Annotated in this window: 45 protein-coding genes and 1 pseudogene; 30 read left to right on the top strand and 16 right to left on the bottom strand. The window is 45.6% G+C overall.

Annotated features, from left to right (window positions below; genetic code table 11):
* Positions 1–86 precede the first annotated feature (86 nt).
* On the bottom strand, positions 87–341 hold the full coding sequence (locus QT992_RS19260; protein WP_333146016.1) for a DUF6761 family protein: 255 nt from the start codon (positions 339–341) through the stop codon (positions 87–89).
* Positions 342–936: 595 nt separating this feature from the next.
* On the opposite strand from QT992_RS19260, the gene QT992_RS19255 reads away from it, so the two are divergent.
* A complete protein-coding gene (locus tag QT992_RS19255) occupies positions 937–1,668 on the top strand; it encodes a response regulator transcription factor (RefSeq protein WP_333315635.1) in 732 nt (243 codons plus the stop codon).
* Between the two features lie 26 nt (positions 1,669–1,694).
* Here QT992_RS19255 and QT992_RS19250 read toward each other — a convergent pair whose 3' ends face one another.
* Both QT992_RS19250 and QT992_RS19245 read right to left on the bottom strand, forming a co-directional pair.
* Positions 1,695–2,045, bottom strand: a complete 351-nt coding sequence (locus QT992_RS19250) for a 4a-hydroxytetrahydrobiopterin dehydratase (protein ID WP_333339923.1) — start codon at positions 2,043–2,045, stop codon at positions 1,695–1,697.
* 384 nt (positions 2,046–2,429) lie between these two features.
* On the bottom strand, positions 2,430–3,797 hold the full coding sequence (locus QT992_RS19245; RefSeq protein WP_333315639.1) for an aldehyde dehydrogenase: 1,368 nt from the start codon (positions 3,795–3,797) through the stop codon (positions 2,430–2,432).
* A gap of 163 nt (positions 3,798–3,960) precedes the next feature.
* On the opposite strand from QT992_RS19245, the gene QT992_RS19240 reads away from it, so the two are divergent.
* A complete protein-coding gene (locus QT992_RS19240) occupies positions 3,961–4,881 on the top strand; it encodes a glycine betaine ABC transporter substrate-binding protein (RefSeq protein WP_333315640.1) in 921 nt (306 codons plus the stop codon).
* A 164-nt stretch (positions 4,882–5,045) separates the two neighbouring features.
* Positions 5,046–5,228, top strand: coding sequence for a hypothetical protein (locus QT992_RS19235; RefSeq protein WP_333315641.1), 183 nt, complete (start codon positions 5,046–5,048; stop codon positions 5,226–5,228).
* Here QT992_RS19235 and QT992_RS19230 read toward each other — a convergent pair whose 3' ends face one another.
* From QT992_RS19230 to QT992_RS19215, 4 genes are all read right to left on the bottom strand, one after another.
* Positions 5,229–5,453, bottom strand: a complete 225-nt coding sequence (locus tag QT992_RS19230) for a DUF4926 domain-containing protein (RefSeq protein WP_333315643.1) — start codon at positions 5,451–5,453, stop codon at positions 5,229–5,231.
* A gap of 16 nt (positions 5,454–5,469) precedes the next feature.
* Positions 5,470–5,787 carry a DUF6883 domain-containing protein gene (locus QT992_RS19225; RefSeq protein ID WP_333101993.1) on the bottom strand — a complete coding sequence of 106 codons (318 nt, stop codon included), beginning with the start codon at positions 5,785–5,787 and terminating at the stop codon, positions 5,470–5,472.
* 15 nt (positions 5,788–5,802) lie between these two features.
* The gene (locus QT992_RS19220) at positions 5,803–8,076 is read right to left on the bottom strand and encodes a bifunctional (p)ppGpp synthetase/guanosine-3',5'-bis(diphosphate) 3'-pyrophosphohydrolase (protein ID WP_333339928.1); all 2,274 of its coding nucleotides are present in this window, start codon (positions 8,074–8,076) and stop codon (positions 5,803–5,805) included.
* An 88-nt stretch (positions 8,077–8,164) separates the two neighbouring features.
* Complete coding sequence (locus tag QT992_RS19215; RefSeq protein WP_333377544.1) at positions 8,165–8,365, bottom strand: hypothetical protein; 201 nt, start codon at positions 8,363–8,365, stop codon at positions 8,165–8,167.
* Between the two features lie 174 nt (positions 8,366–8,539).
* On the opposite strand from QT992_RS19215, the gene patD reads away from it, so the two are divergent.
* From patD to QT992_RS19165, 10 genes and pseudogenes are all read left to right on the top strand, one after another.
* Positions 8,540–8,938 (top strand): heterocyst frequency control protein PatD, encoded by a 399-nt coding sequence (gene patD, locus QT992_RS19210; RefSeq protein WP_333315647.1) that lies wholly within the window; start codon positions 8,540–8,542, stop codon positions 8,936–8,938.
* Positions 8,939–8,983: 45 nt separating this feature from the next.
* Complete coding sequence (locus tag QT992_RS19205) at positions 8,984–9,568, top strand: zf-TFIIB domain-containing protein (protein WP_190657725.1); 585 nt, start codon at positions 8,984–8,986, stop codon at positions 9,566–9,568.
* A 363-nt stretch (positions 9,569–9,931) separates the two neighbouring features.
* Positions 9,932–11,605 (top strand): ABC transporter ATP-binding protein, encoded by a 1,674-nt coding sequence (locus QT992_RS19200; RefSeq protein ID WP_333315649.1) that lies wholly within the window; start codon positions 9,932–9,934, stop codon positions 11,603–11,605.
* 117 nt (positions 11,606–11,722) lie between these two features.
* Entirely contained in the window at positions 11,723–12,796 is a 1,074-nt protein-coding gene (locus QT992_RS19195; protein WP_333315651.1) for an RNA polymerase sigma factor, RpoD/SigA family, read from the top strand.
* Positions 12,797–12,971: 175 nt separating this feature from the next.
* Positions 12,972–13,457 carry a GNAT family N-acetyltransferase gene (locus tag QT992_RS19190; RefSeq protein WP_333339933.1) on the top strand — a complete coding sequence of 162 codons (486 nt, stop codon included), beginning with the start codon at positions 12,972–12,974 and terminating at the stop codon, positions 13,455–13,457.
* 9 nt (positions 13,458–13,466) lie between these two features.
* Positions 13,467–13,760 carry a hypothetical protein gene (locus QT992_RS19185; RefSeq protein ID WP_333339936.1) on the top strand — a complete coding sequence of 98 codons (294 nt, stop codon included), beginning with the start codon at positions 13,467–13,469 and terminating at the stop codon, positions 13,758–13,760.
* 94 nt (positions 13,761–13,854) lie between these two features.
* Positions 13,855–14,061 carry a glycogen debranching protein gene (locus QT992_RS19180; RefSeq protein ID WP_333038077.1) on the top strand — a complete coding sequence of 69 codons (207 nt, stop codon included), beginning with the start codon at positions 13,855–13,857 and terminating at the stop codon, positions 14,059–14,061.
* Between the two features lie 374 nt (positions 14,062–14,435).
* A complete protein-coding gene (locus QT992_RS19175) occupies positions 14,436–15,431 on the top strand; it encodes an AEC family transporter (RefSeq protein WP_333339939.1) in 996 nt (331 codons plus the stop codon).
* A 74-nt stretch (positions 15,432–15,505) separates the two neighbouring features.
* Positions 15,506–15,838, top strand: a pseudogene (locus QT992_RS19170) (Uma2 family endonuclease); the annotation flags it as partial.
* Positions 15,839–15,910: 72 nt separating this feature from the next.
* Positions 15,911–16,324 carry a nuclear transport factor 2 family protein gene (locus tag QT992_RS19165; protein WP_190657739.1) on the top strand — a complete coding sequence of 138 codons (414 nt, stop codon included), beginning with the start codon at positions 15,911–15,913 and terminating at the stop codon, positions 16,322–16,324.
* 362 nt (positions 16,325–16,686) lie between these two features.
* On the opposite strand, the gene QT992_RS19160 is transcribed toward QT992_RS19165, so the two are convergent.
* The 3 genes from QT992_RS19160 to QT992_RS19150 form a co-directional block, all read right to left on the bottom strand.
* The gene (locus QT992_RS19160) at positions 16,687–17,355 is read right to left on the bottom strand and encodes a 2OG-Fe dioxygenase family protein (protein WP_333377541.1); all 669 of its coding nucleotides are present in this window, start codon (positions 17,353–17,355) and stop codon (positions 16,687–16,689) included.
* Between the two features lie 188 nt (positions 17,356–17,543).
* Positions 17,544–18,308: an aldolase/citrate lyase family protein gene (locus QT992_RS19155; protein WP_333377537.1), complete on the bottom strand. Its 765-nt coding sequence runs from the start codon at positions 18,306–18,308 to the stop codon at positions 17,544–17,546.
* 91 nt (positions 18,309–18,399) lie between these two features.
* The gene (locus tag QT992_RS19150) at positions 18,400–18,912 is read right to left on the bottom strand and encodes a hypothetical protein (protein WP_333377534.1); all 513 of its coding nucleotides are present in this window, start codon (positions 18,910–18,912) and stop codon (positions 18,400–18,402) included.
* A 160-nt stretch (positions 18,913–19,072) separates the two neighbouring features.
* On the opposite strand from QT992_RS19150, the gene QT992_RS19145 reads away from it, so the two are divergent.
* The 8 genes from QT992_RS19145 (at position 19,073) to QT992_RS19110 (ending at position 34,444) form a co-directional block, all read left to right on the top strand.
* Positions 19,073–21,187: an FAD-dependent oxidoreductase gene (locus tag QT992_RS19145; protein WP_333377531.1), complete on the top strand. Its 2,115-nt coding sequence runs from the start codon at positions 19,073–19,075 to the stop codon at positions 21,185–21,187.
* Between the two features lie 292 nt (positions 21,188–21,479).
* Positions 21,480–27,296, top strand: coding sequence for a HAMP domain-containing protein (locus QT992_RS19140; protein WP_333377528.1), 5,817 nt, complete (start codon positions 21,480–21,482; stop codon positions 27,294–27,296).
* A gap of 109 nt (positions 27,297–27,405) precedes the next feature.
* Positions 27,406–28,233 carry a protein-glutamate O-methyltransferase CheR gene (locus tag QT992_RS19135; protein WP_333316786.1) on the top strand — a complete coding sequence of 276 codons (828 nt, stop codon included), beginning with the start codon at positions 27,406–27,408 and terminating at the stop codon, positions 28,231–28,233.
* Entirely contained in the window at positions 28,187–28,912 is a 726-nt protein-coding gene (locus QT992_RS19130) for a chemotaxis protein CheB (protein WP_333341524.1), read from the top strand. Before QT992_RS19135 ends, QT992_RS19130 begins: the two co-directional genes overlap by 47 nt.
* A 7-nt stretch (positions 28,913–28,919) precedes the next feature.
* Positions 28,920–30,989 carry a response regulator gene (locus tag QT992_RS19125; RefSeq protein WP_333316782.1) on the top strand — a complete coding sequence of 690 codons (2,070 nt, stop codon included), beginning with the start codon at positions 28,920–28,922 and terminating at the stop codon, positions 30,987–30,989.
* A gap of 277 nt (positions 30,990–31,266) precedes the next feature.
* The gene (gene map / locus QT992_RS19120) at positions 31,267–32,094 is read left to right on the top strand and encodes a type I methionyl aminopeptidase (protein ID WP_333341526.1); all 828 of its coding nucleotides are present in this window, start codon (positions 31,267–31,269) and stop codon (positions 32,092–32,094) included.
* Positions 32,095–32,281: 187 nt separating this feature from the next.
* Positions 32,282–32,974 carry a response regulator transcription factor gene (locus tag QT992_RS19115; protein ID WP_333316778.1) on the top strand — a complete coding sequence of 231 codons (693 nt, stop codon included), beginning with the start codon at positions 32,282–32,284 and terminating at the stop codon, positions 32,972–32,974.
* Positions 32,975–34,084: 1,110 nt separating this feature from the next.
* Complete coding sequence (locus tag QT992_RS19110) at positions 34,085–34,444, top strand: hypothetical protein (protein ID WP_333316776.1); 360 nt, start codon at positions 34,085–34,087, stop codon at positions 34,442–34,444.
* A 264-nt stretch (positions 34,445–34,708) separates the two neighbouring features.
* Here the strand turns inward: QT992_RS19110 and QT992_RS19105 are convergent, their stop codons facing one another.
* Positions 34,709–34,939, bottom strand: a complete 231-nt coding sequence (locus QT992_RS19105; protein ID WP_333377525.1) for a hypothetical protein — start codon at positions 34,937–34,939, stop codon at positions 34,709–34,711.
* Positions 34,940–34,980: 41 nt separating this feature from the next.
* Between QT992_RS19105 and QT992_RS19100 the strand changes: the two genes are divergently transcribed.
* Entirely contained in the window at positions 34,981–40,212 is a 5,232-nt protein-coding gene (locus QT992_RS19100; RefSeq protein WP_333316773.1) for an nSTAND1 domain-containing NTPase, read from the top strand.
* Between the two features lie 456 nt (positions 40,213–40,668).
* Here the strand turns inward: QT992_RS19100 and QT992_RS19095 are convergent, their stop codons facing one another.
* Positions 40,669–40,881, bottom strand: a complete 213-nt coding sequence (locus QT992_RS19095) for a hypothetical protein (protein WP_333377522.1) — start codon at positions 40,879–40,881, stop codon at positions 40,669–40,671.
* Between the two features lie 227 nt (positions 40,882–41,108).
* On the opposite strand from QT992_RS19095, the gene QT992_RS19090 reads away from it, so the two are divergent.
* Positions 41,109–43,382 carry an FdhF/YdeP family oxidoreductase gene (locus tag QT992_RS19090; RefSeq protein WP_333316771.1) on the top strand — a complete coding sequence of 758 codons (2,274 nt, stop codon included), beginning with the start codon at positions 41,109–41,111 and terminating at the stop codon, positions 43,380–43,382.
* Positions 43,383–43,425: 43 nt separating this feature from the next.
* On the opposite strand, the gene QT992_RS19085 is transcribed toward QT992_RS19090, so the two are convergent.
* Both QT992_RS19085 and QT992_RS19080 read right to left on the bottom strand, forming a co-directional pair.
* Positions 43,426–45,000 (bottom strand): M10 family metallopeptidase, encoded by a 1,575-nt coding sequence (locus tag QT992_RS19085; protein ID WP_333316770.1) that lies wholly within the window; start codon positions 44,998–45,000, stop codon positions 43,426–43,428.
* Between the two features lie 168 nt (positions 45,001–45,168).
* Entirely contained in the window at positions 45,169–46,413 is a 1,245-nt protein-coding gene (locus tag QT992_RS19080) for a glycosyltransferase family 2 protein (protein WP_333377519.1), read from the bottom strand.
* Between the two features lie 518 nt (positions 46,414–46,931).
* Between QT992_RS19080 and QT992_RS19075 the strand changes: the two genes are divergently transcribed.
* Both QT992_RS19075 and QT992_RS19070 read left to right on the top strand, forming a co-directional pair.
* Positions 46,932–47,468 carry a hypothetical protein gene (locus tag QT992_RS19075; protein WP_333342829.1) on the top strand — a complete coding sequence of 179 codons (537 nt, stop codon included), beginning with the start codon at positions 46,932–46,934 and terminating at the stop codon, positions 47,466–47,468.
* A complete protein-coding gene (locus QT992_RS19070) occupies positions 47,462–49,963 on the top strand; it encodes a protein kinase domain-containing protein (protein ID WP_333316764.1) in 2,502 nt (833 codons plus the stop codon). Before QT992_RS19075 ends, QT992_RS19070 begins: the two co-directional genes overlap by 7 nt.
* Positions 49,964–50,338: 375 nt before the next feature.
* Here the strand turns inward: QT992_RS19070 and QT992_RS19065 are convergent, their stop codons facing one another.
* Entirely contained in the window at positions 50,339–51,811 is a 1,473-nt protein-coding gene (locus tag QT992_RS19065) for a hypothetical protein (RefSeq protein WP_333316762.1), read from the bottom strand.
* A 121-nt stretch (positions 51,812–51,932) separates the two neighbouring features.
* Here QT992_RS19065 and QT992_RS19060 point away from each other — a divergent pair, with 121 nt between their 5' ends.
* Complete coding sequence (locus tag QT992_RS19060; protein WP_333316760.1) at positions 51,933–52,958, top strand: hypothetical protein; 1,026 nt, start codon at positions 51,933–51,935, stop codon at positions 52,956–52,958.
* Between the two features lie 272 nt (positions 52,959–53,230).
* On the opposite strand, the gene QT992_RS19055 is transcribed toward QT992_RS19060, so the two are convergent.
* Positions 53,231–53,554: a TMEM14 family protein gene (locus tag QT992_RS19055; protein ID WP_333103981.1), complete on the bottom strand. Its 324-nt coding sequence runs from the start codon at positions 53,552–53,554 to the stop codon at positions 53,231–53,233.
* Between the two features lie 125 nt (positions 53,555–53,679).
* Here QT992_RS19055 and QT992_RS19050 point away from each other — a divergent pair, with 125 nt between their 5' ends.
* From QT992_RS19050 to QT992_RS19035, 4 genes are all read left to right on the top strand, one after another.
* A complete protein-coding gene (locus QT992_RS19050) occupies positions 53,680–54,984 on the top strand; it encodes an ATP-binding protein (RefSeq protein WP_333377516.1) in 1,305 nt (434 codons plus the stop codon).
* 369 nt (positions 54,985–55,353) lie between these two features.
* Positions 55,354–55,800: a tellurite resistance TerB family protein gene (locus tag QT992_RS19045; RefSeq protein ID WP_015178926.1), complete on the top strand. Its 447-nt coding sequence runs from the start codon at positions 55,354–55,356 to the stop codon at positions 55,798–55,800.
* Between the two features lie 153 nt (positions 55,801–55,953).
* Complete coding sequence (locus tag QT992_RS19040) at positions 55,954–56,367, top strand: thioesterase family protein (RefSeq protein ID WP_333377512.1); 414 nt, start codon at positions 55,954–55,956, stop codon at positions 56,365–56,367.
* A gap of 253 nt (positions 56,368–56,620) precedes the next feature.
* Positions 56,621–57,592 (top strand): putative 2-dehydropantoate 2-reductase, encoded by a 972-nt coding sequence (locus QT992_RS19035; protein WP_333377509.1) that lies wholly within the window; start codon positions 56,621–56,623, stop codon positions 57,590–57,592.
* The last annotated feature ends 79 nt before the right edge of the window (positions 57,593–57,671 follow it).

Here is a 57,671-nt window from a genome sequence, read left to right as displayed (position 1 = left end):
CCAATTCCCAATTTCCAATTCCCAATTCCCAATTCCCAATTCCCAATTCCCAAATCATCCAGGGTTTATCAAACCGAATTTGCTATTTAATAGTAGTCTGATTCAGCCTGTGTCTGTGTCTGTGGCATTGCAAAATTGGAAGGGTCGTGAATGTAACGCGCTGCTTCTTCCTCTAGTCTGTGAATCAGATAGGGTTCCAGACCGTTGGAATGCCGCAGGGCTGCTAAATAGCCGTCTAAGTAAAGCCGCAGGTCATCGAAGCGATAACCTCTATTCCACATTTCGACGAGGGCGTCGGTGAGTTTTTGGTAGTGCCGGATTGTTTGGGTGTCTTGTAGCATGGTATGAGTTTGAAATCCTTTGTGGTTTGTATAATGACGGCGGGATTTAGGAATGGCCTCGATTGATGCTGAGTGGCTCAGCTTGAAGCTATTTCTAAATAAAAGTTTTTACCCTGCTCAACAGGCTACCCTCCATAAAAAATTTCACTCGTTGCAATGCAGTTGCTCGACTTTTTGCGCGCACCTAGATTATTCGCTGTGCGTTTAAGGGAGTCGGGATGTGGCTGAATTTGACGGTCAAAGTGGCTGAGTGTTCCGGCTACCGAGCGAACGGTTGGAGGAATTCTAGTTTCACTTGCGCGATTTGTCAACCTCCTGGGATTGGGGGCTGGGTCGGGGGGATCGCTTTTAGCAGGCGGTTGGGGCATGGGGTCGATCGGCTTTACACTGTCTTATTTTCATTGTAAGCTTACCGCCAGAATGATTTCACCTTTCTGCAGGCTGACTCTGCCAAATTAACCCAATCTTTAAAATTCCTACCCTAGGTATGTCCGCTGCTTTAAACGCAGCTCATGCTTGAGTAGCGATGGTTACAAAAGCTTGACAAAAGCTCTGTTAACCTTGTAGCAATTAGTGATATGGGAAGCTCGCCTCTGTGGAATCTGCAAGTATTTCAATTGTTGAAGGGAATCCGCACCTGCGATCGCTCTTGGGCTGGCATCTACAGCAAGTCGGTCACTGGGTGCACCAGTCAGCGGATATCAGTCACGCTAGGGAAATATTTTTCAGCCGCCAGCCAACCCTAGTCATTCTGGATGCCCAATTGCCGGATGGGGACGGTTTGGAATTTTGCAACTGGCTACAACAGCAGCAGCAGTCGCTGATTTTGATGCTGTCGGCGCGGAATTCGGAATCGGATATTGTTGAGGGTTTGAAGGCGGGGGCAGACGATTACCTGACTAAACCCTTTGGGATGCAAGAGTTTATGGCCAGGGTGGAAGCTCTGATGCGCCGCAACCGCACGATGCTACCGCCGGCGACGCTGGAGTGCGGGCTGCTGAAAATTGATTTGGTGCAGCGCCGAGTGAGGTTGTACGACGAACATATTGAGCTGACTCCCCAGGAATTTAGCCTGCTGTACGTGCTAGCTCAAGCTGGAGGAGTGCCGCTGTCGCGATCGGATTTGCTGCGTCGGGCCTGGCCTGATGCTATTGATAACCCCCGGACGATCGACACTCACGTACTCTCTCTGCGTAAAAAAATCGAAATAGACCCGCGACAGCCGAGCCTGATTCAAACTGTACGGAATGTCGGCTACCGGCTGAATCTGGAGTTGTTGAATAATGCCAATCAACATTCACCAGTGCCCAGAGCGGTGCTTTCTTAGACTACGATCGGGCTATAAGTCGGATTTTATTTTGGGAATTGATTGGCGATCGCATCTGTTTTCGCAGCCATAATAAAGTCATTGCGATGCAGTCCAGAAATCTCGTGAGTCCACCAAGTAACGGTAACTTTCCCCCACTCGGTTAACAGTGCGGGGTGATGTCCTTCAGTTTCTGCTGCTTCGCCGACGCTGTTTGTAAAGGCGATCGCACTTTTGAAATCCGGGAATTCGTAGGTGCGTTCTATTTGGGTAATGCCATTTTTTTCGATCAAATTCCAGTCGGGAATTTGAGGTTTGAGTTGGACAATTTCGTAAGCTGTGACGCGCGGAGAGTTTGGGTGGCAGGCGGCACAGGGTTCTTTGGCTAAAGGTTCCATAAATTGCTTGTTAGCGAGAAGATGCTAAAAGATATTATAGACATTTCTAATGGGAATTATTTTGGATGGGCAACTGTCCTTTAGGAGGGACATCTTGCACCATTTTCAATCAGGTTTTTATGGGCCGGTAGGATGCCCAACCCTACTCCCCACAAGAAATTCACTCTTTGTGGAACAGGCATCTTGCCTGTTCTTGAGAATGGTGCAAGGCAGACATTGCGATCGAAATCGTTCCAAAAACAGATGAGCAATCATTTAAAATTTAGGGAAATAATCGTTCACCGTGGAATCGCTTAACCGATAATATCAGGAATGGGCGGGTTGATTTGGCTATCTCGGTGATATTGTAAACGTTGGCGAACCCGCCCCTCCAAGTGCGATCGCTCAACCGATAATTTTCTTAATCAAATCCAACTTACCCTTATAGGGAGCGTACCGCCATTTTAAGTCAAGTAAAAATGACTTTTGCAGCACGCTTTTTTGATGCGAAAAGGTGTCAAAACTTGCTTTGGCGTGATAGCTACCGATGCCGCTGTCGCCAACTCCGCCAAAAGGTAAATCTTTTACCCCCACTTGCATAACCGTGTCGTTGAGACAAACTCCCCCCGAAGAAGTTTCCCGCAAAACTCGCTCTTGTTTCTCTTTATTTTTGGAGAACAAATACAAAGCTAAAGGTTTGGGACGGGCGTTGATTTGGGCGATCGCCTCTCCGAAATCATCATACTCTAAAACTGGCAAAATCGGCCCAAAAATCTCATCTTGCATCACCGGCGAATCCCAGGAAACACGATCTAAAACCGTCGGTGCAATATATCTATCTTCCGGCTTAACTTCCCCACCGACGACAATTTCTCCATCTTTGATAAACCCACTCAAACGGTCTAATTGCCGCTGGTTAATAATCCGCGAATAGTCGGGACTTGTTTGCGGATCGTCGCCGTAAAATTCGTGAATTGCTGTTTTAATTGCTGTCATCAAAGCAGGTTTAACTTTTTTATCAACTAACAGGTAATCTGGAGCGATGCAAGTTTGTCCGGCATTGAGGAATTTGCCCCACGCAATGCGTTTTGCGGTGTATTCAACTTGAATATCTGAGTCTACAATGCAAGGACTTTTGCCACCTAATTCCAAGGTTACAGGTGTCAGGTGTTTAGCGGCAGCTTCCATGACAATTCGACCGATTTTAGTGCCTCCGGTAAAGAAGATGTGGTCGAATTTTTCGGCTAGTAATTGTTGGCTGATTTCGACTCCTCCTTCGACGGCGGCTACATAAGCGGGATCGAAGGTTTTGGATATCATGTCGGCGATAACTTCGGAGGTGTGCGAGGCGATTTCCGAAGGTTTGAGAAGTGCACAGTTGCCGGCGGCGATCGCCCCGACCAAAGGTGATATCATTAGCTGAAATGGGTAATTCCAAGGCCCGATGATTAAAACTACGCCCAAAGGTTCTGGGTAAATGCGGGCGGATGCTGGGAATTGATCGATCGAAGCAGGCACTTTTCTCGGCTTTACCCACGATTTGAGGTTTTTGAGGGCATAATTAACTTCGGCAATCGATGCGATTTCAAGATAAGCCTCGAATTCCGGCCGACCGAGGTCTGTCTTGACAGCATCGACTATTCGTGATTGATTAAGTTCGATCGCACTTTTCAGTTTTTTCAGTTGTTCAAGCCGAAAATCCACATCTTTCGTTTTCCCAGTCGCAAAAAATTGCCGCTGCTGCTGGATAATATCGCTGACGCTGATTACCATTTTTTGTCCTCCATGTCTATAAATAAATGTTACAACAGGAAAACGGAACTTGGGTAAAGTGCGATCGGTGTTAGAGCGCAGACTTCTTGAAGAAGTCTGCGCTCTGGGCTTTATGCTATAACTTATAAGGTATTAATTGTAGATGTTTAATTTGAGTTAAGTCATGAAAATATCTAAGAACGATTTTTTTTTCTATTCCTGCTGGCTGCTTTGCTTGCTTGCAGTAGCAGGATGTACCTCTAAGCCCGAAAAGCAAGTTGTCATCTGCTCGAAAGACTTTACCGAACAAGCCATTCTCGCAGAAATTTTAGCACAGCACATCGAAGCTAAAACAGATATCAAAGTAGAACGAGAACTGAATCTCGGAGGTTCGCTTTGCCATCAATCCCTAACAGCAGGTAAAATCGATTTGTACGTCGAATACACGGGGACTGCTTACGCCAACCTGCTCAAACAGAAACCGATTTCTGACCCCAAAAAAGTCCTCGCTTACCTCAAACAAGAATATCCCAAAAAGTTTAAAGCAGAATGGACGGAACCGCTGGGATTTAATAACAGTTTTGCGATTATTGTGCGGGGAGACGATGCCAAAAAACTCAATTTACAAACTCTCTCGCAACTTGGGAAAGCTGCACCTAACCTCCGGGCTGGTTTCGGCCCAGAATTTAACGAGAGAGAAGATGGATTTCCCGGATTGGCTAAAACTTACGGGATTAAGTTTCGAGAACAACCGAAGGAATTGCTGTTAGGATTGCTTTATCAAGCGCTGCAACAAAAAGAAGTAGATGTGATTGCTGGTAATACGACGGATGGTTTGATTCAAAGTTTAGGTTTAGTAGTTCTCAAAGATGACAAGAACTATTTCCCGCCCTACGAAGCAGTTCCGGTTGTGCGATCGCAAATTTTGGAGAAATACCCGGAATTGCGTCCAGTGTTCGCAGAATTGGGCGGGAAAATCTCCGAAGAAGATATGCGTAAACTAAACTATCAAGTTGACGGGAAACAGCAGGAAGCGGGACAAGTGGCGCGGGAGTTTTTGCAGCAAAAGTTAGGGGTTGCAAAGCCTGTCGCTCCTGCGAAATAAAGGGGTGCATTGTTCTGCCTGTTTGCTGAACCGTATTGTGGTTAGCTATACTATTAGTTATACTCATATAAATAAATGAAGGTATAAAGCTATGACAACTGTCAAAACTGCTATCTCATTGCCAGCATCTTTATTTGAACAAGCGGAAACAAAAGCTTTGCGAAATGCAAATTTCGCAGAGCTTTTTGATCGAAATAGCGCTTGAAGAATTTATCCGGCGTCGCGAAAATCAACAACTGTTAGAAAAAATTAATGCTGCTTGCGAAGCACCTCTCTCTGAAGAAGAACAAATTTTGCGTCGCAAGATGAGTCGCTCTCATCCCAGGCTGGTGGAAGGCGAAGGGTAATCAATATTTTCCAAGTTGCAAAACAGCAGCTTTTATTGCTTCTATCTGCGACTCGGCAACTTCAACCGTAATTTCTTCGACATTGAACCCCTCTAAGCTATAACCATCTTCTTCACCTTCAGGCATCTGGTAGTGCTCGACAATAGTTGCTGTATCACCTTTTTTTAGGCCATACTTAGGAATATCTTCTCGCAATGCTACCTGTGAAAACAGTTCAAATTTCATGGGGTTTAACCTCTTGTCAATCAGGAACTAATGTAACAAATCTGGTTTCGGATGGAGTAACTATCCAAACGGTTTTAACTTGTAAAATCGTACCGTTTGGACCTGTTAAACTGCCTTTAATCATGTACTTTTGACCGTATCTGGTGTTTTCCATTTGCTCCGCTTCCAGAGGAAGTATCTGGCTTCTTAAATCTCGATCGAGCTGTTGCCAGTTTTCTATGCTGTAACCACCTCGATCGAGAAACTGAGATTTGTCGTCTTTAGGAAGCCGGATTAATAAATAGTTGGTCAGCTTTGCTGAAGGAATAACCGAGTTAAGGCTGAGTTTGGCCATAGGAAGAATTTCCTGTTAATTCCCTTCACTCAGCCTCCGCAAATTCAAAATATCGCTCATCTTTTTAATTTGCATACAAGTGCGCTCGAACTGTTGTTTATCCTGGATATCCATGCACAAGTCAATTAATGCAGGCAATCCGGGATATGTTTTGACTTGAGCGCTGCGGACGTTTACTTGGTTGTCCTTCAAATGCGATAAAACATCGTTGAGAACTCCCACTCGATCGAGGGCTTCAATTTGAATGTTAACCGGATAAGTGTTGGGTCGAGATTCATTGCGGTTGCTGGAATTCCAACTCACAGGAACCAAGCGATCCCCAGGCACGTTCTCAACATTTGAACATCCTTGCCGGTGAATCGAAATTCCGCGAGTGCGAGTCACCACTCCAATAATTGATTCCCCAGGAATCGGACAGCAACAGCCAGATAAATGGTAGAGCAATCCCTCTACACCTGCGATCGGCGATTTGCTCGGAGACGAACTCGGTACTGGTTTCGGTGCCGTTGATGCAGGTATTAGCTGGGGCAATTCGTGGGTTCCTGCAGGAGCCGCTTCAATTTTTTGCTGCACTTTTACTAAATCTCGCAGTCGATTTACTACGAGATTTAGGGTGACTTCGCCGTAGCCCAAACCGGCGATTAAATCTTCGACGCTGTGGTAGTTGCAGCGCTGAGCCACCGATTGCATGGGCTCAGATTTCAGCAAAGATTCTAAGCCGTTTTTACCTAATTCTTTTTCCAGCAATTCCCGCCCGCGAGCGAGATTTTCATCTCGGTGCGATCGCTTCAACCACTGCCGAATTCGGTTTTTGGCTCCGTTTGTCTTGACAAAATTCAGCCAGTCGGAACTCGGATGACCATTTTTTTGGGTCAAGATTTCTACAATATCGCCGTTCTTTAAAACCTTGTCTAGTGTTACCATTCGCCCGTTTACTCTGGCACCTGTGCAGTGATTGCCAATTTCTGTGTGAATGCGGTAAGCAAAATCTACGGGAGTCGAGCCGCTATTGAGAGCAATCACGTCTCCGTTAGGAGTAAAAACGTAAATATCTTCGTCGAATAAGTTGTCCTTAATGCTTTGTAAATATTCGCGATCGTCTTTGAGGTCGCTTTGCCATTCTAGGAGTTGTCGCAGCCAAGTAAATTTTTCGTCATCGCCGGTGACTTTTGTGTTAGAACCGCCGGTTTCTTTGTATTTCCAGTGCGCGGCAATGCCGTATTCTGCAATGTGGTGCATTGCTACGGTGCGGATTTGCACTTCGATGGGGCGGCCGCTGGTTCCGATTACTCCGGTGTGCAAAGATTGGTAGCGGTTGGCTTTTGGTAAACCGATATAATCTTTAAAGCGGCCGGGAATCGGGCGGAAAGAATCGTGGACGATCGCCAAAGCCCGATAACAGTCATCATTGGTTTCTACTATGATCCGCACCGCCGCAATATCGTACACTTGCTTAAACCCTTTTTGGCGGCGCTGCATCTTCCCGTAAATCCCGTACAAATGTTTGGGACGGCCGCTAACTTCGTAGCATTTAATGCCTAAATTGTCAAGCCTTTCTCGCAAACTATCGGTGACTTCTGCGAGTTGAGTTTCTCGATCGGCCCGCTTCTCGGCCACCAATTCCTGAATTTCGCGGTAAGCTTCAGGTTCCAGGTATTTAAACGCTAAATCTTCCAATTCCCACTTAAAGCGACCGATACCCAAACGGTTTGCGAGGGGAGCAAAAATATCTCGGGTTTCTAGGGCAATACTGCGTTGCTTTTCTTCGGACAAATGCTCCAAAGTCCTCATGTTGTGCAGCCGATCGGCGAGTTTGACCACAATGACGCGAATATCTTTAGCCATTGCTAGGAACATTCGGCGGAAATTTTCCGCAAGGCGCTCTGTTTTGCTGGAAAAATTAAACTTAGAAAGCTTGGTGACACCTTCAACCAACTGTCGCACTTCCGCGCCGAACCGCTGTTCTATTTCTTCGAGAGTAATATCTGTATCTTCAACAATGTCGTGGAGGAAGCCCGCCGCAATCATGACGTTGTTGCCGCCCATATACCGCAGTATTCCAGCGACAGCTACCGGATGGCAAATGTAAGGTTCTCCCGATTTGCGGTATTGTCCTTGGTGCAAGTCGCGGGCAAATTCAAAGGCCCGACAAATTAAGCTGTCGTCCGTGGAACAATTCGGGTTAGCGCCCCCATCAGGCTCCGATCGAGCATTCAGGCATTCTTGCAGCCAATCGGGAACTACAGCAGGATCGATCGAAGGAGAGGGAGTCAGAGTGTTCGCGTTCATGGGGTACACCTTTAAAACTTAGAAATACAAATGGTTAAAAGCCGGTTTCCGGTTGAATTGCCGAAATTATGTGTTTAGCTATACTAAACTACTTGAATGCCACAATTTGCAATTCAAAAAAATAGTCGATTTTTCTCAAACTATACCTATCGAATTCCGAGTCGTCGCCCGTCGGAGGTAGGAAAATATAGTGACACCACTGCGGCGGCTGCAGTCTGTCGATCGGGGAAAATCGGGTAAAATAAGCATATTTTGGCGGTAGCAGTTGAGGTTGCGGGGGGATCGGCATTTACCGGCAACGCTAAACTACAAGCAGCAGCCAGAAGGGTAGAGTTAGGGCAGAAAATCAAAAAAAGTTCTCACAAAACAGGGAATAGCTCCAAAAACGCACAGCTTCCCTCCCTATGAGCAAACTTAAGTAAGTATCTACTTTGATTATAAATACAAATTTGTTTACAAAATCATGATATTGTCCGAAGACCGCCGCCAGTGCTACCAAGAATTACAGCAAGCGCTAGAACAACTACAAAGAACTGCTGCACAGGATAATCTGGATCGGGCCGCGCTGGCGATCGAATACAGAAAAGTGCAACAATTTTTCGGAAACCAAATTATGAGAGCCGAAAGCGATGAGTTAGACGCCTCAGAAACACCCCCAGAGCAGTCCTACTTGACGGAAATTCACAAGCAACTGCGGTTATTGGGGACAGATGTCACGTTTTTGCAAGCGTCGCGCCAGCCAGCGACAGCAAAGGCGAGGCAAACTGGGGCGATCGCGCGGCTTAACACGCTAATTGGCTACTGTGGCGCGCTGCTGCAAAAAAATTCTGGTTCTTCAGGGCCCGCCCAGATACAGAATTAATAATTGAATTAACAGGGAATTAATAAGGCAAGGAGAAATAAAGCGGTGGAATGTCCAAAATGTAAACATCCCAATTTAGAAGGCGGTACCTTAGCCGGCCGTATGTCCGTGCAGTGGTGTCCCAACTGTTACGGTATCTGGATTCCAGGCAGAGAATACGAAGCTTGGCAAAAAGAGCAAAGCCAGTGGTACAACAAATCCGAGAAGCCTGATGCGACAGGGACTCTCGGCATAGAATTCACCCCGTCTGTCTACGACAGCAAAGCAGCCCTGTGTCCCGAAGACGGTCACTATCTGTCGCGGGCGAAAGTTCCTTTCAGCAGAGTGCCCTTTTACATAGAGCGCTGTATGTTGTGCGGGGGCATTTGGTGCGATAACGGCGAGTGGGACATTCTCGAAAGTCTGGGATTCCACACCGAGATTGACAAGATGTTTTCTGCGAATTGGCAAGCTAAGGCCCGCGTGCAAGAACTAGCCTCTCGGGAACGTCAAGTGCTGACTGAGAAGCTGGGGCCGGATATCGCGGGATATGTATTGGAACTCGCGGAAGTTTTAGCAGACCATCCTCACGCAGATTGTGCCGCTACTTACATACTGCGGAGAGCTGAGTTGAAGCGAAAGGAAATTTAGTCAGTTGATGGTTGTCAGTTGTCAGTTGTTAGTTGTCAGTTGTCAGTTGTCAGTTATCAGTTGCTCGGTGAATGATGTACTAATAAAAGCTTTGTTTGTAGCTATTTTTATTTGTATTTACAAACAGCAGAGCAGTCTCTTGCCCATAACTAATAACTCTGAAACACTAAGAAGTAACAACTAACAGCCAGTATATTGACCATTAAATAACAAATAACAACTGACCACTGACCACTGACTACTGACCGAAAGCATCCAGGATACAAGCCCCCGAATTTATCTCGCGCAAGTTAATGCTTTAATTCTTTAATCTAAAATCCAAAATCTAAAATCTAAAATCGATTGACTAAGGACTAATGACTAATGACTAATGACTCTTCTCTATTTTCCGTTGACAATCTGCGAGTAGCTTATCCTCAGCGGCGGGGCCAATCCGGTTGGGCAGTAGACGGGGTTTCCCTGACGCTGAAACCGGGGGAAAAGCTCGGATTAGTTGGGGAGTCTGGGTGCGGTAAGTCAACTTTGGGAAGGGCGGCGATGCGGTTGCTGCCGGATTCAACGCTGATTGAGGGGCGAGTTAGTTTTGCGGGAGAGTCGGTGTTTGATATGAATGCTTCGCGGCTGAGACGGTTTCGGGGCGAAGCTGTAGCATTGATTTTTCAAGATCCGATGACTCGTCTCGATCCTTTGATGACTGTAGGAGAACATTGCATCGAGACTTTGCAAGCTCACAGGCCGAATTTGGATCGCAAGCAAGCTAAGAAACGGGCGATCGAAACTCTGGAAGCTGTGAAAATTCCCGCGTCTCGTTGGTCGCAATTTCCCCACGAATTTAGCGGCGGAATGCGGCAAAGAGTAGCAATTGCTTTGGCTCTTTTGCTCGATCCCAAATTAATTGTGGCGGACGAACCGACTACAAGTTTGGACGTAACTGTAGCTGCTCAGATTTTGCAGGAATTAACCAGACTTTGTGAGGAACGGGGAACGGCTATTTTGTTGATTTCTCACGATTTAGCGATGGTGGCTGAGTATTGCGATCGCATTGCGGTGATGTACGGCGGTAAAGTCGTAGAAACAGGGCCGGTGCAAAACGTTTTTGAAAAGCCGCAGCACGAATATACTCGATCGCTCCTCAAAGCAGCTTTGCACATTCAAGCCGATTCTGACAAAGGGTTAGCATTCGAGGAAATCAGGACTGAAGCCGTTACTGCAAACTCAACAAATGCGCCTCTTTTGACCGTAACGAATTTGCAGCAACACTACAGTTTAGAAAGCAATTTATTAGATCAGTTGTTTAGCCGGAATCGCCAGGTAATTAAAGCCGTAGACGGCGTTAGTTTAGAGCTACAACGGGGAGAAACCCTAGGGCTGGTGGGGGAGTCCGGCTGCGGCAAAAGTACCTTGTCACGCACGATTTTGCAGCTAATTACCGCGACGGGTGGCAAAGTGGAATTTCAAGGAATAGATATAACTGCCCTGAACCGCGATGCTGTGAGGAAGCACCGCCGCGAAATGCAAATGATCTTTCAAGACCCCCATGCTTGCCTGAATCCGATGATGACTGTCGGGCAAAGTATTGCTGACCCTTTGTTTATTCACAAATTAGCTAATGGCAGCGAAGCGAAAAAACAAGTAATCCAAATGTTAGAGCGGGTGGGTTTAAGTCCAGGGGAGGATTTCTTTCGTCGCTATCCGGGGGAATTGTCAGGAGGACAACAGCAGCGAGTTTCGATCGCCCGTGCTTTGATTACTCGGCCGCAACTGATAATTTGCGACGAACCTGTGAGTATGCTGGATGCCAGCGTGCAGACTCAAGTTTTAGAGCTGATGTTGGAGTTGAAGCAGGAATTTAATTTGACTTATCTGTTTATTACGCACGATTTGTGGGTGGCGAGATTTTTTTGCGATCGTATTGCGGTAATGAATGCTGGAAAAATTGTTGAAATCGGTAAGACTAGGGATATTTTTACTAATCCGCAGCACCCTTATACTCAGCAGTTGTTGCAGGCTGCTCCTTTACTAGCCCGAACTAATTGATTTGGGATTTGGGATTTCGGATTTGGGATTTCGGATTTGGGATTTCGGAAATTTCGGGTTAAATTGGTTAAAGTTAAGGGATACTTTTCAAATCCTTCCACCGACACCAAGCACGATATGGCAGAATCTGACCTAGGCAGTTTTGCGGTGGCACCCGAAGCCTCATTCGCGATCGCAGAAGATGAAGACACCGAGATCGATCGTCCGACGGTAACTCGATCGTCAGCATACAACAACTGGTCTGCCGACGATCCAGTGGGAGCTTTGTTCAAGGAAATGGCTCGGTATCCTCTACTGACAGCAGCCGAAGAAGTAGAGTTGGCGCGCCGCGTTCAAGAATTGGTAGCCCTGGAGAAACTAGAACAGCGTTTGCAGCAGGAATTGGACAGAGTGCCGACAAAAGCTGAACTCGCAGCGGCTTTGGGAGTGAGCGAAACTCAAATGCAACAGCTTCGCCACCAGTGTCAGTCGGCGAAACGGAAAATGATCAGCTCGAATTTGCGCTTGGTAGTTTCGATTGCCAAACGCTATCTTAATCGGGGCGTGCCTTTTCTCGATTTAATTCAGGAAGGAGCTTTGGGTTTGAATCGTGCAGCCGAAAAGTTCGATCCAGAGAAGGGTTACAAGTTTTCTACCTATGCCTATTGGTGGATTCGCCAAGGAATTACCCGGACAATTGCCAATCAAGGGCGGACGATTCGCTTGCCTGTTCACATTGTCGAACAGTTAAATAAACTCAAAAAAGTTTATCGAGATTTGAAGCGTTCTCTTCAACGCAATCCAACTGAAACTGAACTTGCTAGAGAAATGCAAGTTACTTGCGAACAGCTTCGCTACCTCCAGCAAGTACGTCGGCAATCTTTGTCTCTCAACCACCGCATCGGCTCAGAAGAAAGTTCGGAACTTTTGGATGTTCTCGAAGATAACGCGACGCAATCTCCCGAAGCTCAGATGAATGAGATGATGATGCGCCAAGATATTTTGGAGGTGTTGGACAGTATTTTGACTGAGCGGGAAAAAGAGATTGTTGCTATGCGTTACGGTTTGCTGACAGGCGAACCTTACACTTTAGAAGAGGTCAGCAGTTTGTTCAATTTGTCCCGCGAACGAGTCCGTCAAATTCAAAATAAGGCAATGCGAAAGCTGCGTCGCCCTCAAGTGACGGAACGATTGAAGGGCTGGTTGAAATAAACTAAAAAACCTTGAGTTTGCCTTTTGAAAAATCTTAAAATTATTGTGGGGGACACTCGGACGCGGCCGTAAATATGCTTGTTCAAGGTGGAAAAACTTAATTAAAAATTACAAATTAAAAATGTCTTGATGTGGTATTTTTAATTGTTGATTGTCGCGTACTACTTACTTATTTATGTCTTCTGAGGTAATCTTGCGCCCCGCTACCCGCGCCGACGTGCCGGTGCTGTTTGATTTGATTAAAGCTTTAGCTGAGTACGAAAAATTATCTCATGCCGTTACTGGCAATGCCGTTGATTTGGAGAATCATTTGTTTGGCGATCGACCTTTTGTTGAAGCTATTTTAGCCGAGTGCGAGGGTCGAGTTGTGGGCTGGGCGCTGTTTTTTTACAATTATTCTACTTTTTTGACTAAGCCGGGAATTTATTTAGAAGATTTGTTTGTGGTGCCTGAGTTTCGAGGGCGGGGAATTGGCAAGTCTTTGATAGTTTATTTAGCGCAGTTGACGGTTGAAAGGGGCTGCGGGCGTTTGGAATGGAGCGTTTTGGATTGGAATGAATTGGCGATCGGATTTTACAAGGGTATCGGTGCTGATGTGATGCCCGACTGGCGGATTTGCCGGCTTGCGGGCGAGTCTTTGGCAAATTTGGCATCGAAGTAATTAAGGCGTGTGGAACAGGCATCTTGCCTGTGTGTGGAACAGGCATCTTGCCTGTGTATGGCACAGGCATCTTGCCTGTGTGTGGAACAGGCATCTTGCCTGTGTGTGGAACAGGCATCTTGCCTGTATGTGAAACAGGCATCTTGCCTGTGTATGGAACAGGCATCTTGCCTGTGTGTGAAACAGGCATCTTGCCTGTGTATGGAACAGGCATCTTGCCTGTATGTGGAACAGGCATCTTGCCTGTGTGTGGAACAGGCATCTTGCCTGTGTGTGGAACAGGCATCTTGCCTGTTAAGCTAAAATGCCACACTCAGGTTAATTAATACCTACCTACTTAATTGACCAAAATATAGGAAAATTTAGATAAGAGTTAAGTTAATTGGGAGAGTAGATCGTGATTATTTGGGTAAACGAGCAAATCGATCCGTCGGGCATTCTTTATTCTTGCATTGCTTGTTGCGATGAGACTCAAGCGAAGGATTGCCACGAATCTTTTGAGAAGAATTTGACGGCAGAGCAAAAACAGCAGGGCTGGGTTGCTACCTTGCGGACTGTTAGTTCTTGGGATGAGGTGCCTGTTAATGCTTTGAAATTGAATTAATGAGTGCAAGTCATCAGCAGCTTTAGTCTCACCCTGTTTTTGTTCGATCGAAACGGCAGGAAAACGTTGGACATCAGTTCGGAAAAGGCAAAATAGCTCGATCGCACACTTGTGAAATTAACAGAAGTTTTCTGAAACAGAAGGCAAAAAGCTGCAAGTATTTGGGGCTGCCAGTCTGAGGATTGTGCCGTGGAAGGTGCGGGAATTTGGGCGGAAATTTTCGGGCCGGCAGTGCTGCGAACACGCTAGGACGAAAAAGCGTGCAAGTGCGATCCTCTTCGAGGGCTCCGCTAACGACTATTCGCATTTATTAAACTGATTTTAGCATTACTATTAATAGATAGAGGCATTTCCAATTGTCTAGTTAAATTTTTATGATTGAAACCTTATTTCACGCTTATACGCCTCTAGTTATCTGGACGGGCTTAGGACTGCTGCTGTTTCGGTACATCCCAGTTGATTTTCCCAAGCTGCTGAGCCACTTTCTTTTCTGGATTGGGATACCGCTGCAAATTCTAGTTTTAGCCCGTCAGAGCGATTTTTCGGGTGCTGTGGGATTCACGCCGGCGATCGCCATATTCGTGTTATTTCTGAGTACGAGTTGTGCTTGGCTGACTTGGGTATTATTGCGTAGGCTGAGTGCGGCCCACATCAAAAAGCCCTATTTTCAGGGCAAAAATTCTCTGGTAAATTTATTCTTAGTAAATTTTAATTCCCTGAAGCGATCGAGCCAAGGCAGTTTTCTCCTAGCTGCGATGTTAGGGAATACGGGCTTTGTGGGACTAGCAATCACCCCGTCTATCATCAGCACCGATAACAACAACTGGGCTGTCTTGTACAGCGTCACTAACAACGTTATTGGAACTTATTGTTTCGGTGTATTTATTGCTAGCTATTTCGGGAACTCCGAGCAAAAAAAACACTGGTGGACTCAGATCCGGGACGTGCTGACAGTTCCCGCCCTGTGGGCTTTTTTGATTGGTTTTTATACTAGAAACATCCCCCTGCCCGAAACAGTGGAATCGGGATTGCAGACTGCTGTTTGGGTGGTAATTGCTAGTGCTTTGCTGCTGGTTGGCATCCGGCTGAGGTCTATTAAGAAATGGGAAAGTTTTGAACTGGCGTTAATCCCGTCGCTGTTAAAAGTGGTAATTGTGCCGGTACTGATCGGATTGGGTGCTAGTTATTTCGGATTGAGCGGCGATCCGAGGTTTGTGTTGGTGTTGATGTCGGGAACGCCCACAGCTCTTTCGGTGCTGATTTTAGCAGAAGTCTACGAGCTCGATCGCGATTTGTTAGCTAGCAGCATCGCCATCACTTCTGTCGGGTTGCTGTTGATGCTTCCGCTGTGGTTAGCTGGGTTTAGTTAATATTAGCTAAAGTTTCAAATCAGATTGCTATTAAATTTAGCATTACAATGAACAATAACTGCACGGAAAAGACGATGAACGAGCCAATAACTGCTACAGGTCTGCCTCCTGCATTCCCCGACCATACCCAATTGCCAGACGAAGACGGTACATTTGTGAAAAATTTTCAGGAGCATCCTCAGAGCATCATTCTGACAGATTCGATCGGGCCGGTTGTAGAGCGACTGCATCCAGAGGGACAATATGCGATCGGGCAAGATTGCGGCATTTACTGGCGAGAAACTGACCCGCCAGAGCGAGGTGCAGAAGCACCGGATTGGTTTTACGTGCCGAATGTACCCGCAACACTTGACGGTTTTCGCCGTTCTTATGTACTTTGGCGGGAACACATGGCTCCGTTCATTGCTAAAGTCGCAAAACTCTCTCTGTAGCGCTCGCATCCCGCACCTGATATTTTATAATTACAAAAAACCAAGCTGATGGAAACTAAACCACCTCTACCGCCCTTTACGTTGGAAACGGCTAAAGCCAAAGTTCAAGCTGCTGAAGATGCCTGGAATACCCGCGATCCAGAACGAGTAGCCTTAGCTTATACGGAAGATTCTCAGTGGCGAAACCGTGCCGAATTCTTCAGCGGACGGGAAGAAATCAAGGCTTTTTTAAGACGAAAATGGGCAAAGGAACTAGATTACCGTTTAAAGAAAGAACTGTGGAGTTTTACAGACAATCGGATTTCTGTTCGATTTGAGTATGAGTGGCACGATGATTCTGGGTACTGGTATCGGGCCTATGGTAATGAACAGTGGGAATTTGCCGAAAATGGGTTAATGCGAAGACGTGAAGCTAGCATTAATGATGTTCCCATTCAAGAGTCTGAACGGAAGTTTCGATAAGATTTATCTGTGAGTTGCTAGACCCATAAACCTGGTTTTTTAGGAAAATAGGCAGGTTTGTAGTCAGGAGTTGAGTCATGATTGACTAAACGCCCGAAAGACGAATAAAGTCCTCACTACGAACGAAAGGTTTGTAGTAAGGACTTGAGTCATGATTAGAACTCTTGCAAAAATACAAAGCACCCCACCCCAACCCTGCTCTTTAATCAGGGAAAGAAGCAAGATTATTCTTGTTTCCCCCCTTAATAAGGGGGGACTAAGGGGGGTGAATTTGACTTTTGCAAGAACTCTATTGATTAAACGCCAGAGAGAGGAGTAAAGTCCTCACTACGAACGAAAGACGCGCAATTGCTCAACTCTCCTCAATCGGTAAGCAAACTCGGAGAAGTCAGCACAAAGACATCCCTGGTTCCCACCCCTTCAGATTCCGGTTTAATCGGCGTAGTAAAGTGGAAAAACTCGTGGTCGTTAACTAACAGCAATTCTCCCGGATGCAGAATTTTATTAAAAACAGGCTTCTCTCTTTTAGCCAAGTACAAATGCGTTTCCCCGCCTACAATATTAGTTCTGTCCACCGAGAAAATCCCGATAAAGTCAGTACCGTCTTGGTGAATGCCTTCCGGTGCGGGGTTGCCAAAATTGTTTGGCGAACAAGTCGTCCTGATTTGATGGATGCCGATTTCAGCTTCGGGGTGAATTTTGCAGGAATCGAAAAAAGCAAAAATCATCTGTTTGAAATTATCGAGGGCGATTAGTCGATCGTCCAATTCGGCAAATTCCCGTCTGATATCACCCACTAGCGGATTGTATGTTTTGCTTTGATACAAATAACCGTGAGGTAACTTAACTAACTCATTTCCGTTGACTGCAAACCGCGATAATCTTCTCGAACGATACTTACCTTTCACATACGGATCGACAGGCATATCGTCAAAAAAATCCTTGAAACCTTCTAGCTTAATCGAGTTTACTTTTTTGAAAGTAAACATAAAAGCATAGTCCAAATGAATGGATTCTAATACCGTTTTCATAGATTTTTCTCCATGAAGCCTTGCTCCCCTCCCTAATTTTGCCTTGAGGAGGTGTATGCTTCTACTCTAGCGCAGGTTTTTTGGATGTGTCGTAAAAGACACTACAAAAATTGCAAAGATATCGTAAAGCTTGCAAGATGAATCCGGGGGCTTGTTCTTCTTTTAATCCAAAATCCAAAATCTAAAATCTAAAATCGATTGACTGCTTTCACCAGCGACTGACAGGCGCGCAGGAAAACGGCAACATCGACCCCAAGTGCAACGTACTGAACGCCAGCATCAATCCACTGCTGGGCGATTTCGGGGTTTTCGGCAAAAGTACCGGCGGCTTTGCCTGCTTTGCGGATGGTTTGCACTGCCTCCTGCATCATGTCGATGACGCGGGGATCGCGGACTTGGCCGGGAATGCCGATCGACTGTGACAAATCGTAAGGCCCCAGAAAAATCACGTCCACCTCTGGCACAGTAACAATTTCCGCCAGGTTGTCGATGCCGCCTTTGCCTTCGACATGAATCACAACTAAGGATTCTTCGTTGAGTTTGTCGGTAATATTTGTACCTGCGGCGGTGTAAAGTCCCGCCCGCGTAGCGAAGGAAAGGCCTCGCGTGCCCAGAGGACTGTATTTAGCGCTTTTGACAGCGGTTTCGGCATCAATTTTGCTTTCAATTTGAGGTACTTGAACGCCTGCACTGCCGATGTCGAGAGCTCGTTGAATTTGTGGCCCATCGTTTTTGCGGACGCGAATAATCGGTGCAATTCCAGTGCAGTCGGCGGCGCGACACAAATCTTCAGCAGCAAGCGGGTTCAGGGGCCCGTGTTCCATATCGATAACGGCGAAATCAAATCCAGCGTGACCGCATATTTCTATGAATGCCGGATAAGCGCAGTTCATAAATAAACCGAGGACTGTTTCGCCTTTTTTAATTTTTTGTTTGAGTTGGTTTGTACGCATAATTTTGGAGTTTTTTTTGACCGCAGATGAATGCCGATGAACCCAGATTATTTTTAATAATACAACTAAAATATTGCGGTTACAAATTACTTTAGGTTAAGAGAATCGCTAAAAATTTGGTAGCTGCTTTTGCTTCTATCTTAAAGGGAATCAAGCACAAAAGCCAGCCCAAAGTAAACATTCCTAAGATTGGTAAAAATATGGCTCCCACGGAGGGTTCTACTAACCAAGCAAATAAAGCAAACATTCCGATACTGCCAGTTGTCCACAGCCAAAGAATCAGAAATCCTATAACTGTTTTATGTAAACTCATCCTAATTTTGATGGAACAACCGAATTGTTGAGTATGTATATCTCCTTGTATAATTGGGAACAATAAATGTCTCCCGATGATGATGCGATTAATTTTGAAGGTTTTGCCATAAATCGTTCCTTCATAGGGTTTCGCAGGTGGCGGCCCAAAGGGTATAATAATTCTAAAAACTTTGGGAGGAGTAACAACTTCGTCCAACCTGCGTAAAACTTCCGAATAAGTTAAACTGGTGGTAATTGTTAAACTCTCAAAAGGAATCAATGACCTAAAAATTTTGACGATTTTGAGCATAAGGTAGATCCGGCTGTTCAATAGTTGTTGCTGGTATTAATGCCTCTTCTCTAAAAAAGTTTTCCCTGACAACACCACGAAATACCAGTATACTGCAAAATAAACATTTAGATGGGATGAGTGTTTTTCCCTGATGTCAAAATTAATTCCACAATCTCCGATGAAACTTCGACAGTATCTATTTTTGCTCAAAGGTCGATCGATCCTTAGCCTCACCCTCGGCATAATTTCCGCGATTGGGAACATTTCGCCAGTATTTGCCGCACCTCCGCGTAATCCAGACAGTGCAGAAACTTGCGACATTCTAGTAGCAGGCGGCGGGCTTGCAGGCGCTGCTACCGCTTACGAAGGTTTGCTGGCGGGGCGCACAGTTTGCCTTACTGAAATTACTGACTGGGTAGGCGGTCAAATTTCCTCCCAGGGAACTTCCGCACTCGATGAAAGAGATACTCAGCGATCGCTCTTATTTTACCCCCGTGGCTACCTAGAATTGCGGGAGCGGATCGAGGAACATTACGGCCGGCTAAATCCCGGAGGGTGTTGGGTTAGCTATTCGTGTTTCATGCCCTACGACGGTCACAAAATTCTATTTAACATCTTGCAGGATGCCGCTAGAAAAGGCAAAGGCACGCTGAAATGGTTTCCCAATACAGTTATTAAAGAACTAGCAATTACTCCTGCTGTGGCGGGGAATACGGTTGGCGGTCAACAAATTAAAAGTGCGATCGCCATTCAACACAAACCCGCCGCCAACACCCCGCCAATCAACACCGAAACTCTTTCTCAGACTATCGAAGATGCCTATCGCTACGAAAATTCTCCGCGATTTAACAAAACTATTATTCAGTTTATTCCTAAAGCATCTGGAACCCCCTCTAACCCCAGAAGCGGAGGGAATTCCACAAGTTCCTCCCCTTCTGGCAGTAGGGGGGGTGCTGATTGGTACGTTGTAGATGCCACTGAAACAGGGGAATTGATCGGACTTGCGGATGTTCCTTACCGCCTCGGAATTGACCCGCGTTCCCCTCTCGAACCTTCCTCAGCCAGCCCCACCGGCGACCCTTACTGCACTCAAGGTTTTACCTACACCTTTGCGATGGAGGCAACGAAGGAACCGCAGCAGCATCAAGTGCCGTCTTTTTATCAACAATACGCTCCTTACTACAGCTACGAATTGCAGAGATTGGCGAGCTTTCCTTTAGTTTTCAGCTACCGCCAAATCAGGAGCATGAGACCGGATCAAAAGCGACCTTCAGACCCGAAGCAATTCCCTATTTATCCGGGGGATATTTCGATGCAAAACTGGACTTGGGGCAATGACTATCGTCCCGGAAATTCTCAAGATAATTTAATTTACACTCGCGAGCAGTTGCAAGAGTCCGGTCAACTGCAATCCGGGGGATGGATGGGCGGTTTGCGAACGGAAACTTTGCGAAGAGGAGAGGAAAATGCCAAAGGATTTTTCTACTGGTTGGTAACAGGAACTACTGACTCGCAGCTAGGAGATGGAGTGAAAAAGCCTAATCCAAATAATCGTTTTTTGAGCGGGTTGGATGCGCCGATGGGGACGGTGCACGGACTTTCTAAATATCCTTATATGCGGGAGGGCCGGCGCATTATTGGGCGGCCGAGTTTCAATCAGCCTCAAGGTTTTACGGTGTGGGAAGTTGATATGTCTCGCACTGACTTTACGGCGGATTTTTACCGCCAGAATTTGTCGGAGGAAGAGTATCGGAAGTTGTGGTTAGCTGTGGGTGGTTTGAATGCGCCGGCTTTGGCTGTGGGAAGTCAATCTGTTGAGGATACAAAATCGCGATCGCGCGCTACGATTTATCCTGATTCTGTGGGTATCGGTCATTATGCGATCGACTTTCACCCCTGCATGACTAACAGTCCCCCGGAAGCACCGGGAAATACCGAACGGGAAGGCACTCGCAAAGGTCAAGGGCAAGCTTATCCCTTCCAAATTCCGCTGCGGGCAATGATTCCTCAGAAAATTGACAATATGTTAGTGGCGGGTAAAAGTATTGCTGTTAGTCACACAGCGGCCGCTGCTTATCGAGTGCATTCTTTTGAATGGTCTGCCGGTGCGGCGGCGGGAGTTACGGCTGCTTTTTCCCTAGAAAAGGGGATTCTCCCTTATGAATTAGTGGACGAATTGCCGTCTCGCGAGCCAAACTTGGAAGTGTTGCAGTTGCGGTTGCAACAAAATGCTAATCCGATCGCCTTTCCAGGTACTTCTATCTTCAATAGTTCGTGGCAAAATTGGAAATAATCGCAGTTGGTAATCTGTAGATCGGGCATCCTGCCCGCCCTACAATAAAATTCACTCTTTGTGGAACATGGTGGAACAGGCTTTCGGGCCTGTTCCTGACACCCCACAATTAACTGCTTACCAAGAAGAGCCTGCTAACGAGTATAAAATAACCAATAAAAAAATAGCTGATAAACAGCAATTTGTCATCCATCTTTCGATAGAAGCAATCAGACACTGCTTTAGTCCGATAATATCAATAATCTCAAAAATATTCCCCCCTTCCCCTTCAAACTTCCCAAAGGTAACGGTCATGACAACTGCACAGATAACAAGCCCCAATTCCAATAATGCTTATGCCAAACAGTTACTCAGAACCTTAGTAGCTGTCAAAAAAGGGGACTTTTCAGTTCGGATGCCCATAGACCAGACCGGTCTAGCGGGGAAAATTGCTGACGAACTTAACGAAATTATCGAGCTCAATGAGAGAATGGCGGCCGAACTCGATCGCATCGGCACAGTTGTCGGTAAAGAAGGCAAAATCGCCCAGCGGGCCACCATCGGCAGCGCCGAGGGGTCATGGGCAGCTAGCGTAAACTCTGTCAATACCCTAATTACAGATTTAGTGCAACCAACCTCTGAAACCGCCAGAGTAATTCGCGCCGTAGCAAAAGGAGATTTATCGCAAACCATCGCCTTAGAAATAGAAGACAGACCCCTCAAAGGAGAATTCCTCCAAACAGCGCAAATTGTTAACACAATGGTAGACCAGTTGAGCTCCTTTGCGTCGGAAGTAACGCGGGTGGCTAGGGAAGTAGGAACAGAAGGGAAATTAGGCGTGCAAGCTGAAGTACGGGGAGTTGCAGGAACCTGGAAAGATTTAACGGATTCAGTTAACTCGATGGCGGGGAATTTAACAGCCCAAGTCCGCAACATTGCGGAAGTAACAACTGCTGTGGCAAATGGCGATTTATCCAAGAAAATTACCGTAGATGTCAAAGGCGAAATTCTCGAACTGAAAAACACGATTAACATCATGGTGGATCAGTTGAGTTCCTTCGCATCTGAAGTAACCAGAGTTGCTAGGGAAGTAGGAACGGAAGGCAAATTAGGCGTGCAAGCTGAAGTCAGAGGAGTAGCAGGAACATGGAAAGATTTAACGGATTCAGTTAACTCAATGGCCGGCAATCTTACCGCACAAGTACGGAACATTGCCGCCGTGACAACCGCTGTGGCAAATGGTGACTTATCTAAAAAAATTACTGTAGATGTTAAAGGTGAAATTCTGGAGTTAAAAAACACGATTAACATCATGGTGGATCAGTTAAATTCCTTCGCATCTGAAGTAACGCGGGTGGCGAGAGAAGTAGGTTCCGAAGGCAAACTCGGCGGTCAAGCAGAAGTTAAAGGAGTTGCAGGAACTTGGAAGGATTTAACTGATAGCGTTAACTTCATGGCAGGCAGTTTGACAGCACAAGTCCGCAACATCGCTGAAGTGACAACCGCTGTGGCCAAGGGCGATTTATCAAAGAAAATTACCGTCGATGTTAAAGGGGAAATTCTCGAACTCAAAAACACCGTCAACACGATGGTTGACCAGTTAAATTCCTTCGCATCTGAAGTAACCAGGGTGGCTAGGGAAGTGGGAACGGAAGGGAAATTAGGCGTACAAGCTGAAGTGCAAGAAGTAGCAGGAACTTGGAAAGATTTAACGGATTCAGTTAACTCAATGGCCGGCAATTTAACAGCACAAGTCCGCAACATTGCTGAGGTGACGACGGCTGTTGCTAACGGTGACTTATCTAAAAAAATTACGGTACAGGTTAAAGGCGAAATTTTAGAACTGAAAAACACCATTAACGTGATGGTGGATCAGCTTAATTCCTTCGCATCTGAAGTAACCAGGGTTGCTAGGGAAGTGGGTTCGGAAGGTAAACTCGGCGGTCAAGCAGATGTCCGAGGCGTAGCAGGAACTTGGAAGGATTTAACGGATTCAGTTAATTTTATGGCGGGTAGTTTGACCGAACAAGTAAGGAATATTGCTGCTGTTACAACGGCTGTGGCTAATGGCGACTTGTCGAAGAAAATTACCGTCGATGTTAAAGGTGAAATTCTCGAACTCAAAAACACCGTCAACACGATGGTGGATCAATTAAATTCCTTCGCTTCGGAAGTAACCAGGGTTGCTAGGGAAGTGGGAACCGAAGGGAAATTAGGCGTGCAAGCTGAAGTTAAAGGAGTTGCAGGAACCTGGAAAGATTTAACGGATTCAGTTAACTCGATGGCGGGTAATCTTACCGCCCAAGTCCGTAACATTGCGGAAGTGACAACGGCTGTGGCAAATGGCGACTTGTCTAAGAAAATTACAGTAGATGTGAAAGGGGAAATTCTCGAACTGAAAAACACGATTAACATCATGGTGGATCAGTTGAGTTCCTTCGCATCGGAAGTAACCAGAGTTGCTAGGGAAGTAGGAACGGAAGGTAAATTAGGCGTGCAAGCTTATGTGCGGGGTGTAGGGGGAACTTGGAAAGATTTAACCGATAATGTTAACTTGATGGCGGGGAATTTGACGGCACAGGTGCGGAATATTGCGGAAGTGACGAAAGCGGTGGCAAATGGCGATTTGTCTAAGAAAATTACCGTTGATGTCAAAGGCGAAATTCTTGAACTGAAAGACACTATTAACGTGATGGTGGATCAGCTTAATTCCTTCGCTTCTGAGGTAACGCGGGTGGCGCGGGAGGTGGGAACTGAGGGTAAATTGGGCGGTCAAGCTGAGGTGAAAGGAGTGGCGGGAACTTGGAAGGATTTAACTGACAATGTAAACTCGATGGCGGGTAATTTGACAGCGCAAGTGCGGGGTATTGCTAAGGTTGTGACGGCGGTGGCGAATGGCGATTTGAAGCGCAAATTAATGCTGGAAGCTAAGGGAGAAATTGCGACTCTGGCAGATACGATTAACGAGATGATTGATACGCTGGCGACGTTTGCCGATCAAGTTACTACAGTGGCGCGGGAGGTGGGAATTGAAGGGAAATTGGGCGGCCAGGCCAAGGTTCCGGGTGCGGCGGGGACGTGGCGAGATTTGACGGATAATGTGAATGAATTGGCGGCGAATTTGACTACTCAACTGCGGGCGATCGCCGAAGTGGCAATTGCTGTTACCAGAGGCGATTTAACGAGGTCAATTTCCGTCGCCACTGAAGGAGAAGTTGCCATTGTTAAGGACAACATTAACCAGATGATCGCCAATCTGCGGGAGACGACGCAGAAGAATACTGAGCAAGATTGGCTGAAAACCAACCTCGCTAAGTTCACTCGAATGCTACAAGGTCAGCGGGATTTAGAAACTGTTTCTAAACTAATTCTCTCAGAATTGACGCCGCTGGTTTCTGCTCAGCATGGCGTATTCTTTATGATGGAAGCTGTGGAGCACGATCCGTTTCTCAAACTGTTAAGTACCTACGCATACCGCGAACGCAAACAGTTAGGAAACCGATTCCATTTAGGCGAAGGTTTGGTAGGACAGTGCGCCCTGGAAAAGGAACGCATCCTGTTGACTGAAGTGCCGGAAAACTACGTTAAAATTGGATCGGGACTGGGAGAATCTACGCCGTTGAATGTCGTGGTTTTACCCGTACTATTTGAGGGACAAGTGACTGCAGTAATCGAGTTAGCTTCGTTCCGCCGATTCAGCGAAATACACTTGACATTTCTCGACCAACTTACAGAAAGTATTGCCATTGTTTTAAATACAATTGCGGCGAGTATGCGGACGGAAGAGTTGCTAAAACAGTCGCAATCTTTGGCAGAAGAGTTGCAAACTCAGCAAAAGGAACTAACGGAAACTAACAAGCGCCTAGAACAACAAGCGCAGTCGCTCCGCGCATCTGAGGAACTGTTGAAGAGTCAGCAGGAAGAGTTGCAGCAGACGAATGAAGAATTAGAAGAACAAGCTGAATTGCTAGCGCTGCAAAATAAGGAAGTTGAGCGGAAAAACCGAGATATCGAACAGGCGAGGGGGTTGTTGGAAGAAAGAGCGGAACAGTTGGCTCTAACTTCTAAGTATAAGTCGGAGTTTCTGGCAAATATGTCTCACGAGTTGCGAACTCCGCTGAATTCGCTGTTGATTCTCGCTCGATTGCTTTCTGACAATACTGAAGGCAATTTGACTCTGAAGCAAGTTGAATACACGCGCACAATTTACTCGGCGGGCACAGATTTGCTGGGGCTGATTAATGACATCTTGGATCTCGCTAAGATTGAATCAGGCACGATGTCAGTGGAAATTGAGCAAGTGTTGTTTGCGGACTTGCGAGATCATTTGGATCGGACTTTCCGCCAAATCGCCCAGGATAAGAAGTTGAGTTTTCAATTAGAGCTTGAGGGTGGGTTGCCAAAAGGTCTCTATACTGATGCTAAACGGCTGCAACAAGTTTTGAAGAATCTTCTCTCTAATGCGTTTAAGTTTACAGAACGGGGCGAGGTGAAATTGCGTGTCGAAGTAGCGCGGGCAGGGTGGAATTTAGAAATAGAAAGTTTAACGAGTTCCCCTACTGTTTTGGCTTTCTCGGTTAGCGATACGGGGATTGGGATTTCTCCTGAAAAACACAGGGTTATTTTTGAGGCTTTCCAACAAGCTGATGGTAGCACTAGCCGCAAATACGGGGGCACGGGTTTGGGTTTGTCAATTAGTAGAGAAATCGCTAATCTGTTAGGCGGAGAAATTAAATTGACAAGTCGCCCTGGTGAGGGTAGTAAGTTCACGCTTTATCTGCCCCAAACTTACCAAGAATCGCGAATAATGAATGATAAGCCATCGGGAATGGGCAAGCAAACGGCTCAATTGCCGGCTGCTATTTCTTCCGCAGTTCCTTCGCCGAATTTCCACTTGCCGATCGCCCCTTATCCATCACCGATTATCGCTGATGACCGAGAAAATATTGAGAGTGGCGATCGCGTGCTGTTGATTGTCGAGGATGATGTAAACTTCGCTCGAATTCTGTTGGATATGGCGCAGGAACAGGGTTTTAAAGGTTTGGTGGCTTTGCGGAGCGATATCGGTTTGGCGATGGCGCGAGAGTTCAAGCCAACTGCGATTATGCTGGATTTAAATTTGCCTGTGATGGATGGCTGGACAGTGCTCGATCGCTTGAAGCACGACCCAAGTACGCGCCACATTCCGGTTCACATTGTATCAGTTGAAGAAGGGCGGCAGCGCAGTTTGCAGTTAGGGGCGATCGCCTATTTGCAAAAACCTGTTAGCAGCGAAGCTTTGAGCAAAGCTTTGGCTGATATTAAGGGTTTTGTCGATCGGCGAGTCAAGAATCTGCTAGTCGTGGAAGACGACGAAACGCAGCGTCTGAGCATTGTGGATTTAATCGGCAATCACGATGTTTGTACAACGGCTGTGGGGAGTGGTGCAGAGGCGCTAGCAACTTTAAGATCGGGGCATTTTGACTGCGTTGTACTCGATTTGGGACTGCCAGATATGACTGGTTTTGAACTGATCGAGCAAATCAAGCAAGATGCAATTTTAAAAAGTCTGCCGATTATTATTTATACGGGCAAAGACTTGACGAAAGCCGAAGAAACTCAACTCAAGCGCATGGCGGAAACAATCATTGTTAAAGATGTGCGATCGCCGGAACGTTTGTTAGATGAAACAGCTTTGTTTTTGCACCGAGTCCAAGCAAATTTGCCGGAACCGAAGCGCCAAATGCTAGAGCAATTGTATCAAACCGATTCGACGCTCGCGGGCAAAACAGTCTTGATTGTTGACGACGATATGCGGAATATTTTCGCCCTCACGAGTATGCTGGAGCGCCATAAAATGAAAATTGAGTATGCTGAGAATGGCAGAGAGGGCATTGCTAAATTGCAAAATACGCCTGACATAAATATTGTGTTGATGGACGTGATGATGCCAGAGATGGACGGTTACGAAACAATGCAAGCCATTCGTAAAATGCCTCAATTTGCTTCCTTGCCAATGATTGCTCTTACTGCGAAAGCTATGAAGGGCGATCGGGAAAAATGTATCGAAGCGGGTGCGTCTGACTATATTACCAAACCTGTTGATACGGAACAGTTGCTCTCGCTGCTGCGTGTCTGGCTTTATCGATAATGAAGTCAGTTGTCAGTTGGCAGTTGACTGTTGGCAGTTGTCAACAGTCAACAGTCAGCAGTGAACAGTCAACAGTCAACAATGCCCAATAACCAATTACCAATTACAAATGTCCGAAAGCCATGAACTTGAAACAATCGAAATTCAACTCTTACTAGAGGGAATGTTTCGCTATTACGGATTTGATTTTCGCAATTATGCTCTTGCCTCTCTCAAGCGCCGTATCTGGAACACTATTCGCTCGGAACGGCTCACTACTGTCTCTGCACTTCAGGAAAAGGTACTTCACAATCCTGCTTACCTAGACCGTTTACTGCTGGACATTTCTGTCAATGTAACGGCGATGTTTCGCGATCCCAGCTTTTACATTAGTTTCAGAAATAAAGTGGTGCCGCTGCTGCGTACTTATCCTTTTATTCGGATTTGGCACGCTGGATGTTCAACGGGAGAAGAAGTCTATTCTATGGCAATCTTGCTGCAAGAAGAAGGACTTTATGACCGTTGTCGGATTTACGCTACCGACATGAATGAATTAGTTTTGAAAACAGCCAAAACTGGGATATTTCCGCTGAAACAAATGCAAGAATATACGCAACTCTACCACCAAGCGGGGGGCAAGAAAGCGTTTTCTGAGTATTACACTGCTGCCTATGAAAATGCGATTTTTAGGTCTTCACTTAAAGATAATATTGTCTTTGCTCACCACAACCTAGCAACGGATAATTCTTTTAATGAATTCAATGTTATTTTATGCCGTAATGTGATGATTTATTTCAATTCACACCTCCAAGAGCGGGTACACAAGCTTTTTTATGAGAGCCTGGGAATGTTTGGGGTTTTAGGCCTAGGACATCAGGAGTCTCTGACTTTTACACCTTATGAAAAATACTATGAACCAATTGAAAGTAGTGATAAAATCTACCGACGAGTTAAATAAAAAAAATTTTGAAATAGTGGTTGTTGGCACGTCTTTGGGAGGGCTAGAGGCTCTGACTGTGCTGCTGGCAGATTTGCCACAAACCTTTCCTTTGCCTGTAGTTATTGTCCAACACCGCCATAAGAGTTCTCAGAATAGGCTTACTTATTTTTTACAAAAGCAAAGCTCTCTCCCAATCACAGAGGCCCAAGACAAAGAGCCGATCGCACCGGGACGGGTTTACTTGGCTCCTCCTGACTATCACTTGCTAATAGAATCGCCCTCTGAGGAGGAGTTTAGCCTGTATGAAAACGACTTTACAGAACCGGGGGGCGTGGCAGTGGAGTCAACCCATAATTCAACATCCCCAATCCCGAATCGCGGATCTCCTACATTTGCACTATCAACTGAGGGGCCTGTCTCCTACGCGCGACCCTCCATCGATGTGCTGTTTGAGTCTGCTGCGGATGCCTTTGGGGAGAAAGCGATCGGCATAATTTTAACGGGAGCTAATTCTGATGGCAGTAAAGGGCTGGCAAAAATTAAAGCTGAGGGAGGATTGACATTTGTGGAGGAACCGGCTTCGGCCCTATGCGCGACCATGCCAGCGTCGGCGATCGCAAATGTTGAAGTAGACTGGATTTTACCCCTCTCTAAAATCGCTCCCTGTTTAGTCAATTTGCTAAGAATTAAAGATTAAAAAAATTATGAATGTGCAGCCCCCCCAGCGAGTAAATGTCCTTTTAGTTGACGATCGCCCAGAAAATTTGGTAGCTCTAGAAGCTATCCTCAACAGCCCCTCTTATCATTTAGTACAAGCTAATTCGGGCGCGGAGGCTCTGAGATGTCTGCTTAATGAAGATTTTGCGGTAATTTTGCTTGATGTGCAGATGCCGGGAATGGATGGATTTGAGACAGCAACATTGATTCGCTCTAGAGATCGATCGCGAGCGACTCCGATTATTTTTATCACAGCATTCAGCAGTAATGACACCCACGTGTTTAAAGGTTATTCTCTGGGTGCGGTGGATTACCTGTTCAAACCCTTGGAACCGGAAATATTGACCTCGAAGGTGCAGGTATTTGTGGAATTGTTCCAAAAAACAGTCGAGGTGAAACAGCAAGCAACACAGTTAGCTGCGGTTAATAGTGAACTAAGTAAAAGTGAAGAGCGGTTTCGCACTTTGTGTGCTTGTTCGCCGCTGGGAATTTACTTAGCTGACGTTGAAGGCCGCTGTACTTACATCAACCCGCGTTGTCAAGCGATTTGCGGGTTAACTTTGGAGGAAAGTTTGGTAGAGGTTTGGCAGCGGGAAGTTCATCCAGAAGATCGCGATCGCGTAGTAGCAGATTGGTTAGCTTGGATTAAAGAAAGCCAGGAATATTCTAACGAGTTTCGATTAGCTGGTAGCGAAACTGTGCGTTGGATTCACGTGCAGTCGTCACCAATGTTTTCGGATTTGGGAAAACTGATCGGTCACGTGGGCACGGTTAGAGATGTCACAGACCGCAAGCAAGCAGAGGAAGAACGCGGCCGACTAATCCGCGAACAAGTGGCGCGGCAGGAAGCGGAAAGAGCTAACCAGATGAAGGATGAATTTCTCGCTATTCTCTCTCACGAACTCCGTACTCCTTTAAATGCAATTCTCGGCTGGTCCAGGCTGCTTCGGGTGAAAAAATTTGACGAAGAAACTATTGATAAAGCTCTAGAAACAATTGAGCGCAATGCTAAATCTCAAGCTCAACTCATCGAAGATATTTTAGATGTTTCGCGGATTCTGCGGGGGAAACTAAATTTAAATATGCTTCCAATTCGGTTGGAATCTGCGGTCAAGCTGGCAATAGATTCTTTGCAGCCGCTGACTGAGGAAAAATCAATAGTCATAGAATTAACGTGCAGTCCAAATGTAGGTGAAGTTATCGGCGATTTCGATCGCTTGCAGCAAATTGTGTGGAATTTGCTGTCAAATGCGATTAAGTTTAGTCCGCAAGATGGTAAAGTACAGGTGCGGTTAGAGTCAGTGGGCGATGAGGCTCAAATTCAGATAATTGATAGCGGCATTGGTATTGAGCCTGATTTTTTGCCTTATGTTTTCGATCGCTTCCGCCAAGCTGATAGCAGCACAACTAGGTCTTACGGGGGTTTGGGACTGGGATTGGCGATCGTCCGTCACTTGGTGGAACAGCACGGCGGTAAGGTGCATGCAGAGAATAATCCGGGCGAGGGTGCGAAATTTACGGTGGCTCTACCTCTTGCACAGAGGAACGCCCTCGCGGATGACGATGATTGGTCACGCCTCAATGACCAGGCCCAGACCCTCCCCACTCTGGCTAATTTGCAATTGCTGGTGGTGGATGATGACGATGACACGCGGGAGTTTTTGATTGCTTTACTCGAGGACGAAGGAGCTATGGTGCGATCGGCGGCATCGGTGGCAGAGGCTCTAGCTGCACTGGAGAGTTATTGGCCGGATCTGCTGCTGAGCGACATTGGAATGCCGCAAGCAGACGGCTATGAGTTGATGGCGCGGGTGAGAGAAATGGAAGTGCTCAGGGGTGGAAAGATGCCTGCGATCGCCCTGACGGCCTACGCGAGAGAGGAAGAGCGCAAGCAAGCGCTGGAAGCGGGTTTCCAGATGCACTTATCTAAACCAGTTGACATAAGTAAGTTAATTGCCGCAATTGCTAACCTCACAGGAATGCTCGGAAATCCCGATCCAACTCACATCTTGCACGATGCTCAAGAACAGGCAAGATGCCTGTTCCACAAAGATTAGATTTTATTGTGGGGAGTATGGGTTGGGCAGGAGAGCCCGTCCGTGAAGGCTGATTGACAATAGTGCTATTCGGTGATTTCCAAGGGAATCGGCGGTTAAAACCGCTTTGTTGACCCCCAATCCCGTGCTGATTAGTGAGAAAAATATTAAGCTAGCTTAAAGGACAAGCGATCGACAGTTCGGAACAAGACACCCGTTTTTCCACAAAAAACTGGATATTTGCCGTTTTTTTGCTTCAACCTGCCGTCAAACTACAAAATTACTCGCCAATCAATACATGAATATTTTTAGCAGTCTGCTTTCTAGCCCAACTCAAGCACCCCAAGTCAAAAAACAGCGTCGAGGCATTGAAATTAAGTCGGAACGCGAAATCGAAATTATGCGGCAAGCAGCGAAAATCGTTGCAACGGTACTCAAAGAAATTTCCCTTATGGTGAAACCGGGAATGACTACTGCTGATTTGGATGCTTATGCCGAAAAACGTATCCGCGAAATGGGTGCAACTCCGAGTTTTAAAGGCTATCACGGTTTCCCTGGATCGATTTGCTCTAGCATTAATAACGAAGTTGTTCACGGCATCCCCAGTCCCAAAAAGGTAATTCGGGCAGGAGATGTTCTCAAGGTAGATACGGGGGCATATTATCAAGGTTTTCACGGCGATTCTTGCATTACGATCGCAGTTGTGGAAGTGACTCCCGAATCGGCAAAATTAATCCGAGTCGCAGAAGAAGCTCTCTACAAAGGCATCGAACAAGTGAAGGCGGGAGCCTATTTGCTCGATCTGGCTGGTGCGATCGAAGATCATGTCAAAAGCAACGGTTTTAACATCGTGGAGGAGTTTACCGGCCACGGTGTCGGGCGAAATTTGCACGAGGAACCGTCGGTTTTCAATTTCCGCACGCGGGAAATGCCGAACGTGAAATTGCGAGCGGGCATGACATTGGCGATCGAACCGATTCTGAATGCCGGTTCTAAGTACACTCGGACGCTTTCTGACAAGTGGACTGCTGTAACCGTTGACAATGCTATGTCTGCTCAGTTTGAGCATACTGTGTTGGTGACAGAAACTGGCTATGAAATTTTGACCGATCGTTCAAAAGTTTAAGGGGAAAAAAAGACAAGAGTTTTGAGTTTTGAGCTAAAGTTTTTATTCTGTAGGTTGGGTTGAGCGATGGCGAAACCCAACACCTTATTTAAAATGAAGATTTGGGCGGAGCGAAGCGTAGGGTTCGTTCCTCAACCCAACCTACAATATTTACTACAATATTTACACTATTAAGAAGGTAACAGAGATGTCAGCACGATTATTATTGGTAGACGATGAACCGGGCTTGCGGGAAGCAGTACAAGCTTATTTGGAAGATAGCGATTTTGCGGTTGAGGTTGCCAGTAATGCTCGCGATGGGTGGGAACTCTTGCAGCAGTACAATCCCGATTTGGTGATTTCAGACATTATGATGCCGCAGGTGGACGGTTATCAGTTTCTCAAGCAAGTGCGGGCAGATCCTCGCTATAAGGCTTTGCCGGTGGTATTTTTGACGGCTAAGGGAATGACGAGCGATCGCATTCAAGGCTATCAAGCCGGCTGCGATGCTTATCTTTCTAAGCCCTTCGATCCCGACGAATTAGTAGCAATAGTAACCAATTTGCTAGCCCGCCGCGCGGCTGCTAAGGAGACAAGCGAAAATCCTGAAAGTCCAGATATTGCTGCTTTGACAAGCCAAATGGCGAGAATTGAGTCTTTGCTGAGCGGCCGGAGTTCGATCGCCCAAAGTCCTTCGCCGATTAAAATTGATTTGACTCCGCGAGAACAAAGTGTTTTGGATTTGGTTGCTCAAGGTTTGATGAATAAGGAAATTGCCCGCCGCTTGGAAACTAGCGTGCGTAATGTGGAAAAGTACGTCAGCCGTTTGTTTAGCAAGACGGGTACTAACAGCCGTACTGAGTTGGTTCGCTTCGCCCTCGAACACGGCTTGACGAAATAGGAGTCCTCTCGACTTGGCTGGAGGCTGTGGCTTGCCGAGCTGCGTTACCAGGCTCTTCCTGGTAACGAGAATTATGCAAAAAATTAGAAATGTTAAGATTTGACACTCCCCAGCCTAAAGGCGTGGGGATTCTTAATTCATCGACTGACCTTTAAGCACCATGTCCTTGCGGCAGTCCTTAAACCTTTCAACCGTACAATAGTACAAATTGACGAGTCTAATTCACTGTTACCCCAGAGGGTCTATCTCCAAAAGCGTACTAGGATACAAGCCTAGAGTTTGGGTATGCCCTACCCTACTTAACAAATCAAGAAATTGTTTGTTGTTACTGGTTTAAGGATGCGTTGATCCTTTAGCTGTTTTAAGAGTTTTCGCCGCTCTGCGTCCCCCGGTTTATACCTAAAAGTGTGTCTTAACTGTTTCACGATGGTAAAGGAGTTTAACCTTGACTATTTTAGTATACTACAAATACCAGCAATTCCTGATTTTTAGGAAGGGATTTAAGAAATTAAAGCCGCCCTAGAAGGACGGGTTTTAAACCCAATTTCCTGATAAGTATTGACAGGTATCCGGCGGCTGTGGTATGTCACATCAGCTTGCTGGTGGCAGCGCGGGAGTGCGAAAACTGGTGTGCGAAAACTGGTGTGCGATCGAACTTCTCACCCACTTTGCTTTGAGTCTGAGATAAACACTCGCAAACACCGGGGAATTACTTAGCGGGAAAACCTGACTGTTTAAGAGTTTTCACGTAGTAAATAGAAAAGCAAACACTTGACCGGATATGCTCCGTTAAGCAAACTTGCCACGAAAAGTCACAGATAAGGTTATATCCTGTGGAAAAACAAGCCACTATTAATTACAGTTCTGGACGCACTCCTACAAAGAAACCGGGTTTTTTACCTAATTTACGGTGTGTAACAAAGTATTTCGTAAAAAAAAACCGTTTCTGGGCCCCCAGGCTAAAATTTTACACCCTAGTTCAAGCTCTCAGATTCATCTGTGGAGTCAATCTAAAATCTCAAATCTAAAATCGACTGACAGCGATGGAAAGTAGCCGCAGATGTTGAATGTATAGTAGTACCAAAGTTTAGTTTATATCAGGAGGATACCATGAGGAAAATCACGGCGCGACAAACAATAAGTGCCATAGTAGCACTGCCGATCGTACTAATAGCCAATACAACTCAAGCTTTGGCCGCTGATACCGATCAGAAAATAGATCCAATTAAGAAAGTTTCGGATTTTGGCGATGAGCTAGATTTTGATATTGGGCCACCAACAACAATCAGCATTGAAGAAAGCGAGGATTGGGATGAACCTGATTTTGCAGCTACTTTAGATATGGAGATTAGTAAATTTATGACAAAAAATCCTCAAGCTGTAATTGATGAGCCGCCGCCGATAGTTTATCTCAGTGCGGCCAGGGGCCAGTCAACCCGGGAATGCCGGATTTCTGGGATATGCGAATAACTGAATCGGATTTGTGCGATTTGGGCGATGGCTGGGACTCCCGCAAACAAAGACTCATTTGCTGGGTAGAATTAAAGCAATTATCAAGATTTCAGTAAAATTCGGTTGATTTTGCTGGGAATATGCGAATAACAGAGTATGTATTTTTTGGGTATGCTTTAATTGCGATCGGCTAACATAATAAGTATGCAGGCTGAAATAAACTTAACTAATTGATAGTTCCCAGTGATGGGAAATCGCCCAAAAGGGCAGAAATAAAATTAATCATGTGATTGTCCGCTGTGATTGGCTAACGTAAAAACGGGTAAAAGTAAACTTAGTTAGAGCAACCGCCAAAAAGGTTAGGACGTTCTTAATTCCACTTTCCCCCTGCGGTCTATTCCTGCCATCCGTTACATCCGTTACATCCGTTAAAAAATCCGTTGCCGAACTTCCATCCGTTACATCCGTTACATCCGTTAAAAAATCCGTTGCCGAACTTCCTTTTTTCGGCATTTGACAGCATCTATCCTGAGAAACTTTTTCAAATATTAATTATGATTAATTCGCACTGCCAGCAAGACACCGCAGCACAGCAAAACAAAAGTTCGCTGCAAACTCTCTCCCGCGCTCTGAGAATGTCTCAGGGGCAATTTTCGCTGATTTTGGTACGGTGCAATTACAGCGCTATGCGAGAAAAAATTGTACGGCAATTGCGGGAGGAGTCTGATATCGAGATTCGAGAAATTGTCCTCCCGCCATCTGTTAAAACTCTTTACACGACGATAGAAACCAAACTTTCCTGCACCCATCCCGCAGCTTTAATGGTGTTGGGCTTGGAATCGGTAAGTGCGATCGATCGACTGCTGACTTCTACCAACTACGTGAGGGAAGAATTTCGGAATAATTTTCCCTTTCCGGTGGTGCTGTGGGTGACAGACAAAATCTTAAAAAAACTGATTCGGTTAGTAACAGATATCGAAACTTGGACGACAAGTGTTGAATTTGTAATTGGCCCCGACGACTTGGTGGATTTCCTGGGCAAAAGTGCCGATCGCATTTTTTCCAACATTTTAGAAAGTGGCAATTGGCGTTTAACTAATTCTGCCATTCTCGGAGCCAATTCTTTGAGTGAACTCGAGTCGGCTAGCCAAGACTTGCAAACTTGCAACATCAGGTTAGAACCAGCTATTGAAGCGAGTTTGCAATTTATTCGCGGTAGGCACGAATATGCTTGTCACCGCATCCCTGCGGCTATTGAATTTTATCAAAAAAGTCTCAGTTTTTGGAAGCATCAAGTAGCATTTATTGGGCAAAAGACCGAATTTAGCGATTTGTTATTTACCGTTCACCCTGCACCCGTGTTAGAGGGAATTATTCTATTCCACATCGGTCTTTGCTACCGCTTCCAAGCAGAAAAACACCGCAGCGGCAACCGTCCTTACTGGACGGAAGCTAAGAATTATTTTCAGGAATCTATTGATGTTTTAGAACGAGCGGGGCGGCCGGATGCCGTTGGTATATTCATCAATCAACTTGGCGAAGTATTGCAGCATTTAGAAGATTGGGATGCACTCTGGAATTTAGCTATCAAAGCTCGGAGGTTACATGAAAATATGGAAAATTCAGCAGTTAATTTGGCTCAAGATTACGGCTTTTTGGCTAGAGTAGCCTTAGAGCAAAAGAACTGGCAAGGGGCGAAAGAATGGGCTTTAATCGCTCTAGGCGTTCTCAACTCAAATTTAGAAGCGACGGGACAGGGAACCCCTGTAAAGTCGCAGCATCTAGGCTTGTATCTGTTAATTTTAGCAGAGGCGCAGAGTCAGTTGGGCGAGATCCAGGAGGCGATCGCGCATTTAGAGCTTGCTCGCTCGGAAACCGAAGCGTGCTACAACCCGCAACTGTATTTGCGGGTTTTAGAAATGCTGCGATCGCTCTATTTTCAGCGGGGAGAATATCTCGAAGCATTTCAAATTAAGCAAGATTATCGAGCGGTGGAACACACGTATCGGTTCCGAGCTTTTATTGGAGCAGGAAAGTTGCAGCCGCACAGAGAAGCGGTTAATTCCGTCGCCGAAACTGTTGCCGACGCGGCTACTATTGCTGACGAAATTACTGCTTCCGGCAGAGAACAAGACCTCAACCGCTTGATATATAGGATGAACAATACCCCAGACAAACTGACAGTAATTTACGGTCAGTCTGGAGTTGGCAAAAGTTCAATTGTCACGGGAGGATTAGTACCAGCTCTCAAACAAAAAAAAATAGAAAGGCGGACTGTCTTGCCGGTAGTGCTGCAAGTTTACAACAACTGGCCGCGGGAATTGACCAGACAGTTATCTGCTGGAAAAGCTGAAATATTCGAGCCGGAAATTTCCGACGCAGTACCGGAAACTGCTCCGGTAGATTTTCCAGTAGAAGCAGGCGCAGTCAAGGAAAATATTATTTCGGGATTTAACGACGACTTGGCTGGGAATAATGAGGAGAGAAGGGAGCAGTCACAGCCAGTAGAATTAATTATACAACAACAGGCGATCGAATACGAAAACATTATCAAGGAGCTGCAAAGAAATTCCGAACATTTAGTGACTGTTCTGATATTCGATCAATTTGAAGAATTCTTTTTCGTGTGGAAGGAACCCGCCCAAAGGCAGAGATTTTTTGATTTTTTGCGGGAATGCTTGAAAATCAAATATTTAAAAGTCGTCCTGTGTTTGCGGGAAGATTACCTGCACTATTTGCTGGAATTTTCCCGACCCAAAAACCCGACAGGATTCGTTAACAATGATATTTTGGAGGACATTCTCAGCAAAAACATTCTGTTTTATTTGGGAAATTTTTCGCTGCTTGATGCGCGATCGGTAATTCGCACTTTAACTGAGCGAGCGCAGTTTTACTTAGAACCGGAGCTGATCGAAGAATTAGTCAATGATTTAGCCGGAGAATTGGGAGAAGTCCGCCCGATCGAACTACAACTTGTCGGCGCTCAACTGCAACAAGAGGACATTAGAACTTTAGCTCAATATCAGGAACTAGGCAACAATCCGCAACAAAAATTAGTCGAAAGGTTTCTCGAAGAAGTCATCAAAGATTGCGGGCCGGAAAATGAAGTGGCGGCGCGCCGAGTTTTGTATTTGCTGACAGATGAAGATGAAATACGTCCCCTAAAAACCCGCGCCGAATTAGCTTCTAATTTAGCGACATTTGCCGAAGCTGACAAATTAGATTTAGTCTTAGAACTGTTAGTAAACTCTGGTTTAGTTTTTCGGTGGACGGAACTGCCTGCTGAGCTTTACCAGCTCGTTCACGACTATTTAGTTACCTTCATCCGCCAGCAGCAGGCATTAGATAAAAAGGCAGAATTTGAGGAACTGCGAAAGCAAAACCAAATTAACCGAGATGAAATTGAGCAAATTCGCAAAGACAGAGAGCGAGATGCTTTGCTGTCGGAAGCTAGAGACAAACAGCGCCAAGCTAGAGACAAACAGCACGAAGCGGAAGCTCAACTTTACCAATCTCGGAGATGGCAATTGCGGGCGGCGGTTCTAGGAGTGCTTGTACTTGCAGGTGTTTCGGGGATGGCATTCAAGCAAGCAAAATTAGCAGAAAGCGCACGGCAAGAAGCAGAAACAAGTCGCACTGATGCCCTAAATTCGGCGTCGGAAGCTTTGGTGCTTTCTAATGAAAAAAATCAATTAGGAGTGTTGAGAAATAGTATCAAAATTGGTCGTGATTCTCTGAAAAGTACAGCGCTGCCTGTGGACACTAAAAATCTAATTGCTGAAAGACTCAGACAAGCAGTTTCCGGGGTGCAAGAACGCAACCGTTTCGAGCAGCACAGCAAGTTTGTTTTGGATGTGAGTGTCAGTCCCGACGGCAATTCAGTGGCTTCGGCAAGTGCTGACAAAACTGTTAAATTGTGGAGCAAAGAAGGTAAGTTATTAAAAACTTTCAATCACCCGGATAGCGTGACGAGTGTTAGTTTTAGTCCCGATGGGAAAACGATCGCTACTGGTTGTGCCGATCGCACAATTAGAATTTGGCAAGTAGATAACGACAAAAGTGCCATTCCCTACGGGATAGCTCCGCTTCACGGCATTTTATCCGGCCACGGCGATATCGTCACCAGCGTCAGTTTCAGTCCCGACGGCAAAACCCTAGCTTCCGCCAGTCACGACAACACCGTCAAAATCTGGAACCTTGCGAACAAAAAATTGCTGCAAACCTTAACCGGACACAAAGACTGGGTACTCGGCGTCAGTTTCAGTCCCGACGGCCAAACAATTGCCTCAGCAAGTGTTGACAAAACTGTCAAACTTTGGAACCGAGAAACTAAAACCCAGAAATTTACAATTAATCCCAAAACATTAACCAAACATTCTGACATTGTTTACAGCATTAAGTTCAGTCCAAACAGTCGAGAACTCGTCTCAGCAAGTGCCGACACCACAGCCAAAATTTGGAACCGAAACGGTGAGGAAATCAGAACTCTCAAAGGACACAACGATGAAGTTGTCAGCGCCAGTTTCAGTCGCGACGGCAAACAAATTGTCACCGGCAGTGCAGACGATACGGTAAAAATTTGGAGTCGCAGCGGCACTTTGCTCAACACTTTTCGAGGACATCAAGACGACGTGAGGGCCGTAAGTTTCAGCGGGGACGGCACTATTGCTTCCGCAAGTAAGGACAAAATAGTAAAAATTTGGAAACCGGACAGCACTCCGCTGAATAAGATTTTATCGGGACACGGAGACTGGGTTTACAAAGTCAGTTTTAGTGCTGACAGCAAAACAATTGCCTCTGCTAGCGGCGACAAAACCGTGAGACTTTGGCGGGCTGACGGCAGTTTATTCAAAACCTTAGAAGGTCACAAGGATTCTGTTACCTGGGTTAGCATTTCGCCTGATGATAAAACTGTTGCTTCGGCCAGCGATGACAAAACAGTGAAAGTCTGGAGTTTAAACGGCAAACTGTTAGATACTCTCAGCCACAGTGGCATTGTTAAAAGCGTGAGTTTTAGTCCAGACGGAAAGATAATTGCCGCCGCTAGTGCCGATCGCAAATTGTACCTCTGGCGCTGGAACGGTTCTAAAGCAACTTTGTTGGCCAAACTCGATCACAGCAATCCAGTAATTAGCGTTAGCTTCAGTCCCGACGGCAAAACTATTGCTACTGCTACCGCTGCTGAGGACAAGGCAAGCGGGAAGAAAAAGGCTTTTGAAATTACGGGAGAAAAGAGAGTTTACCTGTGGCAATTTAACGGTTCGTCGGCGAAAATTATGAAAACTCTCGACCACGAGGACAGGGTTAAAAATGTGAGTTTTAGTCCCGACGGCAAGACTATTGCTGCTGCTTGCGGTGACAAAAAAGTTTACTTGTGGGAGTTTGATGGAAAGGTGGCGAATTTAACTGAAAAACTCGACCACAGCGATACTGTAGAAAGCGTGAGTTTTAGTCCCGACGGCAAATTTATTGCGGCGGCGAGTGGGGGAAATACTGTTAAGCTGTGGGATTTTGGCGGCAAAAAGGCTATTCTATCTAAGACTTTGGAATCGAGCGATCGCGTGTTGAGCGTTACTTTTAGTTCGGACAGCAAAACTCTGGCTTTTGCTAGCAGGGATAGAAGTGTAATTTTGTGGCCTGTGGAGAATTTGCAACTGAATAATATCATTGCTCGGAGTTGCGAATGGTTGGGAGATTATTTGCAGAATGACCCGAATGTTGCTGAGGGCGATCGACTGCTTTGTCTTGGATTTGGGAAGCAGGCATTAAATAAGGGGAAGCGGTGAAATTGATAGCGGTAAGTTGCGGGCCGCACACCCTACATAATTATATTTTGCTAATTCTCATCAACATAATTTTATGGAAAAATTCTGTATATGTCTCGGCGGTGCGCTACTCGCTGACAAATTAAAGTTTTTGTCGGTGCATCAACTGTGAGTCCAATACGGTAGTCACCAACACGAATTTTATATTTAGGAATGAGAATTAAATAACTTCCACAAGTTTGTGGGATGGGCGTCCCGCCCGTCCTTTTTGGACGGGCGGGACGCCCATCCCACAATAACAATTAAAATTGTAAGTTATTTAATTCGCGATCCCTATCTGGATAACCTTTCATTTTTTCCAGATATCCTAATGCAAAGGGATTGTCTGATTCTAAGAATTGAAAAACTATAGGTTCTATCCTACTTCTAATTTCAGCAGGTAAAGCAGCTAGTTCTTTGAGGAACCGATTTGTATATTCAACTTGCCACATTATTTGGTTTGAGTGAGTTATAATACTTTAGTGCTTGTTCTTTTGATAATCTCTCATCACCTTCAGTTTCTTCTATAAGTTTAGCCAGACCATAGTTTTCCAAAATCTCCTCGATTTTCTCAAATTGTTCAAGGGGGATTTGAACAGCAATCGGCTGCTGATTTTCGTCGATTACATAACTTTTATGTATTTCTAGCATTTTGTAGTGTTTATATCTGAGTATATAAATTATTATAATAGATACATTTTTTTTGTCAAGAGGCGATCGCGTCTGCCTGTCGAGTTGCTCAAGCGATCGGTTAAACAAATCTATCTACTGGCTAATTGTGTTGGCAGTAAAATTGCGCTAAAATTAGACTTACAAGCTTAACCTTTTTGGCAATTCCCCACCGAATTAACCAGCAATCAAAACCCGAGGTAAACCGCATGGATGTCAACTCCCAAAATGTCCAACCAGTCCCGCCATTCAACGAGACAAACGAGGAAACACCAGAGATAGGTGGCGGTTTACCCGTAATTGAATATTGGGCAGAACATACATTGTCCCCGGAAGGGCCGAAACTTTGGAAAACTTTGCTGCACAAAAGTGCGTGTTTGTCCTGTTCTTGGGGCACTGGCGGGCAGAAAGGAGGCTTTACGAATGAAGATGGCGAAAAACTTCAGCGCTGCATGAAAAGCGTCGAAGCAATCTCCGCTGAAATTAAGCCGGCTATCTCAACTCAATTTTTTGAACAGCAGAGTATTGCACAACTTCAGCAATTAACTTCAATGGAAGCCGATAGGCTGGGAAGGCTGAGTTTTCCGATGATTTTGCGGGCGGGTTCATCTCATTACGATCGCATTTCTTGGCAAGAAGTTTATCAAATTGCCGAAGCTGCCTTTCGCAAAACCCCCGAACGAGTGGCATCTTACAGTTCCGGTCGCTCTTCCAACGAAGCGGCTTTTCTGCTGCAATTGATGATGCGGGCGATGGGTTCCAATAACTTAGCAGATTGTTCCGATCTCTGCCACGCTCCCTCGACAATCGGGTTAAGCGAAATGTTTGCCACCCGCACCTCGGTAGTGAGTCTAGAAAACTTGAAGGAAGCAGATTGCGTCGTGCTCGCGGGCAGCAATTCTTCCTACAACCATCCCCGCTTGATGAACGAATTGATTAAAATTCGCGACAAAGGCGGTAAAATAATTGTAATCAATCCGGTGATGGAAATCGGCTTAGTCAAGTTTGGTTCTCCCGCATTTCCCGTCAAGTCGCTCATCCCCGGTTCCGATATTTCGTCGCTATACTTGCAACCAATTCCGGGCAGCGATACGGCGCTATTTGTGGGAATTCAAAAATCGCTAATCGAACAAGGTTTGCTGAACGAAAGCTATTTGCAAGCTCATACAGAAAGCTGGGAAGCAGTAGTACAGCACGCCCGCGAAACCGATTGGGAAACTATTACTAAAACCTGCGGAGTTTCCCAAGCCGAAATTGAGGCAGCAGCCCGAATTATTGGCGCGTCCCAGCGAGTAGTTTTTGGTTGGGCGATGGGAATTACCCAACAGGATAACGGTGTAGATAACGTTTTCAGCATTGCCAATACTGCCTTAATGACAGGAAATGTCGGCAAAGAAGGGGCGGGATTAATGCCCGTGAGAGGACACTCAAACGTCCAAGGATTCGGCTCTATGGGCGTCACTGTGAAGCTGAAAAAAGAAATTCAACAAGCTTTAGAAAAGTTATTGAATCGTCCCCTCAGTCCTGTTAAAGGCTACGACACTCGATCGCTCATTGAAGCAGCAGAGGCAGGCAAAGTCGATACGCTGATATGTCTGGGCGGCAACTTGTATGGGGCAAATCCAGATTCAAATCAGGCCAAACAGGCTTTAAGCAATGTTGAAACCGTTATCTACCTCGCAACCAAACCGAATTTAGGGCATTTTCACGGATTGGCAAAGCACAATACAATTGTGATTCCGGTGCTGAATCGCTTTGAAAACCCTCACAAAACAACCGTGGAATCTGGGAATAACTTTGTGCGTTTAAATGATGAGGGCGAAACTCATCTCCAGAATTCGGATTTGATTCCTGAAGTTTATTTTTTGACGGAATTAGCCAGCCGGATTCACGGCGATTTTCCTGTTGATTGGCGCCAACTTCAAGACACAAAATACGTTCGCCAATTGATTGCTAAAACTATTCCGGGCTATGAAAAAATAGCTACAATTGATGAAACACAAGAGGAATTTACCATCAGCGGTCGCATTTTTACAGAACCTAAATTCCCTACCGAGTCGGGGAAAGCGCAGATGTTTGTCACGCCTTTACCTAAGCTGAAATTACCGGAAGCGAAAGAGTTTGGAGTATCGGAATCAAGACAGGGTATTGTTGTGGCCTTGATGACGGGACGCAGCTATTCTCAGCATAATACTGTGGTTTACAAAATTGATGACAAGTACCGGGGAATGCCGCACCGCAACTGCATTTTGATGAATCGTGCGGATGCAGAAAGTGTGGGTTTTCAAGAACATCAGCGGGTTACGGTGCAGGGAAATGTGGGGAAAATGGAAAATGTCGAGGTGATTTACGGGGCGGTTCGTGAGGGTGCTGCTTTGATGTTTTATCCTGAAGTTAATGTGATTTTTCACCCGGAGATTGAAAAGCGATCGGGCACGCCTGCTTACAAGCGCGTACCTGCTTTTGTTTATGCACAAGCGTAATCAGAGTGGAAACGGCATTACCGTGTCCTCCGTTTCTATCACTTTAAACAACTAAAAAATCAGATTCCCCGATCGAACTTACCGCTATTCCCGGTAATAGCGCCAAGACTTGTCCGGTGCTGCCGATCCGAATTTCAGTATCGTTGCCTGAAGGTACGATCGACAGTTGCTCGAATGTCAAACCATCAACTAACACTAACCAATCCACACCAGGAGCAAAATCAACAATCGTATCCGTACCCCCATCCGGCTGCAACACAATGTCATCGAAACCGACACCGGTGATAATAGTATCGTTTGCCCGACCGCCCTGCAGCCAATCCCCCCCGCCCCCGCCAGTTAACAGATCCATGCCTTTGTCGCCGTAAATATAGTCACCGCCTTCGCCACCGTCCAAAGTATCGCTTTGCCGCCCCCCACTAATCGTGTCGATCCCCGCACTGCCTAGAATACTGTTAGCTAATTCATTTCCAAGTACCTGGTCATTTCCGGCCGAACCTACCAGATTTTCGATATCCGCGCCAAAAGCAATGTACGTGCCAAAAGTTTCAGTTGTATAAACCCGATCGAGATCGGCACCTGGTGGCAACTGCGAAGGTTCTAAATAGTAGCCCAGATATCCCAGAGCGCTCTTTGTCGTCAGCGGCTTACCCTGATTCATGTCCAAAGAATAAACGTTGTTGGCAGGCAGTGCCGAAAAGTCCAAAGTATCACTGCCACCGCCGTCCCAGATAGTTTGAACCGTATTGAAATTAGTGCTGTCGAATTTGTAAACATTATTGTCACCGTTAAAGTCGCTGCGTGCGCCGTAAAGATACTGCAAAGCCCGGATGTCATAAGCCATCAAACTCCGGGGATTTTCGGCGTTGGGATCGTTAAATCTTCTATATGCGGCGTTGTAGGACATGATCGTATTTCTCGTATTGTCCTTGTCAAACGGAAGATACGGAAGGTCTGCGGAGTTTCCTGTTAAGCCGCTGCTGGAGCCGTTGTAGTTGCCGGGGTGCTTCAAACCCATCGCGTGAGCGATTTCGTGAATTAAAGTAAAGTGGCCGTAACTGCCGGGGCCTGCGGAAAAAGCTGTTTCCGGATCGTTTTCATTGAGCTTTTGGAGGTGGATGGCGACCGCGCCCAACTGACCCGGATAACCACTGTAGGCATAGCCGTCAGCACCCGGCCCGTCAGAAAACATAATTCTGATGTTGCTTTGGGCCGAGTCTGGAACTTCTACAAAGTTGAGCGGCAAGACTGTGGCATAATTGTCCCGCAAGATTTGGCGGACATTCTGTTTGATGCGATCGTTAACTTCCTCAATATTGGTTTCGTTTCTAGATGCAAAATAACTGGCCGCGCTGTCAGCAGTCACAAAACTGTAGGTGATGGTGCCGCCGGGAGCGACGTTCCATTTGGCTGGCTGTCCGGGGTTTGCTCTACTTCTTGTCAGCAGAGCATCGATCTCGTTAGAGTTGCTGAAGGCGGAAGCTTGAGCGGCCGATCGTTCGGCGCCCGAATCTGAGGTTTGAGCGCGACTGCTACAGATCGGGCAGCTATGTTGTGAAGCACCTTGCAACAAATCTGAATTGTTATTACTTAAATCACTCAGAGTGTAAACAGACATGAGGTTCCTTCCAATTGGAGGCAAGAGGATGTTGATTAATATTATTAAATAAGCAGCTCTTAAAGTCAACTCATAAAATTCATAACCTTGACTTCATAAAAATCATATTTATCAATAAATGTTACCAACAAACGATCGGTTGTCACGAATGATTTGAGCTTGGTGTTCTTAACTCTTAATTTGCAAAGCTCTACCCCGCCAAGTCCATCCCCAACCAGTTTCGGTTTTAATCGCAGAGGCGATCGCAATCGCCGCCACTAACGCACCTCCGAAACCTCCCAACCACCAGTATTTTGTAGGACATTCAGAAATCTCGGCACTCAAGCGGCGCAAAGTGTAATGCTGCCCAATTACGATTACGGATAAACAGATAGTTAACCAGGTAATTGGCAATTGGTAATTGGTAATTGGTAATTGGTAATTGCTGATTGTCAGAATTTCTGCGAAGTCCCCGTTTGCCAGCAAAATAGCTAATGCCAACCACGGCATAGGATAAAGAAATAACATAATTGCGGCCATGTAAACCATCATGCCCCAACTGCGGTTAGCGCCGAGATACAAATTCTTTGTCCAGCCTTCCCACAATGCGTTCCAAGACCGATACATCCGCACGGATGCCAAATTTGACCCGGAATAAAGTCCGAGCTTTAAACCCGCACGTTTGATGCGTCTAGCTAATTCCACATCTTCCACAATTTCGCTTGCAACGGCCTGGTGACCTCCAATTTTTTCGTAGCCCGATCGCCTAAATAACATGAACGGGCCGGCGGCAAAAGCACTGTCTGTTTTCGAGGGATCGTTGACGGCGGTGAAGTCGAAGCAAACTGCTAAGTTATTGAACATTATCGGCTGCACTAACCACTCGGCAAAACACTCACAAACCAGCGCTGGCATACAGGTGAACAAGTCTATTTTGTCGGTTTCTGCTGTGGCGATAGCGTTTTGGATCGCCCCTGGTTTGAGTCGCACGTCGGCATCGATAAATAATAAGAAGTCTCCGGTTGCTACCTCAACAGCTTGGGCGCAGGCCCAGTTTTTTCCCGCCCAATATTGGTTGGTTGGTCGCGGCTGACCTGCTAATATTTTAAGCCGGGGGTCGTTGAGATGCTGTTGCAGGGTTTGCCCGATCGCCTTGGTGCCGTCTGTCGATCGATCGTCTACAATTAAAACCTCTAAGTTGTCCACAGACAGCGGTGTACTCTCCAAAATGGCGATCGCGCAATCCCGAATATTCTCTGCCTCGTTGTATGCTGGTACGATTACCGAAACTTTAGGGAACTGCGCGGCGGGTTCCGGTGAGGGCCTGGCGGAACTTCTGTCGGTTCGAGGCGCATTTTTGACCGATCGGCGCAAATTCTTACTGTAAGCTGTACTTACAATCAGAGAAAAAATTAGCAGGGTTAACAATATCAAAGCGAACTGACCTCAAAATTTCGGTACAGGATTTGTCTCCCTAAATATTAAAAAATATTAAAACAAAAAGCTAGTCGATCGCCCGAAAAGTTATTTTGACCGAAAGCATCCAGGATACCCGCCACGTGATTCATCTCGCGCAAGTCAATGCTTCAATGCTTCAATCTAAAATCTAAAATCTCAAATCGATTGACCGAAAGCATCCAGGATACCCGCCACGTGATTCATCTCGCGCAAGTCAATGCTTCAATCTAAAATCTAAAATCTAAAATCTAAAATCGATTGACCACCTCTTTTGCTATAATTTGTGAGCATCTTTCGGCTCGCCCGCACCGAGGGGCAAGACCCCTCACCCAGACAGCGACCGAAAAGCCGAGGATAGATATCAGTTTTCAGAGGATATTGCAATGGGCGAATTTTTTACAGTCGATGTGTTTGCGAACACGATAGCGGTACTCGGCGCTTTGGGTTTTTTCTTTTTGGGATATCAAGCTTTGCAGATGTTGAAAAAATAAAGTATGTCCGAACTGAGATGTTACACCATTGTCAAGAACGGGCAAGATGCCCGTTCCACAAAGAATGATTTTTCTTGTGGAACAGGCATCTTGCCTGTTCCTAAACAAGTAATTGAGAATGGTGCAATATCTCAGTTAGAACTGAGATGTTGCACCATTGTCAAGAACGGGCAAGATGCCCGTTCCACAAAGAGTGAGTTTTCTTGTGGAACAGGCATCTTGCCTGTTCCTAAACAAGTAATTGAGAATGGTGCAATATCTCAGTCAAAAGTCAGAAGTCAGAAGTCAGAAGGAAAGAGGTCTGAAGGAAAGAAGTCAGAGGGAAGAAGTCCGATGGAAGTCGGAAGAAGGAAAGAAAGAAGAAGGAAAGAAACAACTATTCCGAATACCCAATGCCCAGTTTTGCCCATGCCCAATGCCCTGTTTTCCCAATGCCCAGGAACACCTAATTTACCTGAAAAAGGCTATACAACTGACTCAACAGTGCAACTGTTTCTTGCGAAAATCAACCAAAAAAAGGCTGCGTTATTATCATGGTGAGCCAACTTTTAGATGGACGCTATCAAATCATTGAAGTCATAGAAACAGGAGAATTTGGACAAACCTATCTGGCCAAAGATATTCGCCGTCCCGGAGAACCGCAGTGCTTTGTCAAGCACCTGCGTCCCGGTACCACCGAACCGAAATTAATTAATACTACGCGCCGTCTTTTTCAAAAAGAAGCCGAAGTTCTAGAAAAGCTCGGTCAACACGACCAAATTCCTCAGCTATTCGCTTATTTTGAAGAAAATGAAGAATTTTTCTTAGTTGAATCCTTTGTTGCCGGTCACTCGCTATCAACCGAGATTGTACCGGGAAAGCCTCTAACTGAAGAAAAAATGATTCCTTTGCTGAAGGAACTGTTAGAAATTTTAGTGTTTGTACACGGACAGGGAGTAATTCACCGAGATATTAAACCGGCCAATTTAATCCGCCGCTATTCCGACAACAAGTTAGTTTTGATTGACTTTGGCTCGGTGAAAGAAATTCACATCGCTCAAAGACAAGCGCCGGTAACGGTGCGGATTGGCACTCTGGAATATATGCCGATCGAACAATTTCAATACAACCCGCAACTCAACAGCGATATCTACGCTTTGGGAATGATTGGCATCCAAGCAATGACGGGTTTGCCGGCTTACGATTTGCCGAAACTGCGGGATTTGAAAAATTCTAATAAAGGCGAAATTGTTTGGCGACATTTAGCCACGTGTTCCCAAGCGCTGGCCGATGTTTTGGATAATATGGTGCGCTACGATTTTCGGGAGAGGTACCAGTCGGCGGCGGAAGCTTTAGCCGATTTGAGGAAAATTGGCGATCGCTCGCGGGCGCGGATTCCCAAGCTAACAATATATCGCGAAGAAGTCGATCGGCGCAGCAGCAGCCGGGGTGATATTACAGTCGTCGGTCGGAGAATATTAGATGAACTGCGCGTCAGTTTGGAATTGCTGCCAGAAGAAGCAGAGGCGATCGAAGATGAGGTATTGAACCCTTACCGGAAATACAGGGAAAAAGGCGAACGCTACGAACAATCACTGCAAGAAGCAATGCAGCAAGAATATCCTTTTTCTCTGGAAACTCGCGAGGAGTTAAAACGCTTGCAGCAAGTTTTAGGGCTTACTGACGAAGATGCCGCGACAATCGAAGAATTAGTCATTCCTAAATCTTTATTTGCTAAATTGTACAAGGCGATTACCACAGTTTTGGAGGGACACCGCAACCCCAATGGGCCACCACCGAGTAGCGCCCCTCACCTCGAATTGCAGGCAAGTCCGGCGGTATCCCCGCAGGTAAATCTGAACGGAAAAACCGATTTATCGAGTTCCAGCCCAGCAGCGATTGTCCCCAAAGAAACTCGCAAATTCAATCCTTATCTTGCCGGGGCAACAATTGCGGCTATCTTAGCTGCGATCGGCGGAGTTTACGGATATCTCAAGTGGCAAGAATGGCAGCAGCGAGTCCAGAAAGAATCCCAACAGATCACTCAAATTGAAGCTCTTTATACAGCCAGCAATTATGAAGGCTGCATCAGTCAAATACCAACAATTGCCGACACTTCCAGCAGCTATTCGTCCGCTCAGGAGTTACAAGAACAGTGCCAAGCAGGTCTGCTGTGGAAGAACGCCAAAGTCAAAAATTTCGCTCAGCATTCAGATGCAGTTGGGTCTGTTGCTTTCAGTCCAGACGGCTTAATGTTAGCCAGCGGTTCTAAAGACAAAACCATCCAAATTTGGGATTTAGCTACAGGCAAGTCGATCCGCACTTTTCCAGGAGATTCATCCACCGTTTGGTCGGTTGCTTTTGACTCAAACGGTACAAGACTGGCGACTGGAACCGGTTTTTGGCGAGTCATGCTGTGGGATTTGAAAACAGGGCAAGTGATTCGCAGTCTCGACCACACTGCTTCTGTTTGGTCTGTCGCCCTCAGTCCCGACGGACAGCTTGTGGCTAGTGCCAGCGGAGACAAAACCACGAAGATTTCGGATGCAACAACTGGCCGTTTGATTTACAATTTGCCCGACCATACAGATTTTGTTTATTCTGTTGCTTTCACTCCAGATGGAAAAAGTTTGATTAGCGCTTCTAAGGATAACAAAATTACAGTTGTTGATGTAGCAACGGGGAGGTTGCTCAAAACTCTTGAGGGACACGGCGACGCGGTGAGGTCGGTGGCGGTTAGCCCGGACGGCCAGACAATTGTTAGCGGTTCCTACGATGAAAGTATTAAAATCTGGAATCTCGAAACAGGAGATTTAATTCGCTCGATTAAGGGACATTCTGACGATATTGTCTCGGTTGCTATCAGCCCGGACGGGAAGTTTATTGCCAGCGGGAGCAAGGATAAAACTATTAAAATTTGGGATTTTGCTACGGGAGAATTGCTGAATACTTTGACGGGACATTCCGATGAGGTTTATGTGGTGACTTTTAGTCCCGATGGCAAAACTATTGCTAGCGGTTCTAAAGACAATACTATTAAGTTGTGGTTGAGGTAATATTATTTTAGATTTTAGATTTTAGATTTTAGATTTTAGATTTTAGATGGGAATGACTTACTGCATAATGGTTGGGAAATTCTCTACAGTTGCATCCTTTTGAGGAACTGGTGTAATATCAATTCCGGTCGATTACCCCTAATATCATGTCCGATCGATTGACCGCGATTAAAGGCCGGGGCGGGTTTACAGATTTTCCCGTTTCTATTCAATATCTTGGTGAACCCGCCCCTACAGGAATCATGGTTAATTGACCGGACATGATATAATACAGTAGGGGCGGGTTCACGAAAAATATCTGCCAATAATTGACAATCTCAAAAACCCGCCCTTTTAATCGCTCGATCGTAAATGATATAATTAGTCATTGGTCATTTAATTGCTGTAATTCAGCTCGCTTTGTAAGGTTTTGGGAAAGTGCCAAAAAGGCGTTTCTAATTCCTCCTCAGTTGGATAATTGTCAGTTGAGTCCTCTCGGATTTGAAAAAAGTGGTAGAGGTTGGCGACAGTTAAATCGGATATTTCTTGCCAATTCGAGGCAGCTAAACCTTGATAGCCAGTAGCGATCGCCTGCTGGCTGACATAAACTTCGTATCTCCGGCGGATTTCCGGCGACACAGCGAAGGTTAGCTGGTCGCGCAAGGAGAGAAAGTGAGACTTTTGCTTTAAACTTTCATAAAGTGAAGGTTCCGCAGCTAATACCGCGAATGTAGTGTACACGCTGCTTTTTAAACTATCGCCGGTGAGTTTATCTAAACTAGCTAACTGGTGCTGCTCTTTTGGAGACAAAGTTTGCATCCAATCAACCTCATTTTGCCAAAATTCTATTACACTTAAATCATGACCGAGAATCCTAGTAACTTCGGGAAATAAAAAATCTAGTTCGGGTTCGGATTCACATCCTTTAACAACAGTTAGAATATCTTGACAAATTTTTGATTGGAGTTCCTGCAGGCGATCGCTCACCATATCGTAGGCCCGCTGCAAGTGAAACGTGACCCCGATCGCCTGCTCGATCGCCCAAACACATTCCATTTGCCTGAGCTTTCCGGCAGAACACAGCCCCTCCAACAAACTGGGATTGTCATAAATTTTTAAAGCCTCAAACAGCATATCCCGCCCGCCATTAATTTCGGAATTCCGTAGTTTAATATCGGGCACTGTTAGGGCTGACTGACAGCGTTTGACAGCCTTAGAAAAAATATCGTAACCGTTAACCAATTTCTGGCGGTGCATTTCAAAACTAGAGTCATGAGCCACCTTAAAAATCTGCTGGATCACCTCTACTCCCCTATCTTTGAGGATGTGTCTGAGATCGATAAATCCGTCTTTAATTTTTAGCTTCTGGTGCTTGGCCTCTTCTCGGATTTTTAATACTTGGTTGAGGTTTACTGCTGACAAAACTGTGCTCGATACAGCGCCAATACCAATGACAGCAGCAGTGGCTTGCATCACTGCCAAATTAATTTTCAGACAGTTAAGCATTCTGTATATTTTTTGAAACCCCTGATGAGTTTGAGCAACCTGCAACGGCGCCACTGTCACGTACACGGGAGCTACCAGGGGCTGTATGGGGCCACCTCCGGCTAACTGTGCGAGCAATCCTAGAACTCCGCGCGAGTATGTAGTTCCAGTTGTTGATTGATAAAAGATTTTTGCAAGCTCCACAAACTCCCCTGTCACCGGATCTCTAGCTGCGGGGAGCAATTTTCCTGTTTTGGTAGTAGGCTGTACCAGTTTGCCAGTATTGAGTAGAGCCTGAGTTGCAGGGGTGAATATATAATCCATGTTGTGACACCAGTTTAAAAAAAATGCAACTGTAGGCAAGCTCCAAACCACGATAGTCACCAGTCATTCCCAATTCTTCAATTCTTTAATCTAAAATCTAAAATGGTATGACTTAGCTCGTATTCAAAAAGGCAGATGTTCTGTATTGTATGCTATTTAGGGAAACGAGGCATCAAAGGAAATGAATGAGTATCTCAAGGTATTCCAGGCTCTTACCCAGTTTAGCGATCGATTGCTGGCCGACGAACATCAATCCCTAGAGATCAAACAGTCAGCTACCCAACTCAGCTTAGATGTGGAACCTTGTATTCAGGAAATCAAGCAATCAGCCCTCAGACTCAAGGGGTTACTTCAGGTATGTTTCAAAGATGTATCTCATGCTGAGGATGTCTGGAATAGCAAGCCGAGAATTGCTGGAGCATCTCCTGTTGATGTCTGGGAGCAAATTGGCGAACTAAGCGGATGCGATGTGAGAATTCGCAGTTTAGGAAAACAGGGCAAATATGATGCTGTTTTTAAAGTTCGCAAATCGTGGAGCGACAAGGCTACAAAGTTAAAAAATCAGTGGTTTTTGTGGGATAAAAACCATCAAATCTTTCAAAGAGATAGTATTGGTTTTTTTGAAAAAGATAATTTGCACAAAGAGTTACGGAATGAAGTTGATTACCAGGCAGAGCGAGTGATTTTAATTATGGAGAATGAACTCCATTTGATTTTTAAAGAATTACAATCTATTGATATAGAAAAAATTGAATTTTATATTGAATGCTTCGATCTCAACAGTCAATCGAGATTTAGAGAGCGACTGCAATCAATAGGCGGCGAGATTGTGTCGAAGTTTACGGAACCTCTGAAATATTTGCCTGGATCTTCTGTGAAGACTTTTAAAGAAACGCTGAAACAACCTGTAGAAGCTCTGGTTCATAAAAGCAAGATGGGAATCAGTTTGGTCGATTTTGAAGATTCCTGTAAAGTGATTGGGTCAATCATGGATAGTTTGATTTTAGCAATTTTTGAGGAGCGCATGAAACTGGCAACTCACACAGTTGAAAAAGCGATAAAGTTCTACAATAATTTTTTAGAGAAGCAGGCGCGGTATCAGCAAGAGACGCCCCAACAGCGAGCGGCGGAAAAAGATTGGATCGAATACCAGCGGCAGCAACTCAGGGAAGTTCAGCAGTATATTGATGCAGTCATTAGTCATTAGTCATTGGTCATTAGTCATTAGTCATTAGTCATTAGTCATTAGTCATTAGTCATTAGTCATTAGTCATTGGTCATTAGTCATTAGTCATTAGTCATTAGTCATTAGTCATTAGTCATTAGTTATTGGTCACTGGTTATTGGTTATTGGTTAGTAGTTATTGGTTAGTGGTTATTAGAACGTACAACTAACAATTAACAAATAACCACTGACCACTAAAAACAGTCAACAGTCAACAGTCAACAGTCAACAGTCAACAGTCAACAGTCAACAGATTATTGATATTGACCGCTGATTTCGTAAACGATCGCGCCCAAAGACGCTAAGCTAGCTAAAATTAGCATTCCGGCTGGCATGAATTTTTTAGTTTTAACAAGGCGCACAATAAAGACTATTACTAAAACAGCCGAGATGGCTGCTGCTAATGTTAAACCCCAACTTTGTCCCATAAGCTGTGCGGTGCCGGCAAAAATTAGCAGCGAACCGCTAATCAAGCCCGAAATGAGCGAGGCTTGGCTTTTTGCCTTGATATAACCCATGATGCCGCCAACCAGTGTTAAAATGCCGTAGCCGATCGCCGCTGCTGTACCTAAATTCATTTTTAATCCTCCCGATTTCACAAGTGCATCTAAATTTATACAGCGCAGCCTGCAATTAATGTCACGAATTGTTAGAAAATTTATTAAACCCAGTCAGGATATCTAACTGTTATACAATTGCCATTATGTCAGCCCTAACTTCTGGTGCGATCGCCCAAATCCGTTACCTCCAGCGCCAAGCAGCATCCCTGCTGCTGTATCAATCGGTTTTCAAAAGCCCTGTCGGTCAAGCCTTTCTCGATTTGCTGCAAGCCCTTCACCACAGCGAAGTCAGCGGTTTGGAATGTCAGGTAGCTTACGGGAACTGGTTCAAACTTCAGGCTGCTAAAAATTTAAGCTGGAAAGATTCTCTGATTTGGGAAATTCTCAAAGACGAAAATCCCTTTTCACGCCGAGCACAGCAAACAGATGTTGCAAGTTTGCCCCCCGCTTTGGTGGAGGCCGCCCGACATGATTTAGAAGTGCTGCAAAATATTTACGAATGCAGCAGCGAACAGTTGAGCAAGTGGGTGCGGGTAGCTGGTCAACTTGACGCAGTGCCTCCGATTTGGCATTCAGAAACTCGAGCAGAACAGGGAGAGTTGCCCCTGCACGGAAAACTGGAAAAATGGTCGATCGCGGCGGAATCTTTGGCCGTTTATTACCGACAGTTTGGCACGGGTTTGTTTGCCGAATATCGCGCTTTTTCGTGGCGGGGAGGGCATTTGGCGACTATTTCGCATCCCGATAGCATAACTTTAAAAGAGTTGGTTTGCTGCGACTGGCAGCGGGATGCTCTGGTAAAAAATACGGAGTTTTTGCTGGCAGGTTATCCCGCTTTGCACGTTTTGCTGTACGGAAGCCGCGGTTCTGGCAAGTCTTCTTTGGTGAAGTCGCTGTTAAATGAATTTGGATCTCGCAATCTGCGCTTGATTGAAGTATCTAAATCGGATTTGCAAGATTTGCCGCTAATTGTCGAGCAGTTGCGGGGAGTTCCTCAAAAGTTTATTATTTTTGTGGATGACCTTTCCTTTGAGGAGGATGACGATGCTTTTAAAGCTCTGAAAGTTGTTTTGGAGGGGAATGTCACTGCTCGCTCTCAAAATGTGGTAGTTTACGCCACATCTAACAGACGGCATTTAATTCGAGAGTTTTTTGACGACAGGCCTCTCCCCCGCGACGGAGACGAAGTTCACGCTTGGGATACTGTGCAGGAAAAACTTTCATTTAGCGATCGATTTGGCTTGACTTTAACTTTTGAACCGGCCGATCAAAACACTTATTTAACAATAGTCCGACATCTGGCAGAACTCGCTGGAATTAAACTCGCTCCCGATGATTTGGAACACCGCGCTAAAGAATGGGCAACTCGCCGTAACGGGCGATCGGGCAGGACTGCGCGGCAGTTTGTTGATTTCCTGAAAGCAGATTTAGCCCTTTTTCACAAGTAGATCGTCGGCGCTGGGAGGGCGGGTTTTAGCCGAGATGTTACCTCCTTCTCAATAAGTTTTTTATGAACAGGCTTTTCGGCCTGTTCCACAATAAAATTCACTCTTTGTGGAACAGGCCGAAAAGCCTGTTCTTGAGAAGGGTGGAAGATGTCAGTTTTACCTGAAATATAGGAAGGCAATTCAGGATCTGAATAAACCCGCCATTGCAGCGCCGAAGGGCGAAATAAAAATTCTTAATTTTTTCATAATTTTCTTGATAATAAATAACTAACAAAATTTGATATAATTATCAAAATCTCCCAAGAAACCTCCAGAGCCAGAACCCATCCTGACTCCCTAAATCCACCACTAAATAATGAGGAAAATATCATGGGTTTATTTGATAAAGTATCGCAGACTCGCCAAGAAACGGAAGTAACGTTAGGGCCTGCCGAATCATTTGCGGCGATCGCGCTAATTGCCGTAGCAGCAGACGGTTACATCAATGACAGCGAAAGTAAAGCGATTAGCATGACGCTATCTCGGATGCAACTGTTCCGCAGCTATCCCGATGACGTGATGAGAAAAATGCTCGATCGCCTGCTGATGATTATGCAACGGCAAGGAGTTGAGGTACTGTTTAATGCCGCTCTGGCAACGCTTCCCGACGAACTTAAAGAAACAGTTTTTGCTGTGACAACTGATATCGCTTTAGCAGATGGCGAGGTTTCAGAAGAAGAAGAACAACTTTTGAACGATCTTTACAGTGCATTGGGGATTTCCGAAGATATTGCCCTCAAGATTATAGACGTGATGTTGATTAAGAACAAAGGTTAAGAAATCAGGGGAAGGAGTGAGGAGGGCGAGTTTGACAATATAAAAAATTAGCGCCTACTTACTTAGCTAATAACTTCTCCAAAAGTGCGGGTTTACCGATATGATGGTTGGTAAAATTGCGATCCGATTGGCGATCGCCCGCTACTACCTCAAATGCCTTTCACTTACACCCGTACTGTTCGCTTTCAAGATACCGATGCTGCTGGAGTCGTTTACTTTGCTAACGTTTTGGCGATGTGCCACGAAGCTTACGAGGCATCTCTAGCAGCATCGGGAATCAATCTCAAAGCATTTTTCAGCAATTCCGAGGTTGCTTTTCCCATAATTCATGCTAGTGTAGATTTTTATCGCCCAATGTTTGCGGGCGATCGGCTGATGATTCAATTGACGCCCAAACAAGTTACTGGCGATGAATTTGAAATTGCCTATCAAGTATTTTCTGAGGAAGTTGCCGGAAGAAGCGCTGCTAAAGCTATGACTAAGCACGTCTGCATTGATGCAGTTAGCCGAACTCGAAAACAGCTATCTGAAGACTTGATGCAGTGGATGAGGAAAATTGAGAGTTGAGATTTCAGATTATACTAATTCTCAAAAGTCATGCAACAGTAGCGCTCCGGGTGCGTCGCCACCTGCCAATCCTAAAAAAGAGTGACAATCTCAAAGCGACGCACCTTACCTCATAGTTCAGGAAACAAACCCAACACTCATGATTGTTGCTTTCTGGAGGCGAGAATTGGCATTAGTTCTATCTTTAAATAGTAGCAGGGAATGACAATCAAATTTCTGTTTTGTTGATAATTATTTCTGAATAGTTGATAGTATGTCAAATCGCAATTATGCCATTGTGGGCACGGGAGCTTTAGGCGGATTCTACGGTGCTAGACTGCAACAAGCAGGTTTAGAAGTCAATTTTTTGCTACGCAGCGATTACGATCATGTCAAAAAACACGGTTTGATTGTCGAGTCTCCCGAAGGCGACTTCACCCTCCCCCACGTCCGCGCCTACCACGACGCGCACAAAATGCCTAAGTGCGACGTAGTAATTGTAGCGCTGAAAACAACTCAAAATCACTTATTGCCCAAAATTTTGCCTCATTTATTAAAGGATAACGGCGCGGTTTTAGTTTTGCAAAACGGATTGAATGCCGAACCGGAAGTAGCTAAAATTGTGGGTGCAGAACGAGTGCTTGGCGGGCTGTGTTTTCTCTGCTCTTATAAAGTTGGGCCCGGTCATATCTGCCACCTAGATTACGGCACTATCACCCTGGGAGAATATGCCCAGGACTACAAAGCAATCGGTATTACTGATAGATTGCACCAAATTGCTAAGGATTTTAAACGTGCTCATATTCCTATTAAGATGAGCGAAGATTTGCTATTGTCAAGGTGGAAAAAGCTGGTTTGGAATATTCCTTATAACGGGCTGTCTGTAGTGTTGGATGCGAGAACTGACGAACTGATGGCTAATCCCGATACTCTGATTTTAGTTAAGGAAATCATGGGGGAAGTGGTAGCGGCAGCCAAAAGTTGCGATCGCATTATTCCCGAGGACTTTATCCCACATATGCTCGACTACACTGAGAAAATGAAGCCTTACCGCACGAGCATGAAAATCGATTATGATGAATCGCGGCCCCTGGAAGTTGAGGCGATTTTTGGTAATCCGATACGGGTGGCGCAGCAAGCAGGTATTAAGTTGCCCCAAATAGAGGTACTTTACCGAATGTTAAAGTTTATGGATTTTCAAAGACAAGAAGCGGAGAGGACGAGAAGGCTGTTAGGTTTGTCGTAATTAGTCAGTTGACAGTTGACAGTTGACAGTTGACAGTTGACAGTTGACAGTTGACAGTTGACAGTTGACAGTTGACAGT

Source organism: Microcoleus sp. T3_D1, assembly GCF_036700405.1.
Classification (GTDB): Bacteria; Cyanobacteriota; Cyanobacteriia; order Cyanobacteriales; family Microcoleaceae; genus Microcoleus.
The sequence above is the reverse complement of the archived record's forward strand: the minus strand, read 5'-3'. Positions and strand labels throughout refer to the sequence as shown.

Bases quoted from the DNA above. Each gene is read 5' to 3' on its own strand.
- patD (WP_333315647.1), top strand. From the start codon at position 8,540: ATGATATTGTCCGAAGACCGCCGCCAGTGCTACCAAGAATTACAGCAA.
- QT992_RS19200 (WP_333315649.1), top strand. From the start codon at position 9,932: ATGACTAATGACTCTTCTCTATTTTCCGTTGACAATCTGCGAGTAGCT.
- QT992_RS19095 (WP_333377522.1), bottom strand. From the start codon at position 40,881: ATGCTAGAAATACATAAAAGTTATGTAATCGACGAAAATCAGCAGCCG.
- QT992_RS19215 (WP_333377544.1), bottom strand. From the start codon at position 8,365: ATGCCGATCCCCCCGCAACCTCAACTGCTACCGCCAAAATATGCTTAT.
- QT992_RS19105 (WP_333377525.1), bottom strand. From the start codon at position 34,939: ATGCCGAAAAAAGGAAGTTCGGCAACGGATTTTTTAACGGATGTAACG.
- QT992_RS19235 (WP_333315641.1), top strand. From the start codon at position 5,046: ATGCAAATTTCGCAGAGCTTTTTGATCGAAATAGCGCTTGAAGAATTT.
- QT992_RS19125 (WP_333316782.1), top strand. From the start codon at position 28,920: ATGAATGTGCAGCCCCCCCAGCGAGTAAATGTCCTTTTAGTTGACGAT.
- QT992_RS19115 (WP_333316778.1), top strand. From the start codon at position 32,282: ATGTCAGCACGATTATTATTGGTAGACGATGAACCGGGCTTGCGGGAA.
- QT992_RS19090 (WP_333316771.1), top strand. From the start codon at position 41,109: ATGGATGTCAACTCCCAAAATGTCCAACCAGTCCCGCCATTCAACGAG.
- QT992_RS19055 (WP_333103981.1), bottom strand. From the start codon at position 53,554: ATGAATTTAGGTACAGCAGCGGCGATCGGCTACGGCATTTTAACACTG.
- QT992_RS19220 (WP_333339928.1), bottom strand. From the start codon at position 8,076: ATGAACGCGAACACTCTGACTCCCTCTCCTTCGATCGATCCTGCTGTA.
- map (WP_333341526.1), top strand. From the start codon at position 31,267: ATGAATATTTTTAGCAGTCTGCTTTCTAGCCCAACTCAAGCACCCCAA.
- QT992_RS19145 (WP_333377531.1), top strand. From the start codon at position 19,073: ATGAAACTTCGACAGTATCTATTTTTGCTCAAAGGTCGATCGATCCTT.
- QT992_RS19150 (WP_333377534.1), bottom strand. From the start codon at position 18,912: ATGCTCAAAATCGTCAAAATTTTTAGGTCATTGATTCCTTTTGAGAGT.
- QT992_RS19190 (WP_333339933.1), top strand. From the start codon at position 12,972: ATGTCTTCTGAGGTAATCTTGCGCCCCGCTACCCGCGCCGACGTGCCG.
- QT992_RS19100 (WP_333316773.1), top strand. From the start codon at position 34,981: ATGATTAATTCGCACTGCCAGCAAGACACCGCAGCACAGCAAAACAAA.
- QT992_RS19160 (WP_333377541.1), bottom strand. From the start codon at position 17,355: ATGAAAACGGTATTAGAATCCATTCATTTGGACTATGCTTTTATGTTT.
- QT992_RS19135 (WP_333316786.1), top strand. From the start codon at position 27,406: ATGTCCGAAAGCCATGAACTTGAAACAATCGAAATTCAACTCTTACTA.
- QT992_RS19240 (WP_333315640.1), top strand. From the start codon at position 3,961: ATGAAAATATCTAAGAACGATTTTTTTTTCTATTCCTGCTGGCTGCTT.
- QT992_RS19040 (WP_333377512.1), top strand. From the start codon at position 55,954: ATGCCTTTCACTTACACCCGTACTGTTCGCTTTCAAGATACCGATGCT.
- QT992_RS19130 (WP_333341524.1), top strand. From the start codon at position 28,187: ATGAACCAATTGAAAGTAGTGATAAAATCTACCGACGAGTTAAATAAA.
- QT992_RS19165 (WP_190657739.1), top strand. From the start codon at position 15,911: ATGGAAACTAAACCACCTCTACCGCCCTTTACGTTGGAAACGGCTAAA.
- QT992_RS19260 (WP_333146016.1), bottom strand. From the start codon at position 341: ATGCTACAAGACACCCAAACAATCCGGCACTACCAAAAACTCACCGAC.
- QT992_RS19140 (WP_333377528.1), top strand. From the start codon at position 21,480: ATGACAACTGCACAGATAACAAGCCCCAATTCCAATAATGCTTATGCC.
- QT992_RS19110 (WP_333316776.1), top strand. From the start codon at position 34,085: ATGAGGAAAATCACGGCGCGACAAACAATAAGTGCCATAGTAGCACTG.
- QT992_RS19045 (WP_015178926.1), top strand. From the start codon at position 55,354: ATGGGTTTATTTGATAAAGTATCGCAGACTCGCCAAGAAACGGAAGTA.
- QT992_RS19225 (WP_333101993.1), bottom strand. From the start codon at position 5,787: ATGGCCAAACTCAGCCTTAACTCGGTTATTCCTTCAGCAAAGCTGACC.
- QT992_RS19035 (WP_333377509.1), top strand. From the start codon at position 56,621: ATGTCAAATCGCAATTATGCCATTGTGGGCACGGGAGCTTTAGGCGGA.
- QT992_RS19075 (WP_333342829.1), top strand. From the start codon at position 46,932: ATGTCCGAACTGAGATGTTACACCATTGTCAAGAACGGGCAAGATGCC.
- QT992_RS19195 (WP_333315651.1), top strand. From the start codon at position 11,723: ATGGCAGAATCTGACCTAGGCAGTTTTGCGGTGGCACCCGAAGCCTCA.
- QT992_RS19085 (WP_333316770.1), bottom strand. From the start codon at position 45,000: ATGTCTGTTTACACTCTGAGTGATTTAAGTAATAACAATTCAGATTTG.
- QT992_RS19060 (WP_333316760.1), top strand. From the start codon at position 51,933: ATGAATGAGTATCTCAAGGTATTCCAGGCTCTTACCCAGTTTAGCGAT.
- QT992_RS19245 (WP_333315639.1), bottom strand. From the start codon at position 3,797: ATGGTAATCAGCGTCAGCGATATTATCCAGCAGCAGCGGCAATTTTTT.
- QT992_RS19175 (WP_333339939.1), top strand. From the start codon at position 14,436: ATGATTGAAACCTTATTTCACGCTTATACGCCTCTAGTTATCTGGACG.
- QT992_RS19155 (WP_333377537.1), bottom strand. From the start codon at position 18,308: ATGCGTACAAACCAACTCAAACAAAAAATTAAAAAAGGCGAAACAGTC.
- QT992_RS19050 (WP_333377516.1), top strand. From the start codon at position 53,680: ATGTCAGCCCTAACTTCTGGTGCGATCGCCCAAATCCGTTACCTCCAG.
- QT992_RS19230 (WP_333315643.1), bottom strand. From the start codon at position 5,453: ATGAAATTTGAACTGTTTTCACAGGTAGCATTGCGAGAAGATATTCCT.
- QT992_RS19250 (WP_333339923.1), bottom strand. From the start codon at position 2,045: ATGGAACCTTTAGCCAAAGAACCCTGTGCCGCCTGCCACCCAAACTCT.
- QT992_RS19070 (WP_333316764.1), top strand. From the start codon at position 47,462: ATGGTGAGCCAACTTTTAGATGGACGCTATCAAATCATTGAAGTCATA.